Source organism: Streptomyces sp. NPDC000880 (genome assembly GCF_053599675.1).
Map to the genome: position 1 here is coordinate 1 of NZ_JBSFMS010000022.1, position 56,513 is coordinate 56,513.

Below are 56,513 nucleotides of genomic sequence, written 5' to 3' on the forward strand. Positions count from 1 at the left end.
CGCGGCCCGTACCGCGGCGGTCAGTCCGCCGGGCACGGCAGCGAGCCGCTCGCCTACGACGATGACCGCGCCGTCGGAGCGCAGCGCCTCGGCCGCCTTCGCGCCGTCGCCGTCCAGGCCCGCGCCGCCGCTCAACGCGTCCAGCCACTCGGTCTCGGTGCCGGGAGCGGCGGGGAGCAGTGTGCCGCCCGCCTTCGTCAAGCCGCGGGTGGCGTGCGTGGCCAGCGCGAACGTGCGCTGCCCATGCTTGCGGTGTGCCTTGCGCAGCCGCAGGAAGACACCAGGAGCCTCCTCCTCGGACTCGAACCCGATCAGCAGAACCGCCGGGGCCTTCTCCAGGGAGGTGTAGGTGACCCCGCTGCCGTCCAGGTCCCGGCCGCGCCCCGCGACGTGGGCGGCCAGGAAGTCGGCCTCCTCACTGCTGTGCACGCGTGCGCGGAAGTCGACGTCATTAGTGTCGAGGGCGACCCGGGCGAACTTGGCGTACGCGTACGAGTCCTCGACGGTCAGCCGTCCGCCCACCAGGACACCTGCCCGACCGCGGGCCGCGCTCAGGCCGCGGGCCGCCGCCTCCAGCGCTTCCGGCCAGCTCGCCGGCTCCAGCTCACCCTGGTCGCCTCGTACGAGAGGAGTCGCGAGCCGGTCCGGCTTCTGCGCGTAGCGGAAGCCGAAGCGCCCCTTGTCGCAGATCCACTCCTCGTTGACCTCGGGGTCGTCGGCCGCGAGCCGCCGCATGACCTTGCCGCGGCGGTGGTCCGTACGCGTCGCGCAGCCGCCCGCGCAGTGCTCGCACACCGAAGGCGACGACACCAGGTCGAAGGGGCGGGAGCGGAAGCGGTACGCGGCCGACGTCAGCGCGCCCACCGGGCAGATCTGGATGGTGTTCCCGGAGAAGTACGACTCGAACGGGTCGCCCTCGCCGGTGCCGACCTGCTGCAGCGCACCCCGCTCGATCAGCTCGATCATGGGGTCGCCCGCGACCTGGTTGGAGAACCGCGTGCAGCGGGCGCACAGCACGCACCGCTCACGGTCGAGCAGCACCTGTGTGGAGATCGGCACGGGCTTGGCGTAGGTGCGCTTCTTGCCCTCGAAGCGGGTGTCCGGGTCGCCGACCTGCATGGCCTGGTTCTGCAGGGGGCATTCGCCGCCCTTGTCGCAGACCGGGCAGTCCAGCGGATGGTTGATCAGCAGCAGCTCCATCACACCGCGCTGGGCCTTGTCGGCGACCGGCGAGGTCAGCTGCGACTTGACGACCATGCCGTCGGTGCAGGTGATGGTGCAGGACGCCATCGGCTTGCGCTGGCCCTCGACCTCGACGATGCACTGCCGACAGGCGCCGGCCGGGTCGAGGAGGGGGTGGTCGCAGAACCGCGGGATCTCGATGCCGAGCAGCTCGGCGGCCCGGATGACCAGAGTGCCCTTGGGCACGCTGATCTCGATGCCGTCGATCGTCAGCGACACGAGATCTTCCGGCGGAACGGCCGCGCTGCCGCCTGAGGCGGAGTTGGACGTCGTGACGGTCATGCCCGTACCTCCGCACGAGGTGAGTCGGACTGCGGTGCTTCGCCCGCAGGGCGGTCTGCGGCGAAGCCGCGGCCGGGGCTCGGCGCATACGTCATGCGGTCACCTCCAGGTGCTTGTCGGCCCAGGCGGTCGACCTCGCGGGGTCGAAGGGGCAGCCCTTGCCGGTGATGTGCTGCTCGTACTCCTCGCGGAAGTACTTGAGCGAGGAGAAGATCGGGGACGCGGCGCCGTCGCCCAGCGCGCAGAAAGACTTGCCGTTGATGTTGTCGGCGATGTCGTTCAGCTTGTCGAGGTCGGACATGACGCCCTTGCCGTCCTCGATGTCGCGCAGCAACTGCACCAGCCAGTACGTGCCTTCGCGGCACGGCGTGCACTTGCCGCAGGACTCGTGGGCGTAGAACTCGGTCCACCGGGTCACGGCCCGCACCACACAGGTCGTCTCGTCGAAGCACTGCAGTGCCTTGGTGCCGAGCATCGAACCGGCCGCGCCCACGCCCTCGTAGTCCAGCGGCACATCGAGGTGCTCGTCGGTGAACATCGGGGTCGAGGAGCCGCCCGGAGTCCAGAACTTGAGGCGGTGGCCCTTGCGCATGCCACCACTCATGTCGAGGAGCTGGCGCAGTGTGATGCCGAGCGGGGCCTCGTACTGGCCGGGGTTGGTGACATGGCCGCTGAGCGAGTACAGCGTGAAGCCCGGGGACTTCTCGCTGCCCATCGACTTGAACCAGTCCTTGCCGCGATGAAGGATCGCGGGAACGGACGCGATGGACTCGACGTTGTTCACCACAGTGGGGCACGCGTACAGACCGGCAACCGCAGGGAAGGGGGGACGCAGCCGGGGCTGACCGCGACGGCCTTCCAGGGAGTCCAGCAGCGCGGTCTCCTCGCCACAGATGTACGCGCCCGCGCCCGCGTGCACGGTGAGTTCGAGGTCGAGGCCGGACCCCAGGATGTCCTTGCCGAGGAAGCCCGCCTCGTACGCCTCGCGTACGGCTTCGTGCAGCCGCCGCAGTACGGGGACGACTTCACCGCGCAGATAGATGAACGCGTGATTCGAGCGGATCGCGTAGCAGGCGATCACGATTCCCTCGATGAGGGAGTGCGGGTTGGCGAACAGGAGCGGGATGTCCTTGCAGGTCCCGGGCTCCGATTCGTCGGCGTTGACAACGAGATAGTGCGGCTTGCCGTCGCCCTGCGGAATGAACTGCCACTTCATCCCGGTGGGGAAGCCCGCGCCGCCGCGGCCGCGCAGTCCGGAGTCCTTGACGTACGCGATGAGGTCGTCCGGCGACATGGCCAGCGCCTTGCGCAGCCCCTCATACCCCTCGTGGCGCCGGTAGGTGCCCAGCGTCCAGGACTCCGCCTCGTCCCAGAAGGCGGTCAGGACGGGCACGAGAAGCTTCTCGGGACTCGCCTCTCCCCCGGTCTCCGGTCGGGCGGTGCCCCCAAACTCGGTGGACAAGGTCATCACTCCCCCTCCTCAGCTGCGGGTCCGGCCGGATGGTCGGGGTCGGAGGCCGACGTCTGCTGCGGTGCGTCATGCGAGCTGAGGTGCTCGGAGCCGGGCTGGGGCGGTGCGTCCTGTGATGCCTCGCCGCGCGGCGAGACCACTCGCGCCGCCGGACTCTCCCCCTTGGCCAGGCGCAGGCCGATCAGCGAGGCGGGTCCCGCGCCGCCGCTCGCCCCGACCGCGCCCGGGCGCTCGTCGGGGAAGCCCGCGAGGATCCGCGCGGTCTCCTTGTACGTACACAGCGGAGCGCCGCGGGTCGGCTCGACGGGCCGTCCCGCGCGCAGGTCGTCGACGAGGCGCTTGGCGGTCTCGGGCGTCTGGTTGTCGAAGAACTCCCAGTTGACCATCACCACGGGTGCGAAGTCGCAGGCCGCGTTGCACTCGATGTGCTCGAGGGTGACCTTGCCGTCCTCGGTCGTCTCACTGTTGCCGACGCCGAGGTGCTGCTTGAGCTCGTTGAAGATGGCGTCGCCGCCCATCACCGCGCACAGCGTGTTGGTGCAGACGCCGACCTGGTAGTCGCCGGAGGGTACCCGCCGGTACATCGAGTAGAAGGTGGAGACCGCGGTGACCTCCGCGGTGGTCAGGTCCAGCAGCTCGGCGCAGAAGCGGACGCCGGTGCGGGTGACGTACCCCTCCTCGGACTGCACGAGGTGCAGCAGCGGCAGCAGGGCGGACCGGCTGTCGGGGTAGCGGGCGATGAGCTCCCTCGCGTCCGCTTCGAGCCGGGCGCGCACATCGGCCGGGTAGTCGGGGGCGGGGAGCTGGGGCATGCCCAGGCTCACCTCTGGGTTAGCTGGTGTGGCTGTCACCGGTCGACGCCTCCCATCACGGGGTCGATGGACGCGACGGCGACGATGACGTCGGCGACCTGGCCGCCCTCGCACATCGCCGCCATGGCCTGCAGATTGGTGAAGGACGGGTCGCGGAAGTGGACCCGGTAGGGGCGGGTGCCGCCGTCGGAGACGACATGGACGCCGAGCTCGCCCTTGGGCGACTCGACGGCCGCGTACGCCTGTCCGGGCGGCACCCGGAAGCCCTCGGTCACCAGCTTGAAGTGGTGGATCAGGGCCTCCATCGAGGTGCCCATGATCTTCTTGATGTGGTCGAGGGAGTTGCCGAGACCGTCGGGGCCGAGAGCGAGCTGCGCGGGCCATGCGATCTTCTTGTCGGCGACCATGACCGGTCCCGGCTCGAGCCGGTCCAGGCACTGCTCGACGATGCGCAGCGACTGCCGCATCTCCTCCAGGCGGATGAGGAAGCGGCCGTACGAGTCGCAGCTGTCGGCGGTAGGGACGTCGAACTCGTACGTCTCGTAACCGCAGTAGGGGTCGGTCTTGCGCAGATCGTGGGCGAGGCCCGCGGCACGCAGGATCGGCCCGGTGGCGCCCAGTGCCATGCAGCCGGTCAGATCGAGATAGCCGACGTCCTGCATACGGGCCTTGAAGATGGGGTTGCCGGTGGCGAGCTTGTCGTACTCCGGCAGGTTCTTGGTCATCTTCTTGGCGAACTCGCGCACCGCGTCGACCGCGCCGGGCGGCAGGTCCTGAGCGAGTCCCCCGGGCCGGATGAACGCGTGGTTCATCCGCAGGCCGGTGATCAGCTCGTACAGGTCCAGGATCATTTCGCGGTCCCGGAACCCGTAGATCATGATCGTGGTGGCGCCGAGCTCCATACCGCCGGTGGCGATGGCCACCAGGTGTGAGGAGAGCCGGTTGAGCTCCATCAGCAGTACGCGGATGATGTTGGCCCGGTCCGGGATCTGTTCCGTGATGCCGAGCAGCTTCTCCACGCCCAGGCAGTACGCCGTCTCGTTGTAGAACGAGGTGAGGTAATCCATGCGCGTGACGAAGGTGGTGCCCTGCGTCCAGGTCCGGAATTCGAGGTTCTTCTCGATGCCGGTGTGGAGGTAGCCGATGCCGCAGCGGGCCTCGGTGACCGTCTCTCCGTCGATCTCCAGGATCAGCCGGAGTACACCGTGCGTGGAGGGGTGCTGCGGGCCCATGTTGACGACGATCCGCTCGTCGTCGGCCTTGGCCGCGGACTGGACGACCTCGTCCCAGTCGCCGCCGGTGACTGTATAGACAGTCCCCTCGGTGGTCTCGCGGGTTCCACTCAGCGTCCCGGAGGGACCCCCTGAGGGGTGGTGGTCGGGCGACGGGTGGGCGTGAGAAGTAGACATCAGCTGTACGACCTCCGCTGGTCCGGAGCCGGGATCTGAGCGCCCTTGTACTCGACGGCGATGCCGCCGAGCGGATAGTCCTTGCGCTGCGGGAAGCCCTGCCAGTCGTCCGGCATCATGATCCGGGTCAGGGCGGGGTGGCCGTCGAAGACGAGCCCGAAGAAGTCGTACGTCTCGCGCTCGTGCCAGTCGTTGGTCGGGTAGACCGCGACCAGCGACGGGACGTGCGGGTCGCTGTCCGGGGCACAGACCTCGAGGCGGATCAGCCGGCCGTGGGTGATCGAGCGCAGGTGGTAGACGGCGTGCAGCTCGCGGCCCTTGTCCTCGGGGAAGTGGACGCCGCTGACGCCCGTACAGAGCTCGAAGCGGAGCGCCGGGTCGTCGCGCAGGGTGCGCGCCACCTTCAGGAGGTGCTCGCGGGCGATGTGGAAGGTGAGCTCGCCGCGGTCGACGACCGTCTTCTCGATGGATTTCTCGGGGACGAGTCCCTGTTCTTCCAGCGCGCCTTCCAGCTCGTCGGCCACCTCGTCGAAGTAGCCGCCGTAGGGGCGGCTCGCGGGCCCCGGGAGGCGTACGGAGCGGATGAGCCCGCCGTAGCCGGAGGTGTCGCCGCCGCTGTCCGCACCGAACATGCCGCGCTGGACGCGGATCTCCTCGCCGTGCTCACCGCGCTGGCCGGGCAGGTTCTGCGCGCCGACTTCCTTGTCGGGGTTCGGCTCACTGGTCTCGCTCACCGGAGCAGCCCCTTCATCTCAATGGTGGGGAGCGCCTTGAGGGCCGCCTCCTCCGCCTCGCGGGCCGCCTCCTCCGCGTTCACGCCGAGCTTGGAGCTCTGGATCTTCTGGTGAAGCTTGAGGATCGCGTCCATCAGCATCTCCGGACGCGGCGGGCAGCCTGGCAAATAGATGTCAACAGGAACAACGTGGTCAACACCCTGCACAATCGCGTAATTGTTGAACATTCCGCCCGACGATGCGCAAACCCCCATGGAGATAACCCACTTGGGGTTGGGCATCTGGTCGTAGACCTGCCGCAGGACGGGCGCCATCTTCTGGCTGACCCGCCCCGCCACGATCATCAGGTCGGCCTGACGCGGCGAGCCGCGGAAGACCTCCATACCGAAGCGGGCCAGGTCGTAACGGCCGGCGCCGGTCGTCATCATCTCGATGGCGCAGCAGGCCAGGCCGAAGGTCGCCGGGAAGACGGATGACTTGCGCACCCAGCCCGAGGCCTGTTCGACGGTGGTCAGCAGGAAACCACTCGGCAGCTTCTCTTCGATTCCCATTGGTGTGCCCCTCAGCCCCTCAGTCCCATTCCAGACCGCCCCGCCGCCATACATACGCGTAGGCGACGAAGACGGTGAGCACGAAGAGCAACATCTCCACGAGCCCGAAAAGCCCCAGGGCGTCGAAGTTGACCGCCCAGGGGTAGAGGAAGACGATCTCGATGTCGAAGACGATGAAGAGCATCGCCGTCAGGTAGTACTTGATGGGAAAGCGGCCGCCTCCGGCCGGCGTCGGAGTCGGCTCGATGCCGCACTCGTACGCCTCCAGTTTTGCCCGGTTGTACCGCTTGGGGCCGATAAGCGTGGCCATGACCACGGAGAAGATCGCAAACCCTGCCCCGAGGGCGCCGAGCACAAGGATGGGCGCGTAAGCATTCACCCTCCTCGCTCCTTCCAGTCGTCCTTGACCGTTGGACCGCGCCGGGCATCCACCTCGCCGCCTCAGCGAAGATCACGCATATGTGAGGCAGTTCACAAGCCCGACTGCTCCGCATCCTATGCCTGCCGGTCTGTGATCTGCGACACGGGGTGCGACAACGTCTTTGTGATCTCCACCACCCGGCGAACGATCATGAAGTCGGATGAGCAGTGACCTTCATACGCGAAGCGCCCGAGCGATCACCAGACGTGACATCCGAGAGCGTCACCGCTGGTCGGAGGCTATGTGCCTTATCAAGCGCTGGCCCGCACCGGCAAATTGGCGATGGACTCCAACGGGTGATAGTGGACGCCGCCCCACCCGGGGCGGGGGCAGGAGTGGACCGAAGTGGACAACGTGTCCACATTCACGAGACTCCGCCCGCCCGGACGTTGACCTTTCTGTGACCTCCACCACGCGCTTGCAACTTCAACAAAAGCGGGCTTGGCCAACGGCGTGAAGGGGTGGTAAGCGCCAGGCAATTCGGACCTTTAATGGAAAACCCATGATCAAAGCCGTGATCACACATGCCCGTATTGCCCGTTACGGCGTCAATAAGGGTCCAGGGTGAGCGGATTCGGAGGTTCCGGTCGTAACTGTGGCGCAACACACGTTTCTTGAAGGGAACCGCGAGGCCCTGATAGCGGTTGTACTCATGTCCCACACCGCTCACATACCCAGCCACCGGAAGCCCCGCCGCAGCGCCTCGAAACTCGCGCTCCGGGCCGGAGTTGCCGGTGGCGTCCTCAGCACCATGGCAGTGGCCGGAGCTGCCGGGCCGGCGAACGCCGGGCCGGTGACCGAGACCATCGAAATGCCGACGCTCACCTCCGGCGCCGGCCTCTCCGCCGGCGTCTCGCAGTCCGTCGAGGCCACTCAGCAGGTCGCCCTCGATCTCGAATTGCAGGCCCAGGAGGACGCCGCCGCCGCCAAGGCCGCGAAGGCCGCCGAGCTGGCCCATGCCAAGGCCGAGGCCAAGAAGGCCGAAGCGAAGAAGCGCGCCGACGCCGAGGCCAAGGAGCGCGCCTCCCGCGACTCCGAGCGCACCACGCTCTCCGCCTCCAGCAACACGTCGGCGACCGGCTCGGCCGCGACTGTCGTCGGCTTCCTCAAGGCGCAGCTCGGCGACGCCTACGTCATGGGCGCCTCCGGCCCCAACTCCTGGGACTGCTCCGGCCTCGTCCAGGCCGCGTTCCGGACGGTCGGCGTCAACCTCCCGCGCGTCTCGCAGGACCAGTCGGTGGCCGGCACCCAGGTGGGCACCTCCAACCTCCAGGTCGGCGACATCCTCTACTGGGGAGGCGCCGGTTCCGCGTACCACACGGGTGTCTACATCGGCGACGGCCAGTACCTCGACGCCGCCAACCCCGGCAAGGGCGTCGTGATCCAGGACCTGTCGGGCTACCCGGCGAGCGGTGCGGTCCGCGTTCTCTGACGGCACGCAGCACGCACACCAGGAAGGGCCGCGGCTCCGCCGCTCGGGGGTGGAGCCGCGGCCCTTCGTCCGTTCACCGGGCCGTTCATTTCGGCTACATACAGGTGATTGTTACTCACTCGGGGTAAGGCGAAGCCCGAGACCGGCCCGGACGCCTCCTGGCGTCAGCCCAGGTCGAAGGTGTTGGGCAGGCCCAGCCTGAAGCGTGCCTCGTCGATCCGCTTGAGCGGCTCCAGCTCCGGCGGCTGGTGTGGCTCCAGGTGGTGCAGCGCGCGGCGGCCGAGGCATCGGCATCCAGCAGGGCGTTGACTGCGTGCCGGGCCGCTTCGTTGGCGCCCTCCATGGACGCCAGGTTCATGCCGGTGCGTACGTAGTCCCCGGCGAGGAAGAAGTTCGGCACTCTGGTCCTGGCCGACGGCCGGTCGTAGAGGGAACCCGCCGGATGGATCAGCAACTGCTCCCGGTTGGCCGGGGCGGGGCCGCCGAGGCCGGTGACGGCGGGGTCCAGGAACCACGCGAGCCGGTCCTCGTCCCGCAGCACCGGGTCGTCCGCAGTCGCCGGCGCGGATGAAGTCTCACCAGGGGACCCGCTCCCACTGCTGCTCGCGGCGGACCTCGCAACTGGTGAGGTAGACGAGCAGCCGGTTGACGAAGTAACCGAGCTCGTACGCGGGCATGTTGGTGGCGAGCTGCAGGGCGGAGAGAAGCTGGTCGCGGATCCAGTCGGGGGTGATGTCCTGCGGCCGGGGCGGGGTGGTGACGCGGCGCAGCGGAAAGTGGAGATCCGCCCGGCCGCCGGAGCGGGCGAAGAGGGTCTCCGTGCCGCCCCGCAGATTGTCGTGGACGCCGTTCGCGTTGCCCGGGTACGGGATGCGGCGCAGGGTGTCCGGGAGGTTGCGGTAGAAGCCGGGGACGAACCGGAAGCCGTGCTCACCGGGGAGCGGCCCCCGGCGGCCGCTCGCGGTGCCGGGCACGCCCATGGAGCGGGCCTTGCCGCCGAGCGTGTCGTAGTACTCGTACACGGTCACGGCGTAGCCGCGCTCGGCGAGTTCATGGGCGGCGCTGAGTCCGGAGACGCCGCCACCGAGAACGGCGACGGTTTTCCTTTTCCGGGCGGCTAAAGCCGCGGTCGCTGTTGCGGCGGTTCCTGTTGCTGCGGTCGCGCTGCCGGGCTGCGGACGGCGGCACGCCGAGGGCTCCACCCGTGGCGGTCAGGAAGCGTCTGCGGGGCTGTCCACTACGCGTCATGGATACGTCATGCCAGGGAGCCGTGCGGGTCCCCGGAAACCGGTCGGCCGAGGGGGCCACAGCATCCTCACACCGCGTTCGCCCCGCCCTCGCGGGAGGGCGGTGGGTGTCAGTCCAGGGGCTGGACGGCCTTTGCCAGTGGCCACCCGCGTCGCCGCCCCGGCGTCTCCCACGACGGCAGGACGGTCACCGCGTCAGGGTTTCCGCGAGCGCGTGCTCTACCTCGACACGCCCGTGCTCCCGGAAGGGCTGGTGGGGCCCGCCGTCGACGGCGGCATCATGAACGCGGGGCTACCTTCGAGAGACCGTTGATGATCCGGTCCATCGCGTCGCCGCCCGTCGGGTCGGTCAGGTTCGCCAGCATCTTCAGCGTGAACTTCATCAGCAGCGGGTGGGTCAGACCTCGCTGCGTCGCGATCTTCATGACCTTCGGGTTGCCGATGAGCTTCACGAACGCCCGGCCGAGGGTGTAGTACCCGCCGTATGTGTCCTTCAGGACCTTCGGGTAGCGGTGCAGCGCCAGCTCCCGCTGCGCAGGGGTCTGCCGGGCGTGCGCCTGCACGATCACGTCGGCGGCGATCTGCCCGGACTCCATGGCGTAGGCGATGCCCTCACCGTTGAACGGGTTGACCAGCCCGCCCGCGTCGCCGACCAGCAGCAGCCCCTTGGTGTAGTGCGGCTGGCGGTTGAAGGCCATCGGGAGCGCGGCGCCGCGGATCGGCATCGTCATGTTCTCCTCGGTGTACCCCCAGTCCTCCGGCATCGAGGCGCACCAGGCCTTCAGCACCTCGCGCCAGTCCAGCTCCTTGAAGGAGGCGGAGGTGTTGAGCACGCCGAGGCCGACGTTGGATGTGCCGTCGCCCATGCCGAAGATCCAGCCGTAGCCGGGCAGCAGCCGGTCCTCGCCCGGGCCGCGGCGGTCCCACAGCTCCAGCCAGGACTCCAGGTAGTCGTCGTCGTGGCGGGGCGAGGTGAAGTACGTCCGTACGGCCACGCCCATCGGCCGGTCCTCACGCCGGTGCAGCCCCATGGCGAGGGAGATCCGCGAGGAGTTGCCGTCGGCGGCGACGACGAGCGGGGCGCGGAAGGTGACCGGGGTCTTCTCCTCGCCCACCTTGGCGTTCACGCCGGTGATACGGCCGGTGCGCTCGTCGATGACCGGAGCCCCGACATTGCACCGCTCGTACAGCCGCGCGCCCGCCTTCTGTGCCTGCCGGGCCAGCTGCTCGTCGAAGTCGTCGCGCTTGCGGACGAGTCCGTAGTCCGGGTACGAGGCGAGATCCGGCCAGTCGAGCTGCAGCCGCACCCCGCCGCCGATGATCCGCAGGCCTTTGTTACGCAGCCAACCGGCTTCCTCGGAGATGTCGATGCCCATCGCGACCAGCTGCTTGGTGGCGCGGGGCGTAAGGCCGTCGCCGCACACCTTCTCGCGCGGAAAGGCGGTCTTCTCGAGGAGCAGGACGTCGAGTCCGGCCTTGGCGAGGTAGTACGCGGTCGTGGAGCCGGCCGGGCCTGCCCCGACGACGATCACATCGGCGGTGTGTTCGGAGAGGGGCTCGGTCACGGCGGGTTCTCCCGAAGACTCGATATTGCGTACCGAATGGCACAGGACGTGTGCAGTCTATGGGGGCGTACTGATCCACAAACTGAAGGGTTCCCCCCTATGAGCAGGCCGCTCCCCGCCGTGCAGTTGCGTGTGCCGACCGACGAGGATGCCGTGGCCTGGCACCGGATCTTCAACGACCCGGAGGTCATGGAGTTCCACGGCGGAAGGGCGGCCGAACTTTCGGTCTACGAGGAGTTGACCGTCCGGCAGCGCAGACACGACGCCGAGCGCGGCTTCTGTTTCTGGACCATGCTCGATGAGGACGGCGAGGTCATCGGCTTCACCGGGGCACAGCCCTGGCCGCACGAGGGCTTCGGCCCGGTCGGCGAGATCGAGATCGGCTGGCGGCTGGCGCGGCCCGCGTGGGGCAAGGGGTACGCGACGGCCGCCGCCCGCACCACGCTGGGGCGGGTGCGGGAGGCGGGCGTCGAGCGGGTGGTGGCGATGGTGAACGCCCGCAACGAGCGCTCGATCGCGGTGATCCGGCGGCTGGGGATGGAGCTCGTCGAGACGTTCACGACCCCGGTGTCCCAGCAGAAGGGTTACTGCTTCCGGCTGGAGCTCAGTTCGCTTTGAACGTGCTGATCGCGGTGGAGAACACCACGTCCCTGTTCGCGTCCCAGAGGTCGGCGCGGCCCGCGGCGAGGATCGCGTACTCCGTGCCGTCTGCGGCCACGAACGCCTGGTCGATGACGTGCCGCCTCAGGCTGCCCTCGTCCGGCTCGGGGATGTGGGTGAACTCCCAGAGCGCGCCTGGCCGTCCCTGGTAGGTGTTCGGGGCCAGCCGGCTGCGCCGGTAGTCGGTCTCGGGGGTCTCCAGGTGCTTCTTCTCCAGCCCGATAAAGTTCTCGTACGAGGATTTGGGGGTGTTCTTGACGATCCCGATCTGAATGTACGAACCACCCGTCGGGGCCTCGTAGAAGACCTGGCTGCCCGCCTGCCGGCGCTTCCAGCCGTCCATCACCCCGACGGTGAACCCCGCGGGGTCCTGCTTCAGCACAAAGCCGGCGGGGAGCACGGCGCCGCCCGCGGGTTGGGACTGGGAGGGGCTGGCGGACGGGGTCGTGGACGGCGTGGCGGACGGGGTGGCGGAGGGGGACACGGAAGCTGAGGCGGAAGGCGAGGCGGACGCCGGCTCGTCCTGCTTGGGGGTGGGCGACTGCGAGGCGGCGGGCGACTTGTTCTGTGCCTGGTCGGACTGGTCGTTGTTCTTCTTCAGGAGCAGCGCCCCGGCTGTCGCGCCGCCGCCGAAGACGAACGCGGCGGTGAGGGTGGCCGTCCAGACAAGGACCTTGCGCCTGCGCTCGGCCGCGGCCGCCGTGGCGGCTGGATCGTGGGCAACCCCCGGCGCGGCGGCGAGGTGCATGATGTGGGGGTCGGCCACATAGGGAGCGGCAGGAGCCGTGGCGGGGGCTGCCGGAGTCACCGGGGCCACCGGAGTCACCGGGGCCTCCACCGGGCCGTACGCGGGAAGCGGCGCAACCGGGGGAACTGCAGCCTGCTGCCCCACCATCCGCAGCACATACGGGCCCAGGAACGTCGCCGCCCCCACCCACAACAACCCGAACAACAGCGCGTCCGGAACGCTCGGCGCGAACTCCGAGGTGCCCTGACCGCCAAAGTCCGCGAGGCCGCCCGCGACTTCGGCCGAGACTCCGCTGACGCCCGTGAACAGCAGAACGAGCCCCAGCGTGAAGCCGCCGGCCAGCAGCTGCTCGCGACGGTCCGCCGAGCGGCGCGCCGCCCAGACGCCGAGCGTGAGCGCCGAGACCACACCGAGGGCCAGCACCCCGGCGACCGCCCCGCCGCCCCACACATCGTTGATCTCCGGGAGTCCGAAGCTGCCGTGCTCCGCGCTGGAGCCGAGCATGCTGAACTGGCCCTGGACGTCGTACTCCACCGGCACGCCCCAGCTCAGGCCGAGCACCGCGAAGCCGATGTTGGGCAGGATAGGCAGCGCGAGCAGCAGGGCCGTGCCGTCCACATCGTCCGCGTTGGCGTACGCGACGAAGCCGACCAGCGAGCAGAATCCCAGCACCGCGCCGAGCGCGCGCACCGCCGTCCCCAGCGCGCGTACCGTCGAGCGTGCCGCGGGCCGCTGCGCCAGCCACGCCGCGAGGTCGTCGCGCTGCAGCACCCCGCAGGTCACCACGAGCGAGATCACCAGGGCGCCGAGCGCCGCGAGCAGCGGGGACGAGGCGACCGCCACGCCCGCGATCTCGGGCTGCGCGAACAGGCCGAGGACCAGCACCACACCGGTGACCAGCAGCGAGAGCCGTACGGCGGCTTCCAGCCCGGCCCCTCGCGTACGCAGCATCCGTGCGCCCAGGTAGAGCGCGCCGGTCCACAGCAGCGTCACCGTCAGCGGCACCAGGGACAGCGAGGCCGCGCCCATCGCGTCCATGCCCGAGTCGCCGTAGTCCGAGGGGCCCCCGCCCGAAATGTCGGGGAATCCTCCGCCGTCGCCGAAGATCCCGCCCGAGGAACCGGAGCCCGAATCGGAGCCCGAATCGGAGCCCGAGCCGAACGGCGACGAGCCGCCCGCCGCCTTCACCTCGAAGCCGCCGCCGAACCCTTGCAGCAACATGGCGAGGGCGATCCGCAGCCGGTCGCTCCAGCCGACGACGACCTCGTCGTCCTGGCCGTACGAGGGGATGGCAAGCGCCACCGCCAGTGCCAGCAGCAGTCCGGCCGGCCAGGCCGCGGCCTTCGCCGATGCCAGCCAGTCACCGCGGAACACCCGCCCGAAGAAGGCCCCGACGGGCGACGGTTGGGCGGGCTGCCCAACAGCAAAAGCGGGCGGGGCTGGAGGCATCACAGGCAGGACCGAAGGCATCGCGGGCGGGGCCGAAACCTCCGGCAACCTCTCCCGTCCGCACTTCATGCAGAAGCGAGCCTCATCCGGAGATGGATTGCCGCAGTGCGGGCAGTACGACGCCATGGGAAGACTCCGCGGTGACAAGTGGGGACGGGCGGGGAGATAAGAACGTCGTAAACAACTGACTCATCTTCCCGCCCGCCGGTTCCCGTCAGCGTCCGGCTCGGCTGCGCCGATTCACCGCAGATTCAAGGCAGTTCACGGCAGCAGTCCCGGCCGCCGCCCGGCGGCGACGTCCTCCACGCAGCCGAGCAGGGCCCACCGCCACTGCGATCAGCAGCCACGCCACACCGAACTGCCACCGTCCCGGCCGCGGTCCCGGCCGCGGTCCCGGCCGCGGTCCCGGCCGCGGTCCCGGCCGCGGTCCCGGCCGCGGTCCCGGCCGCGGTCCCGGCCGCCGCCTTGAATTCGACACCCCCCCTGAACCGCGACCGACTTGCGGTGCCTGCCCACGATCGCCGTCACCTCACCCCCTCGGGGGTCCGCGGCGCGCCCACTTCACCGGTTCGCTTGAGCTTCTGCCAGCGCAGTCGGCCACCGGTCAGCGCCGTGACGCAGGAGTGGATCAGTACCAGGTACATCAGCTGCCGGTAGGCGACCTGCTGCAACGGCATCATGAGGAGATAGCGGTACTTCTCGCGGTCGAGCCGGAACGCGTAGGCGGCACAGAGGAGTTGAACGAGCAGGACGAGCCCCCAGGCCGCCAGGGACGCCCAGAAGCCGATGAAGATCATCGAATACGCCGTGAAGATGTCGATCAGCGGGGCGAAGACCGGCGTTACGATCTGGAAGAGGATTACCAGCGGCATGCCGACCCGGCCGAAGCGGCCGGACGGCCCGCGGTCGACGAGCGATCTGCGGTGCTTCCAGAGCGCCTGCATGGTGCCGTAACTCCACCGGTAGCGCTGCCGCCACAGCTGTCCGAGGGAGGCGGGCGCCTCGGTCCAGGCGCGGGCGTGCTCCTGGTAGACGACACGCCAGCCGGCCCTGTGCAGGGCGATGGTGACGTCGGTGTCCTCGGCGAGGGTGTCCTCGCTCATGCCGCCCGCCTGCCCGAGCGCCTCCCGGCGGAAGGCGCCTATCGCGCCGGGGATGGTGGGCATGCAGCGCAGCAGGTCGTACATCCGGCGGTCGAGGTTGAAGCCCATCACGTACTCGATGTGCTGCCAGGCGCCGATCACGGTGTTGCGGTTGCCGACCTTGGCGTTCCCGGCGACCGCGCCGACGGACGGGTCGGCGAAGGGCTGCACCAGCTGCCGTACGGTGTCGGGCTCGAAGACCGTGTCCCCGTCCATCATCACCACGATGTCGTAGCGTGCGTGCGCGACACCGTTGTTGAGCGCTGCGGGCTTTCCGGAATTCTCCTGCCGCACCACCCGGACATTCGGCAGGCCGAGCGCCTCGACGATTTCCGATGTGCCGTCGGTCGAGCCGTCGTCGACCACGATGATTTCGATGGGATGGGTGCCGGCGGCCAGCGAATTGACCGTATTGGCGATGCATTCCTTTTCGTTGTAGGCGGGGACGATCACGCTCACCGGAGTGAGTACCGGCGGCCCCCAGGAGAAGTCCCGTCTGTTGCGCTTCCGGTGGTGGCGGCGTGCCACGACGAGCATCAGGCCGAACCGGACCATCACGGCGACGCCGATGACGGCGAGACCCACGGCCAGGCCCGGCACCGCGAACTCGGCGACGGCGACCGCGCCGAGGAGCGCCTTGCCCTGCCACTGCGTCGTGGTGGAGACCTGGCTGTGCGCGCTCGGCCGGCCGAGCGCGCCGGTGACGGTGGTGAACGTGTATCCCTTCTCCTGCATCTCCTTGATGTACTGGTCGAGCGCCTCGACGGTTTCGGTGCGGTCGCCGCCCGAGTCGTGGAAGAGAGCGGAGGCGCCCTTGGTGCCCTCGGGTGTGGCGTTCTCGACGATCTTCGCTACGCCGGGCCGCTGCCAGTCCTCGCTGTCGGTGTCCGCGAAGACGGTGGTGTAGCCGAGAGCGCCGGTGCGCAGGTAGACGGGCCAGCTGTAGTTGTCGATGGCGTCGGGCGCTGACGAGTACGGGGCCCGGAACAGCGAGGTGCTGATCCCGGCGGCCCCCGCCAGGGCGAGCTGGGTCTGGGCCAGTTCACGCTCCAAGCGGGCGTCGCTCTGGTACGAGAGGTCGACGTGGGTGAAGGTGTGCACGCCGACCTCGCTGCCGGAGTCCACGATCTGTCGCGTCACGTCCGGATGGCGGGCGATCTGCGCGCCGAGGACGAAGAACGTGCCCGGTACGTCGTACTTCCGCAGGACCGCCAGGACTTTGGGCGTCCACTCGGGGTCCGGACCGTCGTCGAAGGTGAGGGCGATCGTCTTGTCGGGGACGGCGGTGCTCTTGGTTCTGCCGAAGGGGAAGGTGAGTACGGAGCCGCCGACGAGCACCGACTCGGGGACCTGGTCCGCGGCGGCGTCCTTGCCAGGAAGCGGGCCGCCAGGGTCAGATCGGCGCAGCTCATCTCGATCGAGCACTGCCAGAAGTAGTGGTCGAGGAGTGTCGGGACGGGGTTGGCGACATTGCCGTACGAAGCCATGAAGTGGGCCAGGGCGGCGTTGCGGTCGCCGTACGCGGACTCCGACTCGGCGACCTCCGGGTCGAAGGACAGGTCCGGGTTGCCGCTCTCCTGCCGCAGGAATTCCAGCAGTTCGCTGCTCGCGTCACCGGTCAGGGTCAGCAGGATGTCGGTGACGACGAGCGCGCCCGCGTTGATGAAGGGATTACGCGGAATCCCGTTCTCGTACTCCAGCTGCACCAGCGAGTTGAAGGGGTTGCCGGACGGCTCACGGCCGACTCGCTCCCATTGGCTGTCGTCGCCCTGCGCCATGGCCAGCGCAAGGGCGAAGACCTTGGTGATCGACTGGGTGGAGAAGGGGTGCTGCCAGTCCCCCACTCCGTACACCTTGCCGTCCACGTCCGCGATGGCCATGCCGAAGCGGCGCGGGTCGACGGCGGCGAGCGCCGGGATGTACTCGGCGGGCCTGCCGCTGCCGATCTACGGTGCGACGTCCACCGCGATCCGTTCCCGGACCGCCTGGTAGTCCATGGCGGCGCGGGCTACTGCGGCTTGGTGCCGCGGTGCAGCGACACGATCCCGCCGGTCAGATTCCGCCACGCGACCTTGGACCAGCCGGCCTGCTGGAGCCGCTGCGCCAGCCCCGCCTGGTCGGGCCAGGCGCGGATCGACTCGGCGAGGTAGACGTACGCGTCCGGGTTCGACGAGACCGCCCGCGCCACCGGCGGCAGCGCCCGCATCAGATACTCGGTGTAGACCGTACGGAACGGCGCCCAGGTCGGCTGGGAGAACTCGCAGATCACGACTCGCCCGCCCGGCTTCGTCACCCGGTGCAACTCGCGCAGCGCCGTGTCCGTGTCCTGCACATTGCGCAGCCCGAACGAGATCGTCACGGCGTCGAAGACGCCGTCACGGAACGGCAGCTTCGTCGCGTCGCCCGCGGTGAGCGGCAGCCACGGGTTGCGCTTCTTGCCCTCGCGCAGCATGCCGAGGGAGAAGTCGCAGGGGACGACATACGCGCCGGTGGCGGAGAACGGCAGCGAGGACGTGCCGGTGCCCGCGGCCAGGTCCAGGACCTTCTGCGCCGGGCGGGCGTGCACCGCCTTCGCGACCTCCTTGCGCCACAGCCGGGCCTGGCCGAGCGAGAGCACATCGTTGGTGAGGTCGTACTTGGCCGCCACGTCGTCGAACATCGAGGCGACTTCGTGCGGCTGCTTGTCCAGGGTTGCTCGGGTCACGCACCCCATTCAAGCAGCACGCCGCCCGGCAGGGCTCACCGGAACCGGGGCCGGCTCCCGCCACCTCTCTGCGACCTCCTGATGGCGTACGCGGAGAGCCCGAGGCCGACCACGATGATCACGCCGACCACGCCGAGCGCGGTCCACCAGGTTCCCTTCCGGTCCCGGGTCCCGTCGCCCCAGCCGTTCTCCTTCTCGTACCGCTCCTCGGCCGTGCCGGAGGCGACGACATCCACGAAGCGGGGCAGCGAGACGCGGAGCGGGTCGGTGTACTCGCCGATCAGCGTGGCCGTCTCCGCGTCCCGCTCGACTCCGTACTCCTGGGCGACCAGGTCGTCACCGTCCTCGTCCGCGACGACGTAGACGCCGTCGCGCCGCAGCCGGTCGTGTACGAAGGCGAGCAGGATCCCTGGGTCGCCTTCGTACGGGTCGGTGGGGTCGTGGTTGTACGACGTGACCACGACATAGATCGGCACCTCGGACGTGCCGATCCGCTCGCGGATCTTGCGCTGTACGGGAGGCTTCAGCAGCGCGATCCTCGCCGGGTCGACGTAGAGCGGGTCACGGGCGAGGTGCTCGGCAATGGCCCGGGCCCGGTCGGGCGGCTCCGCGGCGGCTGGGGCCGGGGCCGGCTCGGACTGTTCGGCAGCAGCTGGGCAGGCGGTGAGCAGCAACGCGGGCAGCACGAGCGCGAGCAGTACGGCCCCCGAGCGGCAGGCGCGACGTCGCATGGTCGTGATCGGAGCCGTCATCCGAACGAGCCCGAGAACAGTCATCGGAGCCGTCATCCGAACGAGCCTGGGAGCAATCATCGGGCCCCCTCCAGCTGGGCGTCGAGCGCGGCCCTGGCCCGGCGGACCGTGCGGGTCGGGGTGGGCCTGCGCCGTACGAGACGGACCAGGAGAAGCACGACCGGCCGCAGCACATACCCCCCGACCAAGGCGCCGGGGATCAGCGCCGTCGCGATCTTCGCCCAGTCGTCGCCCGAGAGCCGGTCGTCGGGGTGCTCGCTCGCCTTCTCGTCGCCCGGACCGCCTCCGCCCGGACCGTCCCAGGTCGTCGAGCCGGTCAGCCCGCCGGGCGGCCCGTCCGCGAGCCGGTCGGTGGCCCGCGCGTAGTCCAGCGCCAGATCGCGAATCCTGGTGCTGTCGCGCTCGCACTGCTGCGGGATCTCCAGGGGCTTCTTCTTTGGCAGAGTCTGGGTGTTGACGCCGAAGCAGCCGTCGTCGACGACCAAGATGTACGCGCCGTTCCTGCCAGTGCGCTTCGCCAGCGCCCGTATCCGCGCGTCGTTGATGTACCCCTGCGGCACACCCGGCATGACCGCGACGTACACCGGGGCCTTCAGCTTCTTCAGCCCGTCCTCGAGCTTCTTACGGTCCTCGGCCTTGAGGAGGTAGCCGACGTCCGGGTCGACATACACCGGCCGCTCCCGCAGCACCCCGGCCGCCCGCTCGACGGGGTCGTAGTCGTGCGGAGCGGCCGCCCCGACCCCGAGCAGCGCGCCCGCGACGAGCAGAATCCCTGCCGCCCTCATGTCTGGACCTCCGCGTCCGCGTCCCTGGGCTCGTCTTCGTCCTCGTCGGCGTCCATCCACGTCCCGAGGACGTGCAGCAGCAGCTCCGCATCCCAGTCCAGGGTGGCCGCCCCGTATCCGGTCGCCTGCCACACCGCATTCGTGTAGCCGGAGTCGTAGTACGGCACCATCCCGTCGTCGTCCCACACGAGCAGTGGATCGGGCCCATGCGCTGCGCAGGCCGGGCAGATGGTGACGTCCGCGGGATCGTCATCCTCGCCGGGATACGGAATGCGCTCCGTCCCACGCTCGTGCAACGGGTTGTAGAAGCAAGGGGGTTGGAGCACGAAGGGCACTCCGTCACGCATCGCCGCCAGCGCCCGGATGCCGATCCGGCTGACCTCGATCGAGGCGACGATGTCGGGCAGGTCGATCGTCTCGACGACGCGCCTCCCCTCTGGGTGCTCTGTCTCGAAGTCGGGCGGGATGGAACAGATAACCAGGTCGTCCGCGAGGTCGGCAGCGGTCTCGGCGATCGATCCGGCCACCGACAGCCCGGCCGAACTCGCCGCCCACAGCGCCGCGTTCAGCGCGTCCCCGCGGCGTACAGCCAGATCGAACAACGTCCCGTACGCGTTGTCGGGAAGCTCCGGCGCGGACCGCCAGTCCACGTCGGGCACGTCCTCCGCAGCGGCACGCCCGCGCCGCGGCCACAGCGGCAGATCGGTGAACCGGTGCAGCAGCCCCAGCAGCGCCACCACCACCGCGCCCACGATCCCGACCACGAGCGCGGCCTTCTCCGCCCGGTACTCGGGCGGGTGGAAGGCCATGTAGGGGTCGATATCCCCCTGCCCGCGCGGCACTTCACCGGTACGGAGCCCGTTCAGCGCGACGACGGTGATGTCGCCGAGCGTAGCGTTCTCATCGTGGCTCCAGCTGAGCATCTGGTTCTCGACGCTCTGGGCGCTGGTCTGGGGCTCGATGCCGTACGCCCGAATCCGCGTCCGCCCGCTCTGGTCGACATGGACGTACGCCCCGTCCTCGCGCAGCCGGTCGTGCAGCAGCGCGAGGTACGCGACGCCGAACTTGCCGCTCCCGTCGCCCTCCCAGACCGGGCTGACCGAGACGTAGACGGGGATGCCTGCGGCCTTCAACTCCCGTGCGGCAGCACGTATTCGCGCGATGTCCCGCGGCGCGACCGCGCCCGGCTCGAGGTGCGGGCTGAGATGGACGGGGTCCTTGCGCAGGGCGTCGGCGGCGATGTCGGCGCGGGTGGGCGGCGGGGCTGCCGTGGCCAATGCCGTAGCCGGCCTGGCTGCTGCTGTGGCTAATGGCGCTGCCTTGGCTGCTGCTGTGGCCAATGGGGCTGCCTTAGCTGATGCCGTGGCCGCCGCGTGGGCGGTGCCGCCCGCCGCGAGCGCCAAGACGGCGGCTGCTGACATCATCCGCACCACATGCACCCCAGACCCCTCCCGTCACTTCGGCGGGGCCACCCTACGCGCGCCGGTATACCAGACGTCCACCGAGTACGGTCGCGACACAGGTCCCCGCGCCGTGCAGCCTCAGCATCCGCGCCGGGACATCGTCGACGCGGACATCGTCGACCGGTACGTCGTCGATCGGTACGTCGAAGACCGCGAAGTCGGCGGGTTCGCCGACCGTGAGGCGCCGGTCGAGCAGGGCGTTCAGCGAGTAACCCTTGAACGGGTCGAGCGTGAGCGCCTCGCGCTCGGCACCACCCGTCGGTTCGCGTACATACAGCCCCGACCGTGCCACCGCTGTCCGCACCGCGGGCCGGGTGAACGGGCCGCAGACCGCTGTCACCCCGTGCCGCAGCAATCGCTGCAACCCGCGCCGCGCGCTCGCGCCCCAGCGGGCCTCGTCCATCTCCAGCGCCGCCAGCGCCCTGCCGGTCAGCGGCTCGGTGCCGAGCTGATCAGCCTCGCGCGGATCGGGGTGGTAGGCCGCCTCAAGCAGCGCGGCGGCCTGCGGGTGCCGCAGTCCGGGGGTCAGCAGCCCGGGCCAGCGCCGCACCCGCGCCTGCGGGCGGGCGGCAGCCATCTCCTCGTACGTGCCCATCGCGACGATCAGCCCGGCGTCAACGGCAACCGCGTGGACCGACCGGCGGCCGCCCACAAAGACGTCGTCCGCCACGTGGATGGTCTGCAACTCGGCCCCGTACCAGTCTTAGTTGGAGGCGAGCAGCTTCAGCTCGGGGTGGGCCGTACCACCCTCGATCGCCGTGGACGAGATGTGCGAGACGACGCGCTCGTCGACCGGGTCGTCCGCCGGGTCGTCGTGTACGACGATGTGCTCGTACGTCGTCGTCCGCTGCGCCGGCACCCGGCCCGACTTACGGATCAGGTCGATGATCTCCAGCCGGTTCGACCGGTGCTTCGCGCCCGCCGAGGAGACGACGTTCTCCTCCAGCATGATCGAACCCAGGTCGTCCGCGCCGTAGTGCAGCGACAGCTGGCCGACCTCCTTGCCCGTGGTCAGCCACGAGCCCTGGATGTGGGCGACGTTGTCGAGGAAGAGGCGCGCGATCGCAATAATGCGCAGGTACTCGAAGAGCGTCGCGTGTGTACGGCCCTTGAGGTGGTTGTTCTCGGGCTGGTACGTGTACGGGATGAAGGCCCGGAAGCCGCCCGTCCGGTCCTGCACGTCGCGGATCATCCGCAGGTGTTCGATCCGCTCGGCGTTGGTCTCACCGGTGCCCATCAGCATTGTCGACGTCGACTCGACGCCCAGCCGGTGCGCGGCCTCCATGATCTCCAGCCACCGCTCGCCGGACTCCTTGAGCGGCGCGATCGCCTTGCGCGGCCGCTCGGGCAGCAGCTCGGCCCCGGCGCCGGCGAAGGAGTCGAGGCCGGCGGCGTGGATCCGGGAGATCGCCTCCTCGACCGAAACCTTGGAGATACGGGCCATGTGCTCGACCTCGGAGGCACCGAGGGAGTGGATCACCAGCTCCGGGTACGCCGTCTTGATCGCCGAGAAGTGCTTCTCGTAGTACTCGACGCCGTAGTCCGGGTGGTGCCCGCCCTGGAACATGATCTGGGTGCCGCCCAGCTCGACCGTCTCGGCGCAGCGCCGCAGGATGTCGTCGAGGTCGCGCGTCCAGCCCTTGGCGGTGTCCTTCGGCGGAGCGTAGAAGGCACAGAACTTGCAGGCGGTGACGCACACGTTGGTGTAGTTGATGTTGCGCTCGATGATGTACGTCGCGATGTGCTCCGTACCCGCGTAACGCCGCCGCCGTACGGCGTCCGCCGCCGCGCCCAGCGCGTGCAGCGGCGCGGAACGGTACAGCTCGAGCGCCTCCTCCGGGGTGATCCGCCCACCCTCGGCAGCACGGTCCAGCGCGGACTGAAGGTCGGCCTTCTCGGTCACCGGGTGTCACCTTTCGGCGGTGGTTCAGAGCATCTGCGGGCCGATCCAGCCTACGCCAGGGGTTGTGGCGATCTGCGGGCACGGTCGGCACGGCGTCGGTGTGGGCGCTGCGCCTTGGATGCTGCGCCGTGGGCGCTGGGCGGGGCCTGCTGCGCTATGGGCGCTGGGCGGTGCGTGCTGCGCCGCGGTACTGGACCGTGCCATGCCGCGCCGTGGGTCGGGACCGTCCGTGCCGCGCCGTGGTGGCGATCACCTCGACTTTTCCAGCAGGGCACTTGGGTTGCCCGCCCGTGGGTCCTGGGAGGTGTACTCCAGGCGGGCCCCGGCGAGCCGCAGCTTCACGCTGTGTGTGCCCGCCGTGCAGGTGTTGCCGTCCTTGCCACTGGACTTGCCCTCGGCGACCAGCTCCGTCCTGGTCGCGCTACGCAGTACGAGGTTGTCCTCGCAGGCGAAGCTCCCCAGGGCGTCGAACTGGTTGACCGTGCCGACCTTCGCGCCCGTCTTCCCGGAGCTGATGACGATCGTGAAGGTCCCGGCGTTGATCTTGCTGCCGGCGAAGTCGACCTGGAAGGGGCCCTTCCAGGTGCCGATGAAGCTCTTCACGACGGCGTTCGCCTGCCCGTCGGGATTGCCCGACGGGCTGTCCGACACCGACGGGCTGTCCGACACCGACGGGCTCTTGGTCTTCGGCGGCCCCGCCGCCGTGCTGTCACCCTTGTCGTTCCCGCGCGGGAACAGATCGAACAGCACCGCCCCGCCCACCGTCACCGCCGCCAGCGCACCTGCCACCGCCAGGGCCACCGTGCAGCTCACCTTGCGGCCCCGGCGTTCGCCCGGCGCGCCGGACCCGGTCGGTACGGAATCGGCCGTCATCGAGACGGAGAGCAGCCCGTTAGGGCTGTGTTGGCCCGGCAGCGCCGCGTCGCGGGGCGGCTCCACCGGTGGCCCGAACGTCCCGACCGCCGCACTGCTGAACGCCACCGGCCCCGACGCCACCGGGTCAGCCTGCGACGGCTCCAGATCCAGCAGGCTGACTGCCGACCGGCTGACCTGCTCGACCAGCCGGCCCGGCAGCCATCCCGCCCCGACCAGCGCGGCCGCCCCTCCGGGGGCCAGCCTGTTCGCGATGTCGACGGGCGCGGGCCGCGCGGCCGGGTCCTTGGCGAGGCAGTCTGCGACCAGCTCGCGCAAGTCCCCCTCCAGGGATCCCAGTTCGGGCTCCCCGTGCACCACCTTGTAGAGCAACGCCGCCGAGGAGTCGCCCGGGAAGGGTGCCGCGCCCAGCGCCGCGTACGCCAGCACCGCGCCCAGCGAGAAGACATCGGCCGCGCCCGTGACGACCTTGCCGAGGATCTGCTCCGGTGACATATAGCCGGGCGAGCCGACCGAGACCCCGGTGGAGGTGAGCGAGGCGGTGCCGTCGGTTGCCCGGGCGATCCCGAAGTCGATCAGCCGCGGCCCGTCCAGGGTCAGCAGCACATTGGACGGCTTCACATCCCGGTGCACCAGCTCAAGACGGTGCACGGCCGCCAGCGCCTCCGCGAGACCGGCGCCCAGCACCCGTACCGAATTCGTGGGCAGTGGACCGTGGTCGGCGACCGCCTGCGACAGGGCCGGACCGGCCACATACCTGGTCGCCAGCCAGGGCACCGGCGCCTCCGGGTCGGCGTCCAGCACCGGCGCCGTCCACTGCCCGCCGACCCGCCGCGCCGCCTCCACCTCACGCCGGAACCGCGCCCGGAACTCCTCGTCGAGCGCGAAATGCGGATGGACCACCTTCACCGCGACGGTTCGGCCGCCGGTGCTGCGCCCGAGATAGACGCGGCCCATCCCGCCCGCCCCCAGCCTGCCGAGCAGCCGGTACGCCCCGATGCTCTGCGGCTCGCCCGGATCCAGCGGCTGCATCTGCTCCCCCGATTGCCTGTTGTCTGCGTTGCCTCGCGTTGCGTCGACCTGCCGCGCTTCAGCCTAGGCCCGGCGTGTTCGGCACCACGAGGATTCCCGCCGCCCCGGAGCACACCAAGGACAACAACGTCTATCTGGCATTCCAGATCGGCACCAAGGAGTCCGGGATGAACAACCTCAAGGATTTCATCCGCGCCTACGGCAAGGGCCCGGTCAAGACCCGCCTCCAGGTCATCCAGGACGGCGAGCACAACGCCAAGACCTATGTGAAGGGCATGGGGACGGAACCATCCAGTGGATCAGCGAGCACATGCAGGCCCCCATCCCCGCGTCCTGACCCCGCCTCGTCACGGTTACCGGCTGCCGAGCAGCTCCACTGTCACATCAGCCGGGAACCCGCTCGTCGGACCGGTCCGGCGCGCGAATTCCCGTACACCCGCGAGCTGCTCGGCCCCGAAACGGAAGTCCAGCGTCGTGAAGTAGCGCTCAAGGAGCTCCGCGTCGAAGGTCTCCCAGCGCGCCGCCTGCTCGGCCACCTTGGCGACCTCCTCCAGGGAGACGTCCCTCGATGCGAGGAAGGCCTCGTGGACCTTCTGTACGACGACGGGCTCGCGCGCCAGGTAGTCCTTGCGCGCAGCCCACACCGCGAAGACGAACGGCAGCCCGGTCCACTCCTTCCACATCAGTCCCAGATCGTGGACCTGGAGGCCGAGCTTCGGCGCGTCGTGCAGCGAGGCCCGCAACGCGGCGTCGCCGATCAGCACGGCCGCATCCGCCTCCTGCATCATCAGGCCGAGATCGGGCGGGCACGTGTAGTAGTCGGGCGTCACCTTGTACTGCTCGGCCAGCAGCAGCTGGGCCAGCCGTACCGACGTACGCGACGTGGAGCCGAGCGCCACCCGCGCCCTGTCGAGCCGCTCCAGCGGCACCTGGGACACGATCACGCAGGACATGACCGGCCCGTCGCAGCCGACCGCGAGGTCGGGGAAGGCGACGAGCTGATCGGCGTTGCGCAGGAATTCGACGAGAGTGATCGGCGCGATGTCGAGGGCGCCGCGCACCAGCTGCTCGCTGAGCTTCTCCGGGGTGTCCTTCGTCAGCTCAAGATCGAGGAGAGTTCCGGTACGCGCCAGACCCCAGTACAGGGGCAGACAGTTCAGGAACTGGATGTGGCCGACGCGGGGCCGGCTGCGACGGTGGTCGGTTGCTGTGCTTTCTCCAAGACTGTCCACATCGCGAGGCTAGACCTGCGGCGTGCGGCCGGGGGTGCCGGGGCCGTACGCGCGCCCGAACACGCGCCCTTCCCGAGCTGCGATTCGTCCGCAATTCGCCCGCCAATCGTCAGCGGATCAAGGCCCCGTCAAACGTCCGGGTGACGTGATCTTTCCCTCTACCGCTGCGCACACGCTGCGTGCTAGGCTCAACGCAAGTTGCAGTTTGGTTTCCCTTGCAGTACAGAGCCTGCGGAGCATGTAACCCGCAGGCTTTTGTAGTTTTCAGACTTCTTGCAGGTTCTGGAGCAGGGCAACCCTTTGGCCCAAGGAGGGCTTATGGCTACCGGAACCGTCAAGTGGTTCAACGCTGAAAAGGGCTTCGGCTTCATCGCCCAGGACGGCGGCGGCCCGGATGTCTTCGTCCACTACTCCGCGATCAACGCGACCGGCTTCCGCTCCCTCGAGGAGAACCAGGTCGTGAACTTCGACGTCACCCAGGGCCCGAAGGGCCCGCAGGCGGAGAACGTCACCCCGGCCTAGTCAGCCACGGGTCGGCGATCGCGAACGACTTAGCAGTACCAAGGAGCCCCGTTCTATAAGGATCGGGGCTCCTGCCTTTCCGGACTTTCTGGCTTTCTGGCCTTTCTCGCCTTTCTCCCCCGCCATCACCGCGTGCGACACATGCCGCGACCCTCCCATGACCTTCTGCAAGGGCAAGATGCCGGCGGACGTGAGGATCAGGTCCTTCTTGCGGCCGTGATGCTGAGATACGTGATGCCGAGATATCCGTCCGCGCCCGGACCCCACACCGCGCCCGGATGGTTGAGCGAGATCACCCCGCCCGACCCTTCTCGTCCGCGGCTGCGTACGCCGGCTCCAGTGTGTGGACGGCAGCTTGCCGTCCACAGCCGGGAGCCCGATCCGTACCGCCTTTTCGAAACGCTCACGCCCTCCCTCCCGCGACTCGGCGAGCGCCGGCACGCCGAGTGGGCCTGCGAAGACTGGGCACGGACGGCAGACGCGTCGGCTGCGCCTCGGCCGGCTTGGCGACGACGTCCTCGATGCGCCCGCCGAAGTAGCAGAGCTCCCTGGCAGCTCCCCGGCGGGCATCATCTACCAGCACGACGTGGCGCAGAAGGAACGCGAGCCCTGGTGCGCGAAGGGCATGTGGGGCACGTGGGGCACGAACGTGCAGTGGCGCGCGATCCTCGTTGGCGAGCATATGAGCGGCGTGATCACTGAGTCGGTCCCGGCGGCGAACTGGCTGGCGGACCGGTTCGCGGGGCGGGTGGCAGCCTGCAGCTGCTGGCGGGCGGACGACGGAAGACGGGAGCTGGGGCTGGCGCCCGGCCCCGGCCGCAGGGGACGATTGGGGACAGAGGTGTGGAGGCAGCGGGACGAGCGGGAGGACGAGTCGTGACCGAACGCAAGCCGCCGGGCGTCAGCTTCGAGTCGTGGGTCGACAAGCAGATCCGCGAGGCGTCGGAGCGTGGGGACTTCAGGGACCTGCCGGGGTTCGGGAAGCCGCTGCCCGACGTTGATCGCACGTACGACGACCTGTGGTGGGTCAAGCAGAAAATGCACCGCGAGCACCTCTCCTACCTGCCGCCCACGCTCGCCCTGCGCAAGGAGGCCGAGGACGCCCTGGAGGCTGCGCGGCGCGCGCCGTCCGCGGCCGAGGTGCGGCGGATCCTGGTGGAGGTCAACGAGAAGATCGCCGCGGCGATCCGCCGCCCTCCGCCGGGTCCCCCGCTGGGGCTCCAGCCTTTCGACGTCGACGCTGTCGTACGCGACTGGCGCTCCGGCCGGCCCGCAGGCTGAGGGTCCCACCCCCTGGGGATGCGCCGGAGATACGCCTGGGGATACGCCTGGGGATACGGCCGCGTGCTATGCCGCGTACTCGTGGGGTGGGTTCTCGTACGCGTGTCCCGTGGGGCTGGTCCAGGTGATCACCCCGGTGTCCGGGTCCCGTTCGATCACCCAGTCCGGGCAGATGGTCTTCATCCGGTGGTGGCGTCGGCAGAGCGGATGCAGGTTCTCCGGCACGGTCTGGCCGCCCGCCTCAGGATCGTCGTGGTTGAACGGCTCCCGGTGGTCGAGGTCGCAGCGGTGGGCGGGCATGCGGCAGGAGGGGAACGTGCAGTAGCCGTCGCGGGCAATCACGTGGCGCTCGGTCTCGGCGGTGGGCTTGTACGTGGCAGGGTCGGTCTTGATCAGCAGCCCCGTCTTCGGCGCGACGATCAGTCGCCGCCAGATCGTGCCCTCGGCGAAGGCGATCTTCCTTGCCTGGGAGGCGGTGATAGGGCCGTAGCCCTTCAGGTCCGCCGGGCCGTCTTCGTTGCCAATGAGGACGTCGAGCGGAACGGTCACCTGCACCACAGCCGCCTGTCGGCCTTGACCGCCCTCTGCCCGGCCCTGATCCCGCCTCTGTCCCTCGCGTTGGCCGCCCTGGCCACGCGGTGAACGGGCATCCGCGACACGGCCGTTGACCACCAGGTCGAAGAGGGCGTCCACCCGCTTCTGCTCCAGGGTGCGAGCCATGTCGGTGTACGTCGCGGCATGCGCGTCCACAGCCTGAGTCATCCTGGCCGCCTGCTCAGCGGGCAGGATCGCGCCGAAGAGCGCCATGCCGTCGTCCTGCGGGCTGTGCACCATCTCCCGCTGCCGCTTGCGTACTTCGTGACGGCGCTCCGCGCCCTCCGGGTCCGCCTTCACGATCTGGCGGCCGAGCGCCCTTCTGCTCTGCCCGGCCGCCAGCGACGGGAGTTTGGGCAGCATCGCCGCCTCCACTTCCACGGCCACCTCGGTAGGCAGCACGAGGCAGGTCTCCGCCATGATCCGCGCCTGCTGGTACGAGATGTCCCCGCGCTCCAGCAGGCCCAGCGTGGCGGGATAGCGGTTGAGAACGTTCGACCCGCCGGGAACCCCCGCACACACCCGCCCTCACACCCACCCCGCATCCGCCCCCACCGGGGCAGCGCCGTCCCCGCGACGTCAGTGGCGCGGTTGCGGCAGCGTCGGCAGCTTCGCGTCGTACAGCCACATCGTGAACAGCCCGTCGAGCGGATGCGGGGAGTGCCGCTGGGCGAGCGCTATGAACTCCTCGGTGGTCACCACCCCGTGCCGGTGGCTCGCGGTCCACTCCCGCAGCAACGTCACGAACGCCGCGTGCCCGATCACCGTACGCAGCGCGTGCAGCGTGAGCCCGCCCCGCTCATAGAGCCGCTCGTCGAACAACCGCCGCAGGCCCGGGTCGCCGATCCGGATGTCCTGGCGCCTCAGGGCCAGTTTGGCCCGGGACTTGGCGGCCAGTGCGGCCGCCGAGGGGCCGCCGGACACCTCGGACCAGAGCCACTCGGCGTACTTGGCGAAGCCCTCGTTGAGCCATATGTGCCGCCAGTCGGCGACGCTCAGGCTGTTGCCGAACCACTGGTGGGCCAGCTCGTGCGCGACCAGGCGTTCGCTGCCGCGCCTCCCGTCCACATGATTGGCCCCGAAGATCGAAAGGCCCTGTGCCTCGACAGGCACGTCCAGTTCCTCGTCCACCACCACGACCGCGTAGTCGTCGAAGGGGTAGGGGCCGAAGAGGTCCGTGAAGGCGGTCATCATCTGCGGCTGCCGGGCGAAGTCGTGCTCGAAACGGCTGAGCAGCCGCCGGGGCACGGCGGCCGGCTGCGGCACCTGCCCGGCGTGCTGCATCTCGACCAGCTCGTACAGGCCGATCTGGACGGTCGCGAGATAGCTGGACATGGGCGCCGGCTGCTCGTACACCCATGTGGTGGTGGAGGCGCTGATCGTACGAGAGGTGAGGGTGCCGTTGGCAACCACGGTGTACGGGGAAGGGGTGGTCACCGCGATCCGGTAGGCGGCCTTGTCGCTAGGGCGGTCGTTGCAGGGGAACCAGGAGCGGGCGCCGCTCGGCTGGGAGGCCACCAGCGCGCCCTCCTCCAACTGTTCCCAGCCGAGGTCGCCCCAGTCGCGGGTGCGGACAGGCCGCGGGACGCCGGTGTAACGCACCTCGACGGTGAAGGCGGCCCCGGCGCGCAACGGCCGGGCGGGCCGTACCCGCAACTTGTCGGCGCGGTGCGTGTACCGGGCCGGGCGGGCGCCGTCCACGAGTACGCGGTTGATACGGAACGGGCCAAGGTCCAGAGCGACCTCGGGCAGCTCGCGTTCGGCGACGGCGCTGATCCTGGCCCGGCCGGAGAGCCGCCCGGCGTACGGACGGTAGTCCAGCTCCAGGTCGTACTCCGTCGTCCGGTAGCCGCTGTCACCGTGCTGCGGCAGGTACGAATCCGTCACCCTTGTGCGCCCTCTGTGTCTTTCTCATCGTGCGATCTCGGTGCCGCGGCCTTTCTCATCGTCAACTTCCGTGCCGCGGCCTTTCTCATCCTGCAGTTTCTCCGTGCCGCCCTCATCACGTGGCTTCCGTGCCCCGCCGTCACGCCCGTCACACCCATCACGCCCATCACCCCGCGTCCGTGCCCCGCTCATCGCGTTGCCAGGCCGCGATCGGATTCCCCAGCCAGCGGGTCCCCGCCGGCACCCTCTCCCCTCGCATCACCAGCGAGGCCGGACCGACCGCCGCCCGTTCGCCGATGACCGCGCCGGGCAGCGCGATGCCGTGCGGGCCCAGCGTCGCGCCCGCTTCGAGGACGACATTGTCCATACGCATGATCCGGTCATGGAAGAGGTGAGTCTGCACAACACACCCGCGATTGACGCTCGCCCCGCCGCCGACCGTCACAAGGTCGGCCTCCGGCAACCAGTACGTCTCGCACCACGCCCCGCGGCCTATGCGGGCGCCGAGCCCGCGCAGCCACAGGTTCATCAGCGGAGTTCCGCTGGTGGCGCCGACCAGCCACGGCACGGCAAGCACCTCGACAAATGTGTCGGCGAGCTCGTTGCGCCATACGAAGGACGACCACAGCGGGTGCTGGGCGGCCCGGAAACGGCCGACCAGCAGCCACTTCGCCGCGATCGCGACGACGCAGGCCACCAATCCCGCGGCGAGCAGCAACCCGCCGCCGCACAGCACCGCGAGGCCGACGCCGATGCGGGCGGCCAGCAGCTCGAAGGCCGCGAGGGCCAGTACCGCGAGGGCCGCGCCACATATGACCGGCACGATCCGGCAGGCCTCGACGGCCGCGCGGGCCCATATCAGCCGCTTCGGCGGGTGGAAGGTACGGCTCTGGTCGCCTTCTTCGGCCGCCCGTGGCAGCTTCATCGGCGGCATCCCGAGCCAGGAGCTGCCCGCCTTCGCCCGCTTCGGAGTGGCGGACAGTACGCCGACCAGGCCGCGTTTGGGCACGGAACGGCCCGCGGCCGTCATCCCGGAGTTGCCGAGGAAGGCCCGCTTGCCGATCCGCGCCTCGGCGATCCGCAGCCAGCCGCCGCCGAGCTCGTACGAGGCGACCATCGTGTCGTCGGCGAGGAACGCCCCGTCGCCGACCGTCGTCATCGCGGGCAGCGCCAGCACGGTCGACGCCTCGACCCCGCGGCCCACCTTCATGCCCAGGGCTCGCAGCCACACGGGCGTGAACAGGCTCGCGTACAGCGGGAAGAGGTGCACCCGCGCCATGTCCATCAGCCGCTCGGTCGCCCACGCCTGCCAGGCGACCCGGCCGTGAACGGGGTAGTAGCCCTCTCGCAGGCCGATGCTGAGCAGCCGTACGCCGACCAGGACGATCAGCGCGTACGTGACCATGGCGACGACCGTCGCGAGCGGCACGGCGGTCAGGGCGGCCGTCAGCGCTTCACCGATGCCGGTGCGGCCGCGCAGGAACAGGCCGATCACCAGCAGGCCCGGCAGCGCGGCGAGCGCGGGCAGCAGCCCGAGCGCCAGCGATGTGAGCGAGTAGACCGTGGTCCAACGGCGCCTGCGCGGCGGGCGGCCGTCCGGGAGGTGGCGGTTGGTCTTGCCCTTGCGGGCCGCCGGCACACCGGCCCAGCGCTCGCCGGCCGGAACCGCGCCCGTCACACCCGACCCGGGGGCGATCTGGGCCCGCTTGCCGATCCGTGCGCCCGGGAAGAGCGTGCTGCGTGCGCCGACGGTGGCTCCGGCGCCGACCCGTACGGCGCCGATGTGCAGCCGGTCGCCGTCGAGCCAGTGCCCGGACAGATCAACCTCGGGCTCGACCGCGCAGCCCTTGCCGAGGCGCAGCATCCCGGTCACCGGCGGCAGCGCGTGCAGATCGACGTCGTCGCCGATACGGACGCCGAGCGCCCGTGCGTAGTACGTGAGCCACGCGCCGGCGAGGCTGGTGGCGCCGCTGAGTTCGGCGAGACGTTCGGCCGTCCACAGCCGCAGATGGACGCCGCCGCCGCGCGGATACGCACCGGGGCGCAGGCCGCGCAGCAACAGCCGCGCACCACCCGCCGCGATCACGATCCGCCCTGGCGGGCTGAGGGCGAGCAGCCAGCCGAGGGCCACCCACCACCACGACACGGTGGGCGCCCACGGCAGTCCGAGCACGTTCCCCAGCAGATTGCTGACCGCGGCCGCCACCACGCCCCAGCGCAGCCCGGCGACACCGAGCAGGGGCAGCATGAGCAGCATCTGGGCGAATCCGGTACGGCGCGGCACCGGCCGCACCTCCCCGGCCTCGGGTCCGCCGGTGGAAGACGCGTCCAGCGTCCGGGCGAGCGCGCCGAGCGTCGGGTTCTGGTAGATGTCGCCGACCGACCCGGCCGCGTACCGCTCCCGGATGCGTGACACGAGCTGCGCGGCGGCCAGGCTGCCGCCGCCGTTGAGAAAGAAGTCCGCGTCGGGGCCGGTGACCGGGGTGCCGAGGAGGTCAGCCCACTGCTCGGCCAGCCAGGCTTCGGTGACGGTGAGTTCGGCGTCCTCGGCCGGGGTGTCCACGTTCGGCAGGGGCCAGGGCAGCGCGGCCCGGTCCACCTTGCCGGAGGTACGGGTGGGGAGGGTGTCGACGACGGCGAGCAGCGGCACGAGGGCGGCGGGCAGCTCCTTGCGCAGCCGTTTCACGCTGTCGGCCTGGTCGAAGCCTTCGCTCTCGACGCTGTCGCTACCGACGCTGTCCCTCCCGACGACACCTTCGCTCTCGACGCTGTCGCTACCGACGCTGTGCCTCCAGACGACACCTTCGCTCTCGACGCCGTCGCGCCCGGCACCGTCGCGCCCGGCGGCGCCCCTTCCTGCGGCGTCCCTTCCGGCCGCGTCGCTCTCGACGACGTAGCCGACCAGCAGCTGATGTCCGCCTGCGGTGGTACGAACCGCGGCCGCCGCTCCCGCCACGCCGGGCAGGGCCTGCAGCGCAGCGTCGATCTCGCCGAGTTCGATACGGCGGCCACCGAGCTTGATCTGCTCGTCCGCGCGGCCGACGAAGAGCAGGCCGTCCACCTCCGCCCTCACCAGGTCGCCGCTGCGGTAGGCGCGGTCCCAGCCGAGGGCGGGCAGGGGTGCGTACTTCTCGGCGTCCTTCTCCGCGTCCAGGTAACGGGCGAGGCCGACGCCGCCGATGACGAGCTCACCGGTCTCGCCCATGGACACGAGGTCGCCCTGGGCGTCCACGACGGCGAGCTCCCAGCCGTCGAGCGGCAACCCGATCCGTACCGGCCCTTCGCCGGTCAGGAGCGCGCCGCAGGCGACGACAGTGGCCTCGGTCGGGCCGTAGGTGTTCCAGACCTCACGCCCTGTGACGGCCATCCGATCGGCCAGCTCGGGCGGGCAGGCCTCGCCCCCGAAGATCAGCAGCCGTACGTCGTCGAGTGCCTCGGCCGGCCACAGCGCGGCAAGGGTGGGGACCGTCGAGACGACGGTGATGCGCTGCTCGACCAGCCAGGGGCCGAGGTCGACGCCGGTACGTACGAGCAAGCGGGGCGCGGGGACCAGGCAGGCACCGTGCCGCCAGGCGAGCCACATCTCCTCGCAGGAGGCGTCGAAGGCGACGGACAGCCCCGCGAGAACGCGGTCGCCGGGGGCGAGGGGCTTCTCCGCCAGGAAAAGGCGGGCCTCGGCGTCGACGAAGGCGGCGGCGCTGCGGTGGGTGACGGCGACGCCCTTGGGCTTGCCGGTGGAACCGGAGGTGAAGATGATCCACGCGTCGTCGTCCGGCCCCGGGCGCTTGCCTGTTTCACTCGCAGGGGCGCCCCACGGCACGTCATCGTCCAGACCTGGCCCGGAACCCGCGACACTCGCGACACCCGCGCGGGCGCCCCACGGCTCGATCGTCCGCCCTGCGCCGATGACCGCGCTCACCGCGGCCTCGGTGAAAACCAGTTCGGCGCGCTCGTCGGGGTCCTCGGCGTCGACCGGGACGTAGGCGGCTCCCGCTGCGAGTACGGCGAGAATCGACACATACAGGTCGGCTGTCCCCGACGGCACGCGTACGCCGACGCGGTCGCCGACACCGATCCCGGCGGCGGTCAGACGCAGCCGCATCGTCTGGACCTCGGCGAGCATTTCGCGGTACGTGAGGGGCGCGGCGCCGTCGTCGACGGCTGATGCGTCCGGGTGACGGCGGGCGGTCTCGTCGAGGATGTCGAGGAGGGTGCGCTCGGGGGCTGCGGCTCCCGCGGTGAAGAGCGCGGGCGCGGGCGCCTCGTCGAGCAGCGGGTCGAGCAGCGTCAGGGACTCGGCGGCCACGGTCATACAGCGTCCCGCAGGTCGCCCGGAACGGTTTGGATCCGGTGGATGACTGCCCGGCTCGTACGCATCTCTCACTCTCCGTAGGTCGTGTCGAGTGCGCTGCGAATCCCCGTTCCGCGCACGGCAAACGGCGAGTTTACCCAGCGTTAACCTGACTCGCCTGTTGTGCGCGGCACACCCCATTCGCTCCCGTCGGCCCGCCCGGATCGCGACCGAACGGCATCATGCCTGCCCGTAAGGGTGAATGCGGGCATCCTCCGTACAGCGTCCCGACCCGGCGCCGACCGCCCGGGTGTGGCGAAGGGCACTCTCCGGTCACCCTGCGTTCACGCGGAGCGGTCGTCCGACGCGGCTGCTTTACCGCCGTCCGCAGCAGGATGTCCTGCTGTTCCGACCAGAAGTCAAAGTGACGAGTAGCCACCTCTGCGCCGACGGTGCATCGTCAGTCCGGGCGTACGAATCGACCCGGCCCGCCTCGCAGCGTACGCACATATCTGCGGCTTCCGGCAGACAGACCGCTGCCGCTCCCGTCAGTCGGCGTCAGGCGCCGCTACGGCGCGGCCTCCGGCGACCGCAACCCCATCCCATCTGCACCCGCTGACCGCGAGGCCCTTCGGCTTCCCGCATGCGATCGCCCACGGCATGTGGACGTCAGCCCGCTGCCTGGCTGAGGCGGACACCAGTCAAGTGGCGTACGTACGAGCGGAGTTCAAGGCCCCTGTACCGCTCCCCACGACCGCGACCTACGCAACCGACGGCACCGTCTTCCAACTCCGCAGCGGCGACCGCGTCCACCTCACCGGGGAGACCAGCGCTCACCCTTCATCAGGTCGCCCAGCCCCATCCAGGCGAAGTTCATGAGCGTCCCCGCCGCTTCCTTCGCCGAGACGCCCCCGGTCTCGTTCGCCCACCCCGCGAGCGACTCCGCCGCACCCACCAACGCCTGTGCGAGCCCGGCCAGATCCCGGTCGGCCAGCTCGGGGCCCTGGTGGGCCTCGCGAGCCGCGGCTCCGATGAGACCGGTCACGAACGCGACGATCTCGTCCCGCATCGCCGCCACCTCCGCGGCGAACGGCTCCCCGTGCGTCCGCGCCTGACGGTGCAGCACAGACCAGCCGTCCGGGTGCTCGGCGGTGTGCGTGAAGAACGCCGCGAGCCCCGCCCACAGCTGCCGGTCCGCCGGCAGCCCCGGATCGACGCCCGCCTGCACGGCGGCGATCAGCGCCTTCGACTCGCGCCGGATGCACGCCGTGAAGAGCTCTTCCTTGGAGCTCAGGTACAGATAGACCAGCGGCTTGGAGACCCCGGCCAGCTCCGCGATCTCGTCCATCGAGGCAGCCCGGTAGCCGCGCTGCCCGAAGGTCTGCACGGCGGCGTCCATCATCTGCCGCTCGCGCAAGGCGCGCGGCATGCGTTTGCTTCTGACGCCCTTCACGGCACCCATGTCAGACATCCTCCCGCCCCACACACATCCTTACTTCGCGGTAAGCCTACGACCCCCGGGAGGAGCCCAAGAACGCGGAACGGCCCCCCTTCCAGCACGAAAGGGGGGCCGCGCCACGATCCAGACCAGGTCAGGACTGCAACCTGACCAGAACCACTAGCCGAGTCGAGCGCCTGGGACAGGCTACGGCGACGTCGGCGACGTCACGGCATCCCAATCGCCGTCACACGTAAGGGCCGGGCCGACAGGGTTGAAGTCGCACTCGGTCTCCCACACGACCCCGGCCGTGGTCAGCCCCTGGATGATGATCGGCACAGTGAGGGGGAGGGGGTCCGGGTCTACCTCGATCGCCCCGTCAGTGCTCACCGTGATGGAACAGAGGTCCGCCGGCAACGGCACGCCGTCAACCGGGTCCGTGGGGGGGAAGAGTGGCACCCACGTGGTGAAGTCGGTCCCGACTGTTCGGACTGCCGCATAGGCCTCGACAGGGCCCGCGACCGGATCGAAGAGCGCGGCGGCGATCTGGTGGGTGGGGGCGACCGCCGTGGGGTAGTTGAAGGAGTCGATGTCGTTGCACGGCCCGGCCGGCCCAGTGTTGCCGGTGGCGCCCCTAGGGCCCCTGGGGCCCCTTTCGCCCCTTTCGCCCCTGTCGCCCTTGTCGCCCCGGCAGCGGTCGTCGTCGCCGCCGACCCGTACGGACTTCCCCTGGCTCGTGACGACGGTGCAGTCGTCCCCGCCCGACGGGCCGGCCACACTCACGCCGTCAGATGCCATGCCGCTCTGCGAAGCGGCAAGCGCGGGGCTCGTGATCCCCACAAGCGTGAGGACCAGCGAAGCGATGGTGCCGCCGGCCAGCAATGCACTGCGTCTGGGAAGCGGACCCAGAGAGGATCTGCTCCTGTTCTCAGAATTCATTCACTGCTCCTTTTGGAACCGGATTTTGGAACCCGGATCGAATGATGCACCGGAAGCGGGTTCGAGCTTCCCTCGAATTCTTCGGTTCACAGACGCAATGCCTTGAGAGCCTCGCGAAGCTATCAACAGGATGGCGTATTAAGCGAACACCAATGGGCGCATACGCGACAGCGAACCCGGAACCGCTTTCGGCGTGCCGTCACCGGGCTCGCAGGCCCAGTGCATAAGGTCGCCCGGTCCGACCCGGGAATGGTGATGCTATGAAGCCGTCCATCTGCCTCTGCATGATCGTCAAGAACGAGGCAAAAGTCATCGAGCGATGTCTCGCCTCCGTCCGTGACCTGGTGAGCACCTGGGTGATCTCGGACACCGGCTCGACCGACGGAACCCAGCAGCTGATCCGTACGGCACTGGATGGCATCCCGGGCGAGCTTCACGAGGAGCCCTGGGTCAACTTCGGCCACAACCGGACCCTGAACATCCAGCACGCCCGCGGCAAGGCCGACTATCTGCTCCTCATCGACGCCGACCTCGTGATCCGGCGGGACCGCCCCCTGCCCCGTCTGACCGCCGATTCCTACATGCTCCGGCACGAGGGCGCGACCGAGTACCGCATCAAGCGCCTGGTCCGTGGCGACATCCCCTGGCGCTACGAGGGCGTCACCCACGAGTACATCACCGCCGGCCAGCGGCACAGCCAGGTGAATCTCGACGCGCTCGTCATCGAGGACTTCGCGGACGGGGGCTCACGGCACGACAAGTTCGAGCGCGACGCGCGCCTGCTTGGCGCCGAGCTCGAGCGCGACCCCGCCAATTCACGCACGGTCTTCTATCTGGCGCAGACCATGCGCGACATGGACAACCACGACGAGGCAATCACTCTGTACGAGCGCCGCGCGGAGATGGGGGGCTGGCCCGAAGAGGTGTACTACGCGCTGTTGCAGGTCGGGGTCCTCAGAGCCGAATCCGACGACTGGCCGGGAGCCATGGACGCCTTTTCACGCGCCTGGGAGTCGCGTCCGCAACGGCTCGAAGCGTGTTACGAACTGGCCTCGCGGCTGCGCAGACTGGGCCGCTACCGTCTCGCGCACTCGATCGTCCGCGCCGGGCTCGGCCAGAAGCAACCGGGGGACCTGCTGTTCGTCCAGCCATGGGTGTATCGCTGGGGTCTGCTGTTCGAGTTCTCGATCACGGCCTACTGGGTGGGCGACTTCACCGGCTCGCTCCAGGCGTGTGACCGACTTCTGGCGATGCCCGACGTGCCCGACACCTATCGCGAGCAGACGCAAGCCAACCGCACATTCGCGGCCCAGCGGCTTGCGGCGATTCCCGAGCCGGCCACCAGATCCAGGGCAGCCAGGCGACAGCGGACGGGCTCGAAGAAACGCTGACAGCCGAGGCGCGGCGCCTACTGGACGGCGCCGTCCTCCTGCGTACGGTTCGCCTCGAGGCGGGCCTTGGCCTTGTCCACCTTGCCGACGATCTGCTCGGACATCGCGTCACGCTGCCTGCGCAGCAGTACGAAGCTGAGCGGCGCGGACAGGACGAGGGCGAGCAGGACGACCCAGACGAAGTTCGAGTCGCCAAGCCCCTTGGGTAGTACGCCCACCTGGACCAGGCCGCCGACGGCGACGAAGCACCCGATGAAGATGGCGAGGCGCATGGTGGTGTACCGGATCGCGGCGCTCGTCCTTGCAGCGGACACGGCGGGCCTTCTCTCTTCGTACGACAGGTCGTGCCCAACCAGTGAAGCACGGCCTGTAGTGCCCGCTCCAAGCGGGCATCAGAGCAGCGGGAGCAGCATCGTGATGTCGTCGCGGTCGTCACCGTCGGCCACCCGGATCGCGCCCGGCACCCGCCCGACCTCCTTGTAGCCGCAGGCCCCGTAGAAGCGGTCGACGCCGGTGCCGCCGCGGCAGGTGAGCCGTATCGCCTCGACGCCCTCGAAGCCGCGGGCCGCGTCGGCGGCCGCGGCCATCAGATCGCGGCCGTAGCCCGCGCCCTGGTGGCGCGGGTGGACCATGACCGTGTACAGCCAGACCCAGTGCAGCATCAGCCGGTGGGTGTTGTACGTGAAGAAGGCGGTGGCGGCGACGGCCCCCTCCTCGTCGTACCCCACGAGCAGCCGGGTGCGGCCCTCGGCCATCGAGGCCAGATGCCTCACAAGCTCGGGCCGTACGGCGTCGCGGTCGACCGGGGGAACGAAGCCGACCGCGCCGCCGGCGTTGGACACGTCGACCCAGAGCGCGAGGATCCCGTCCCGCAGGGCGGGGTCGACCGGCGGGTCGAGGTGGAACGTGAGACTCATCGGCGGTCAGACCCGCATGGGCTGCGGCGACTCGCGGCGGTCGGCGTCCGGGCCCGGGTACTCGCGGATGATCTCGTAGCGGGTGTTCCGCTCGACCGGGCGGAAGCCCGCGTCACGGATCAGGTCGAGGAGATCGTCGCGGGTCAGCTTGTTCGGCGTGCCGTAGTTGTCCGCGTCGTGCGTGATCTTGTACTCGACGACCGAGCCGTCCATGTCGTCCGCACCGTGCTGCAGGGCCAGTTGGGCGGTCTGCACACCGTGCATCACCCAGAAGACCTTGACGTGCGGGACGTTGTCGAAGAGGAGACGCGAGACCGCGAAGGTCTTCAGCGCCTCCGCGCCGGTCGCCATGGTCGTACGGGCCTGCAGGCGGTTGCGGACCTTGCCGTCCTGCATATCGACGAAGTCGTGCTGGTAGCGCAGCGGGATGAAGACCTGGAAGCCGCCGGTCTCGTCCTGCAGCTCACGCAGCCGCAGTACATGGTCGACGCGGTGGCGGGGCTCCTCGATGTGCCCGTACAGCATCGTGCACGGGGTCTTGAGACCCTTCTCGTGCGCGAGCCGGTGGATGCGCGACCAGTCCTCCCAGTGGGTGCGGTGGTCGACGATGTGCTGCCGGACCTCCCAGTCGAAGATCTCGGCGCCGCCGCCGGTCAGCGATTCCAGGCCGGCCTCGATCAGCTCGTCGAGGATCTCGGACGCGGACAGGCCGGAGATGGTCTCGAAGTGGTGGATCTCGGTGGCCGTGAACGCCTTCAGGGAGACGTCCGGCAGGGCCTTCTTGAGCTCGCTGAGGGAGCGGGGGTAGTAGCGCCACGGCAGGTTGGGGTGGAGCCCGTTGACGATGTGCAGCTCGGTGAGGTTCTCGCCCTCCATCGCCTTGGCGAGGCGGACGGCCTCCTCGATGCGCATGGTGTACCCGTCCTTCTCGCCCGGCTTGCGCTGGAACGAGCAGTACGCGCACGACGCGGTGCACACATTCGTCATATTGAGGTGGCGGTTGACGTTGAAGTGGACGACGTCACCGTTCTTGCGCGTACGCACCTCGTGCGCGAGGCCGCCGAGCCACGCGAGGTCGTCCGACTCGTAGAGGGCGATGCCGTCCTCGCGAGTCAGCCGCTCCCCGGCCCGGACCTTCTCCTCCAGCTCGCGCTTGAGCCCTGCGTCCATGAACGGCCGCCTCCCATACTTCTGTGAATCAAACCCCACACACCGTACTCCCCCACCCTTCGGGCGAGGGGACCCCCCACTGACGCTCCGCGTCAGCCTTCTTCGGGCAGATCCCCGACCCGGTTTTCCCACTTGGTGGAGAGCACGATGGTGGTACGCGTACGGGACACACCCCTGGTCCCGGACAGCCGGCGGATCGTCTTCTCCAGACCGTCCACGTCGCTCGCCCGCACCTTGAGCATGTACGAGTCGTCGCCGGCGATGAACCAGCAGTCCTCGATCTCGGCGAGGTCCTTCAGCCGGCGCGCCACGTCCTCGTGGTCGGCGGCGTCGGAGAGCGAGATGCCGATCAGAGCGGTGACGCCGAGGCCGAGCGAGGCGGCGTCCACGGTGGCGCGGTAGCCGGTGATGACGCCTGCGGCCTCGAGGCGGTTGATGCGGTCGGTGACGGAGGGCCCGGAGAGCCCGACGAGCCGGCCGAGCTCGGCGTACGAGGCCCTGCCGTTCTCTCTGAGGGCCTGGATGAGCTGCCTGTCCACCGTGTCCATATACCTGGACCCTTCCATTGTTCAGCGATCACGCAAGTTTACATAGAAATCTAAGGCATACATGGCGGATACCCTGTAAATCTTTCACCGTGAGCTTCAGCGTGTACATGCGCTAGTCACCCCGAGAGCCACCCAGCTCTCCCTTCCAACGGCGGTACAGCTGATGTGGCACGCCCGCCGCGTCCAGCACCCGACCCGCGACGAAGTCCACCAGATCCTGGATGTGCGTCGCCCCCGCGTAGAACGCCGGCGAGGCGGGCAGCACCACGGCGCCCGCCTCGTCCAGCGTCACCAGATGCTTGAGGGTCTGCCCGCTCAACGGGGTCTCCCGCACCGCGACCACGAGCTTGCGCCGCTCCTTGAGTGTCACGCTCGCCGCCCGCTGCAACAGGTCCTTCGAGAGCCCGAGCGCCACCCCGGCCACACACGCCGTCGACGCCGGGACGATCAGCATTCCCTTGACGGGATACGAACCGGACGACGGCCCGGCGGCCAAGTCCCCGGCGCCCCAGTGCCGTACGTCCTCGACATTGACGCGGAAGGTGTAAGACTTCCCGTCGGCTCCCCGCGTCAGCCACTCCCGCAGGTCCTCGCGCCAGTGCGCGTCCCGGAACGCGATGCCCGTCTCGTCCAGCAGCGTCAGCCGCGAAGCACGGCTGACCACCAGGTCCACGCTCTCGCCCGCGGCCAGCAGCCCGCGCAGCACGGCGGCGGCGTACGGCGTCCCGGACGCACCGGACACTCCCACCACCCACGGCTGACGGCTCTTCACTTCTCCTGGCTCCACACGGCTGACCTTATCCGGCGGCCGGTGGCCGGAACTGAGTAAGGTGCCCGGGACGTTCTCAGGGGTGGGAGCACAAGCGCAGGGGGCCGCGATGACACACACAGATCCCACCTGGAGCCGGACCGCCCGTGCCAAGGCGGCAGCAGCGCTGATGCTCAGCTGGGTGGCGCTGCTGTGGGCGCTGGAAGCGGTCGATGTGGCGAGCGGCCACTCGCTGGACGCGTACGGCGTCACGCCGCGCGAGGTCGGCGAGCTGGGCGACATCGTGCCGTCGGCGTTTCTCCACTTCGGCTTCGCCCATGTCGCGGCCAACAGCGTGCCGCTGCTGATCTTCGGCTTCCTCGCCGCGCTCGGCGGCATCCGCCGCTTCCTGGCCGTGGTTGCCATGATCATCGTGGTGGACGGGCTCGGGGTCTGGCTGGTCTCCCCGGCGAACACTGTCACGGCGGGCGCATCCGGCGTCGTCTTCGGACTCTTCGGCTACCTGCTGGTGCGCGGCTTCGTGGACCGCAAACCCCTCGACATCGGCATCGGCCTGGTGATCGGCGCCCTCTGGGGCAGCACGATCCTGCTCGGGATATCCCCGTCCAACACCTCGGTCAGCTGGCAGGGCCACCTGTTCGGGCTGGTGGCGGGCGCGGCCGCAGCGTTTGTGTTCCGCAGCAGGACGCCCGCTCACCGGGCGAGGCTCACACGCTGAGTCCGCGCACCAGCAGGTCCAGCAGGGCACACGCGAAGAGGGCGATCCCGATGAAGCCGTTGACGGTGAAGAAGGCGCGGTTGAGGCGGGACAGGTCGTCCGGCCGCACGATCGTGTGCTCGTAGAGGAACGCCGACACGACGATCAGCAGACCCGCCCAGAAGAACCCGCCCGCGCCCGTGGTCAGTCCGTACCAGACCAGCAGAACCGTGGTCACGGCGTGGGACGCGCGCGCCCCGTACAGCGCCGCCGGGACGCCGAAGCGGGCCGGCACCGACAGCACACCGTGGGCGCGGTCGGCATCGACGTCCTGGCAGGCGAAGATCAGGTCGAAGCCGCCGATCCAGATGCCGACCGCGAGGCCGAGGATCACCGCGTCCCAGGACCACTGCCCGGTGATCGCGATCCACGCGCCGACCGGGCCCATGGCCTGGGCGAGGCCGAGGATGGCGTGCGGGAAGTTCGTGAACCGCTTGCCGTACGGATAGACCACCATCGGGATCACCGCGATCGGAGCGAGCGCGAGACACAGGGGGTTCAGCGCGGCCGCGGCGCCCAGGAAGACGACGACCGCGATCAACGCGCCGGTCCAGGCGGACTTCACGGAGACCGCACCGGTGACGAGCTCACGCCCGGCGGTACGGGGATTACGGGCGTCGATCTCGCGGTCGATGATCCGGTTGCAGGCCATCGCGAACGTACGCAGCCCGACCATGGCGATCGTCACCAGGAGCAGCCGCCCCCAGTGGATGTTCCTGTCGAACTGGAACATCGCGGTGAGGGAGGCGATGTACGCGAAAGGCAGCGCGAAGACCGAGTGCTCGATCATCACCAGCCGGAGGAAGGCCTTGGTCCTGCCCGGACCCGGTACCGCTGCGGCGGACGCGCTCACAGTCCGTACTCCGGTTCATCCCCGCAGAGGCGGACAAACCCCGGCTCCGCGCTGCCGTTCTGCATGGTCGGCCTTCGCCTCACAGCCCGTACTCCTTCCAACGACGGGTCACCCGTTCGGATGTCTCCGGGTCGGACTCGACCATGTTGGGCCAGCCGCCGTCCCGGACGTACCCCTCCTCGGGGAGCTTCTTCGTCGCGTCGATGCCCGCCTTGCCACCCCAGAACTGCTGGTACGAGGCGTGGTCGAGATGGTCGACCGGGCCCTCCACCACCGTGAGGTCACGGGCGTAGTCCGTGTTGCCGAGCGCGCGCCACGAGACCTCATGCAGATCGTGGACGTCGCAGTCCGCGTCCACCACCACGATCAGCTTCGTCAGCGACATCATGTGCGCACCCCAGATCGCGTGCATGACCTTCTGCGCGTGCTTCGGGTACTTCTTGTCGATCGAGACGATCGCGCAGTTGTGGAAGCCGCCCGACTCGGGCAGGTGGTAGTCCACGATGTCCGGCACGATGATCTTGAGCAGGGGCAGGAAGAAACGCTCCGTCGCGCGTCCCAGCGGCCCGTCCTCCGTCGGCGGGCGGCCCACCACGATCGACTGGAGCAGCGGGCGCTTGCGCATCGTCACACAATCGATGGTCAGCGCCGGGAAGGGCTCCTGCGGGGTGTAGAAGCCGGTGTGGTCTCCGAACGGGCCCTCCGGCAGCATCGTTCCCGGCTCCAGCCAGCCCTCGATCACGACCTCGGCCTGCGCGGGCACCTGCAGCGGGACCGTCTTGCAGTCGACCATCTCGATCCGCTTGCCCTGTACGAAGCCCGCGAAGAGGTACTCGTCGATGTCGCCGGGCAGCGGTGCGGTCGACGCGTACGTCACCGCGGGCGGGCAGCCGAAGGCGATCGCGACCGGCAGCCGCTCACCGCGCTTGGCTGCCACCTGGTAGTGGTTGCGGCTGTCCTTGTGGATCTGCCAGTGCATGCCGATGGTGCGCCGGTCGTGGCGCTGGAGGCGGTACAGACCGAGGTTGCGCACCCCCGTCTGAGGGTGCTTGGTGTGGGTCAGGCCCAAGTTGAAGAAGGACCCGCCGTCCTCGGGCCAGGTGAACAGCGCCGGCAGCTGGTCCAGGTCGACGTCGTCACCGCGCAGGACGACCTCTTGCACCGGCGCGTCCTTCACCTTCTTCGGCGGTACGTGGACCATCGTGCCGAGCTTCCCGAACGCCTCGCGCACGCCGACGAAGCCGTGCGGGAGCTCCGGCTTGAGCAGCCCGCCGATCTTGTCGCTGATCTCCGAGTAGGACTTGAGGCCGAGCGCCTTGAGAAGCCGGCGGTCCGTGCCGAAGACGTTCATCGCGAGCGGCATCGCCGACCCGCGCACGTTCTCGAAGAGCAGAGCCGGGCCGCCCGCCTTGTTCACGCGGTCGACGATCTCCCCGACCTCCAGATACGGATCGACCTCGGCCTTGATGCGCTTGAGGTCTCCCTCGCGCTCCAGCGCCCGGAGCAGGGAGCGAAGATCGTCATAAGCCATGCCCCCCAGTATCGGCCACCGACTACCCTGGACCTGTCACCGGGGCCGCAGCCAGGCCCGCCACCGTGCTTGGGGAGACCCGCTCCACGATGCTCAGGTACCTGCCGTTCATTCTGATTCTGGCGCTGACGATCTACGCCTTCATCGACTGCCTCAACACCCCTGAGGAAGAGGTCAAGCACCTGCCCAAGGTCGTCTGGGTGCTGATCATCCTCATCTTCACGATCGTCGGCCCTGTCGTCTGGCTGGTCGCGGGCAAGCAGCGCCATGCGGTGCCCGGCTCACGGAGTTCGGCCGGCCCGCGCGGCTGGGTCGCGCCCGACGACAACCCCGACTTCCTGCGGTCCCTCAAGGACGAGAAGAAGAAGCAGGACGGGGACGACCAGTCCTGATGGAGCTGCGCCTGCTGGTCACCTTCGAGCAGGTCGCCACTGTCCTCAGCTTCACGCAGGCGGCCGCCGAGCTGAAGTACGCCCAGTCCAGCGTCACCAGCCAGATCCGATCACTGGAGACCTCGCTCGGCACGGAGCTCTTCGACCGGCTCGGCTGGTGCTGGTCTGTGCGCCCGCACACGCGCTCGCCGGGGCGGCGAAGCTCGCGACCGCCGATCTGGCACAGGTGCAGCTGGTGGGTACGGAGCCGGGCGGCCCGTACCGCGATCTGTTCGAGGACGAGCTGCGCGAGCGCACTGGCGCTCCCCCGCCCTTCATGGAGTTCGGCACGATCGAGGCGACCAAGCGGGGCGTGGCCGGCGGGCTGGGAGTGACGCTGCTGCCGCATATGACGGTACGTCAGGAACTGGCGTCGGGGACGCTCGTCGCGCTGCCCTGGGAGCCGCCGTTCCAGCTGCACACACAGGTGGCGTGGCGGGAGGGGAAGCGGCTGCCACGCCATGTGCGGCTGTTCATCGACGAGACGGTGCGGCTGGTACGGGAGCAGGAGTCGGCGAAGTAGCCACCGTACGGGGCGCCTTGGCGAGGTTGACCTTGAGACTCGCGAGCACGATCAGCGGGACGCCGAGCGCCTGAACGAGGCCGATGTGGTGCCCGTACACCGCCCAGTCGGCGACCATCGCGACGGCCGGGTAGGTGAAGGCGAGCACGGCGATCTTCGCGGTGGGCAGCTTCTGGTACGCGGCGCACATCAGGACGTACATCAGGCTGGTGTGGATCAGGCCGAGCCCCACCAGCCACGCGAAGCCACTCCCCAGTCCGCTCGCGGCGGTGAAGTCGGCGAAGGGCAGCAGCAGCGGGATGCCGACCAGGACCTGGACGAGGGCGACAAGGTGGGGGCGTACGCCGCTCACCCGCTTGGTGATCACGGTCGAGATCGCGTAGAAGAGCGCGGCGGGGAGCGCGAGGCCGAGGCCGGACAGGGAGCCGGGATCGGCGGGGCTCACCCCCGAGACGAGGACAAGACCGGCGAAGGCCACCACGAGCCAACCGGGCTTGGCGGCGGTCAGCCGCTCGCGGAAGAGGGACGCTACGAGCGGGCCACCGGCCGGTCCACGAGCCAGTGGGCGTCCTGCCGATGGGCCGATCGGCCCGGCCGATGACGTACGTTCGGATGGTGAGCGCCATGGAGTACGCGAAGTGGCTGACGACAGCCGTCGAGGAGGCCCGGTCCGGGCTCGCCGAGGGCGGGATTCCGATCGGAGCCGCGCTGTACGGGGCGGACGGGGCCCTGCTGGGGCGCGGGCGCAATCGGCGGGTGCAGGACGGCGATCCGTCGATCCATGCGGAGACCGCGGCCTTCCGCGCCGCCGGGAGACGGCGCTCGTACCGGGGTACGACGATGGTGACGACCCTCTCGCCCTGCTGGTACTGCAGTGGTCTGGTCCGGCAGTTCGGGATTTCGCGGGTGGTGGTCGGCGAGGCGGAGACCTTCCGCGGAGGGCACGACTGGCTGGCCGAACACGGCGTGGAGGTCGTGCTGTTGGACGACGCCGAGTGCAAGGGCCTGATGCGTGACTTTATCCGGGCCAACCCCGAACTGTGGAGTGAGGACATCGGTGACTGACCCCAGGATTCCCACCATTGACCTGCGCCTCTGGCTCTCCGCGGACCGGGCCGCCCGCGCCCGGATCGCGGAGAGTGTCGACCAGGCCCTGCGGACCGCCGGCTTCCTGCTGGTCACCGGGCACGGAGTCGATCCGGGGCTGCGCGGCGAGATCCGGGCCGCGGCACGGGACTTCTTCCGGCTTCCGGACCAGGAGAAGGAGCCGTATGCCGTGAAGGTCGGCGGGCGCGGCTGGCTGGGTCCTGGCGCGGAGGCCAATGCGTACGCGGAAGGGACCGAGACTCCCCCGGACCTGAAGGAGTCGCTGTCCTTCGCCGCGGAGGACCCGACCGGCGACCCGGCGGTCGACGCCGAGTGGTTCCTGCCCAACACCTGGCCCGCCGAGGTGCCGCACCTGAGGGACCTGGTGGAGACCTACCTCGCCGCTATGCGCGCCCTCTCCGGCCAGCTGCTTGAGCTCCTCGGCGTCGCGCTGGGCGAGCCCGAGGACTTCTTCACCCGGCACACCACACACCCGACCTGGGGCTTCAACGTCAACTGGTACCCGGGCCGGGACCGGGTGGGCGACCCGCAGCCGGGCCAGTTCCGCATCGGCCCGCACACCGACTTCGGCACCGTCACCGTCCTCGACCGCCAGGCGGGCAAAGGCGGGCTCCAGGTCTTCACGGACCCCGCGGACGGAGGCGCCGGCTGGGAGGACGCGCCGTACGACCCGGAGGCCTTCACCATCAACATCGGCGATCTGATGGCCCGCTGGACGGGCGACCGGTGGCGCTCGGGCCGCCACCGGGTGCTGCCGCCGCCGGCGGACGTACCGGCCGAGGAGCTGATCTCGCTGGTGTACTTCTACGAGTGCGATCCGGGCACGGCCGTCCGGGGCATCAATTCGCACACGTATCTGCGGGCCCAGCTCGACGCGATCACGGCCGGCTGACGTACTGGTCCCGCAGTTCCTGCCAGCGCCCCGGCGTCCACTGCGCCCAGTCCGCGGCCGTCATCGGGTGCCCGTCCAGCGCGTCGGCCAGCAGCTCGAAGTGGTGGTGCCAGCCCGCCAGGCGGTCAAGACGCAGCTCGTCCGTACCGCGGAACTCATTGGTGAAGCGGACCACCGTGCCGTCGGTGCTCGACCGCGAGCCGAACGGCTCCAGGTGGAAGCGGATCCGGTCGCGGACGCTGACCGTGTACTCGGCGACCCGGCGCATGTCCCAAGCGGTGACCGTGCCCTCGGCGACCGTGTGGCGGCCCTGCGGATCAGCGTAGAGCCGGCGCAGGGTGACCGCCCCGCCGATGCGCGGCTCCAGGACGTCGGCGGCGGCGAGCCAGGTCGGCAGGCCCTCCGGCGTGGCGACGGCGGCCCAGACCCGGATCACCGAGTGGGGCAGCCGCAGCTCGAAGTGGAGCAGGTGTACGCCGCCGTCCCGGGTCTCGCTGGTGCCATGACGGATGACTACGGTCATGGCACCAGCCTCGCTCCGGGGCTACCGGGCCGCTACTTCACGCCCGCGTAGGAGTGCAGGCTGTTCACAAAGATGTTCACCCCGTAGTAGTTGAAGAGGAAGCAGGCGAAGGCGACAAGACCGATGTACGCGGCCTTGCGGCCCTTCCAGCCCGCCGTCGCGCGGGCGTGCAGATACGCGGCGTAGGCGACCCAGGTGATGAAGGACCAGACCTCCTTGGCGTCCCAGCCCCAGTAGCGGCCCCAGGCGTCACCGGCCCAGATCGCACCGGCGATGATCGTGAAGGTCCACAGCGGGAAGACCGCGGCGTTGATGCGGTACGAGAACTTGTCCAGGCTCGCCGCGGCGGGCAGCCGCTCCAGCACGGAGCGGGCGAAGGGGCCCGGGTTGCCCCCGCGGGCGAGCTTGTTCTCGTACGAGTCACGGAACAGGTAGAGCAGCGTGCCGACCGCACCGAGGTAGAAGACCGCGCCGCAGAAGATCGCGGTGGAGACATGGATCCACAGCCAGTACGAGTGCAGGGCCGGGACCAGCTGGTCGCTCGCCGTGTACAGCCAGGTGACGGCGACGCCCAGGTCGAGCAGGACCGTGGTGACCAGCGGCAGGCCGATCCAGCGGACGGGCTTCTTCGCGACCAGGAAACCGAGGTACGCGCCGACCGCCACCGTGGAGAACGTGGTGGAGAACTCGTACATGTTGCCCCAGGGGGCGCGCTGCACGGCCACCGCGCGGGTGACGACCGCGGCCGCCTCGATGAGAAAGGCCAGCACGGTCAGCGAGACGGCGATCCGCCCGTACAGATCGCCCTTGACAGTGCCGCCCGCCGCGCCGGGCCCGTCCGGGACGTCCCGGGTGCCGGCCGCCGAGCGAGTGACGATCTTCGGCCTCTCCAGTACGGCGGTGCCCCCGCCCCGCTGCTTCACCTGGACCTTCACCGCGGGAGCCGCGGTAGCCGTCCCGGCGCCGGTCAGCGCGGCGGCCGTGCGGCCGACCTTGCTGCGGCTGCCGAAGACCCATTCCGCGATGTGCGCCAAGAACGCCAGCGTGAAGACGGCCATCGAGGCATAGATCAGCGAATTGCTGAACTGAGCCAGATCTGTGTTGGTAGCGGCGGCGAGAGTCACTTCTCAGCCCCTTCGGCAGGTACGTCTGAGGGATCGGGCGCCGTCGGCGCCTTGGAGTTGAGGGTTGCGGCCAGGTCCGCGAGCTCTTCGGGCAGCTTCGGGGACTCGCTGCGGCCGAGCCCCGCCATTTCGACGACGGTGACGCCGTCCGTGCCCGTCACGGCCCGGACCCAGACCCGGCGGCGCTGAATGAACAGCGAGCCGACGAGGCCGGCGATGGCGCAGATCGCACCGGTCAGAGCCCAGCCGCTGGCGGGCTGCTGCGAGACCTGGAACCCGGCCCACTCCTTCACTTCCTTCTCGAAGGTGATGGAGCCCGCGCCGTCCGGCAGGGTCATCTTCTCGCCGGGCATCAGCCGTGCCTTGAGGATCTGGCCGTGCGCGTCCTTGAACTGGGTCAGCTTGCCGGTGTCGAGCTGGTACACGTTCTGCGGCAGGCCCGCGTCGACGCCCAGGCTGCCGTGGTACCCGGTGATCGCGAGCACCGGGAACTCGAGGCCGGGGAACTGCGAGAACATGTCGCCCTTGCCCGCGCCGCCGAAGGTCGGCACGAAGAACGCCTGGAAACCCAGCTGGTCCTTCTTGCCGTTCTTGTCGCGGTAGCCGTCCATCACCTTGATCGCGCCGGTCGAGGTGACGTTTTTGTCGATCGGCAGCAGTGGCACCGCGCCGTTGAAGACGACGTTGCCCCTGCCGTCCCGGACGGTGACGACAGGCGCGTATCCGTGCGAGAGCAGATAGATCTTGGTGCCGTCGATGACCAGGGGCTTGTTCACCTGGATGACGGACTTCGTATCCGGGCCGCCGCCCTTGGAGTAGGTGACGTCGGCCTCGAAGGTACGCGGGGTGCCGCGCTGCGGGCCGCCCTTTTGGTACGTGCCCGTGAAGGCGTCCAGCCGGAAGCTGAACGGCGCGAGATCGTCCGTGCTGAACAGCGATCCGGACTTGAAGTCGTCGTACTGCGTGAGAGTGTTGGAGAAGCCGTCGCCCTCCACGATCAGCTTGCCGCCCTCGGACTTGAAGAGCTGGCCGGCGGCGAAGGCCACCAGCATCACGATCAGGGCAATGTGGAAGAGGAGGTTGCCGGCTTCACGCAGATAGCCCTTCTCTGCGGCGACCGCGTTACCGACGGTGTGGGCGCGGAAGCGGCGCTTCTTCAGCATCGCGAGCGCTGCCTCGCGCACCTGCTCGGGACCGGTGTCGGTGCGCCAGGTGGTGTACGCGGGCAGCCGGGTCAGGCGGCCGGGGGCGCCCGGCGGGCGGCTGCGCAGCTGGCCGACGAACTGCCAGGAGCGCGGCACGATGCAGCCGATGAGCGAGACGAACAGCAGGATGTAGATCGCCGAGAACCAGACCGAGCTGTAGACGTCGAAGAACTGCAGCTTCTCGAAGACCGGCGTCCAGAACTTGTTGTTGTCCTTGAACGTCTGCACCTTGAGCTCGTCCACGCTGTTCTGCGGAATGAGCGAGCCGGGGATCGCTCCGAGAGAGAGCAGGAACAGCAGGATCAGCGCGACTCGCATGGAGGTCAGCTGCCGCCAGAACCAGCGGGCCCAGCCGATGACCGAGAGGGAGGGACCGCCGAGGAGCTCTTCCTTGGGGGCGGTGGAGAGCTGCGCACCGGCCGCGCCGAGGTCCTGCCCTGTTTCCTTCCCCGTGTCCTGCTTCTCAGCCGCTGTTTCTTGAGCCGCCGTCTCTTGAGCCTCTGCCTTGTGAGCCTCTGCCTCTGTCTTGCTCATCGAACTAGATCCCCACCGTGAAGCCGTTGGACCAGACCTGCATCTCCTGCACGAGGCTGTCCCAGACCCCGGTCAGCATCAGCAGACCGGTCGCGATCATCATGATGCCGCCGATCCGCATCACCCAGGCGTAGTGACGCTTGACCCAGCCGAACGCGCCGAGCGCCTTGCGGAAGGCCACCGCCGCGAGCACGAAGGGCAGTCCGAGACCGATGCAGTACGCGACGGTCAGTATGGCCCCCCGGCCCGCGCTGGCCTGCTCGGCGGCGAGGGCGGTCACGGAGGCGAGCGTCGGTCCGATGCACGGCGTCCAGCCGACGCCGAACAGCGCGCCGAGCAGCGGCGCGCCCACAAGCCCGCTCACCGGCCGCTTGTGGATGCGGAATTCGCGCTGGGTGAGCCAGGGCATCAGTCCCATGAAGAACACGCCCATAAGGATCATCAGGCCCCCGAGAACCTTGCTGAGGATCTCCTTCTGCCCCTGCAGGGTCGAGCCGAAGTAGCCGAAGAGCGCGCCGCCGGAGACGAAGACGGCGGTGAAGCCGACGACGAAGAGGGAGGCTCCCGCGACCATCCGGCCGCGCTTGGCCTCCGCCAGGTCAGTACCGCTGACTCCGGTGACGTACGAGAGATAGCCGGGTACGAGCGGCAGCACACAGGGTGAGAAGAAGGAAACCAGGCCGCCCAGTACGGCGATGGGCAGGGCGAGGATCAGCGCCCCGCCGAAGACCGTCGCGTTCACCGGTATTCACCAACGTCCACAGGATCACTTCTCCGCGATCAACGGATCGATGATCTTGTGGAGTTCTTCGCCGTCGAGCGCCTTCAGCGAGCGGGCCGCGATCTTCCCCTCGCGGTCGAGCACGACCGTGGAGGGAATGGTCTGCGGGTTGAGGCTGCCCTTGGGGAAGCCATTGACGATCAGCTTGCCCATCGGGTCGTACAGGCTGGGATAGCCGACCTTGTAGTCCTTCTCGAAGGCGATCGCCGGGCCCTTGTTGGCATCGCGGGTATTGATCCCGACGAACTCCACGCCCTTGGCCTTGGTCTCCTCGGCGACCTTGGCGAAATGCGGGGCCTCGGCGCGGCAGGGCGGGCACCAGGAGCCCCAGACGTTCATCACGACGACCTTGCCCTTGAGGTCGGCGACGTCAAGCTGCTTGCCTTCGAGGGTCTCGCCGGAGAGCTTGTTGGGGGCCGCGCGCTTCCCCTTCGCGGCGGTGGAGATGCCGCCGGTGTTGGTGACGAAGTTGGTGCCGCCGCCACCGCCGGACTTCCCGCCGCCCCCGCTGCTGCAGGCCGACAGGGTGAGCGCGCCGACGGCGACCAGGCCGGTCAGCAGGGCAGCGCGGGGGGCACGGCTAAGGCTCATGTGAAAAGTTTCGCATGGCCGTTCCGGAGATCTTTCCGCGCCCCCCTGGGTGCCCGTAAGGCCCGATGTCAGTCCCGCTTAAGGAACCCGTTGCCGGGGCTTCCTCGAGGAACCCTTTCTCACACCGCCTTGAGGAAAGTTTTCCAGCCGCCCGCCGGGGACTGGCCGACCTCGAGCGTACGGAGTTTGGCGAGCACCTGCGGATCCTGGACATCAAGCCAGTCACAGAACTGCCGGAAGGAGACGAGCCGTACGTCCTTCTTGCCGGCCATGCCCTTGAGTGCCTCCTCGACGGCGTCCATGTAGATGCCGCCGTTCCACCGCTCGAAGTGGTTGCCTATGAAGAAGGGCGCGCGATTGGACTCGTAGGCGCGGCTGAATCCGGCGAGGTACGCCTCGGTGGCCTGCTTCTTCCAGCGGGGATAACGCTCGGGCATGCCCTGGGTCGAATTCTGCGACTGATTGGCGAGCATGTTGTAGTCCATCGAGAGGACTTCGAAGGAACGCCCGGGGAACGGCACCTGCTGCAGCGGCAGATCCCACAGGCCCTGGCGCTTCTGGGGCCACTCCTGCTGACCGCCGGGCGAACTTGCGTCGTAGCGCCAGCCGAGCTTCCTCGCGGTGGGCAACAGTTTGTCCTGGCCGAGCAGGCAGGGAGTGCGGGCGCCGACGAGTTCCTTGCGGTAGTCGAAGGGCAGCGGATCGATGTCCTGCCAGCCACTGTTCGTACGCCAGTGGGTGACGAACGACACAGCTTGGTCTATCTCGTTCCGCCAGTCCGCGGGCGTCCAGTTGCCCACCGAACCGGAGCCGGCGCAGAAATGCCCGTTGAAGTGCGTGCCCATCTCATGACCGTCGAGCCATGCCTGGCGTATGTACTTCAGCGTCTCCTTGATGTGACCGTCCGTGAGATAACCGATGTCGGACGCGCCGATGCCATTGTTCGGCGGGCGGTAGAGCGTCTTCTTGGACTCGGGAAGCAGGTAGACCCCGGAGAGAAAAAAGGTCATCGTCGCGTTGTGGTTCTTGGCGAGTTCGAGGAAGCGCGGGAAGAGGCCATTACCGACCTCGCCCGCGCCGTCCCAGGAAAAGATCACGAATTGCGGCGGCGTCTGTCCCGGTTCGAGGGGCTCGGGCCGCTCCGGCTGATTGGGCTGCTTTCCCGTGTCGGACGTGGAGCCGTCACCTATGAGCCGGCCCTCACCCTTGGAGGGGGAGGGGCTGCCGCCGTTACCCTTGCCGACACCCCCGTCATGTCCGGTCTGTCCAGCTCTGTTCTGTTCGGGCAGGCCGCAGCCCGCGACTCCGATCGCGGCTGCGGCCCCAAGTCCCGCCCCGAGCAAGCCCCTTCGGCTGATGTCTCGCATATCGTCCCCATCCGCGCTCTCTTGGTCGGGAGAGCCATCCAAACCGCTACCGGCTTAGATGCCGTGCGGAGGACGGGGGTTCCGGGGACTCGCGCCTTCTCCGATGAGGATTCAGGAGGAACCGGCCGGCCGGCTACGCACCGAATGCTTTGGCCTTGCCCTTCACGGGCTTTGCACCCGCGAGAAGATGCGCCGGAACAAGATCGCGCGCGGGCTCGGAGTAGCCGACGGAGACAATCCGGTCGCCCTGATACGTGAACGTGGTCAGCGACGCGAGCGTGCACTGCCGGCGGCGCGGGTCGTGCCACAGCCGACGCCGCTCGACGAAACTCCGCACGATCCAGATCGGCAGCTGGTGGCTGACGCAGACCGCCTCGTGCCCGCGGGCCGCGTCCCGCGCGGCGCCCAGCGCGCCCATCATCCGTACGACCTGATCGACGTACGGCTCCCCCCAGGACGGGCGGAACGGGTTGGTCAGATGCTTCCAGTTGGCCGGCTTGCGCAGCGCGCCGTCGCCCACCCCGAAGGTCTTGCCCTCGAAGACATTGGCCGCCTCGATCAGCCGCTCGTCGGTGTCGAGGGTGAGGCCGTGGCTCTTGGCGACGGGGGCGGCGGTCTCCTGGGCGCGCTCCAGCGGGGAGGCGACGACATGGGTGATGTCACGGTCCGCGAGATGCTCGGCGACCCGGTCGGCCATCTGGCGGCCGAGTTCAGAGAGGTGGTAGCCCGCCCGGCGGCCGTAGAGGACGCCGTCGGGGTTCTCTACCTCGCCGTGCCGCACCAGATGGACGACGGTGATCTCGCTGTCCGGGCTGCCCTCGCCGTTGGCGCTGCTTTCGCTGCTCAGGATGCTCTCGCTCATGCTGTTCTCGCTCATGCCGATGCCTCCGTCGCCTCGGCGGCGGCCCGGGCGGCGGCCGGCAGCGCGGCGGCGATCCGCTCGATCGCCCGCTCGTCGTGGGCCGTGGAGACGAACCAGGACTCGAAGGCGGACGGCGGGAGATAGACGCCCTGGGAGAGCATCGCGTGGAAGAAGGCGGTGAAGCGGAAGGACTGCTGCCGCTTGGCGTCCTCGTAGTTCCTGACGTCGGCGCCGGTGAAGAAGACGGAGAACATGTTGCTCGCCGTCTGCAGCCGGTGGGCCACGCCCTCCTTGCCGAGCGCGTCCTTCACCAGAGCCTGGATCTCGGCCGAGACCGCGTTGACCTTCTCGTACGCGGCGTCGTCGAGCAGCCGCAGCTGCGCGAGCCCGGCGGCGGTGGCGACCGGGTTACCGGACAGGGTCCCCGCCTGGTAGACGGGCCCGCTGGGTGCGAGGTGCGCCATGATGTCCGCGCGGCCGCCGAATGCCGCGGCGGGGAAGCCGCCGCCCATCACCTTGCCGAAGGTCATCAGGTCGGGCGCGACGCCATCGACGCCGTACCAGCCGGCCTTCGACGTACGGAAGCCGGTCATGACCTCGTCAGAGATGTACAGCGCGCCGTTCCTCTCGCAGGCCGACTTGAGCCCCGCGTTGAAGCCCGGCCGCGGCGGCACGACGCCCATGTTGCCCGGCGACGCCTCCGTGATCACACAGGCGATCTCGCCCGGGTGCGCGTGGAAGGCCTCGTGCACCGCTTCCAAATCGTTGTACCGCAGGACGATCGTGTCCCCGGCCTGCGCGCCCGTGACCCCCGGGGTGTCCGGCAGCCCGAGAGTCGCCACTCCCGAGCCGGCCGCGGCGAGCAGCGCGTCGACATGACCGTGGTAGCAGCCGGCGAACTTCACGACCTTGGCCCGGCCGGTGAAGCCGCGGGCGAGCCGGATCGCGGACATCGTCGCTTCCGTACCGCTGGAAACCAGCCGTACCTGCTCGACCGGCTCGATCCGGGCCACGATTTCCTCGGCGAGTGCGACCTCGCCCTCGCCGGGCGTGCCGAAGGAGGTGCCACGGGCGACCGCCGCCTGCACCGCATCGATGACGGCGGGGTGGGAGTGGCCGAGAATCATCGGCCCCCACGAGCAGACGAGGTCGACATACTCGCGGCCGTCCGCGTCGGTGAGGTACGGGCCGGTACCGGACACCATGAAGCGGGGCGTACCGCCCACGGCTCGGAAGGCACGGACGGGGGAGTTCACGCCGCCGGGCGTCACAAGGGACGCGCGGTCGAACAGCTTCTGGGAAACTGGGGCTTCGTATGGATACGCCACTTTGGTCCTGATCTGCGATTCGGATGTACGGGGGGCCGGGACGGAGGATCTCGGCCACCGGTGAGCAGGGAGCGCGGTCTCCTCGTATTACGAAAGGGCGTCACCCCTCTCGCGTCTGCGAAACTGGGGCGACATAGGGAAAGCTCACGGAATCCATGGTGTCAGAGGCCCCGACGTTCTTGCCGAGTGGTGTTTCACAGCACGTTCGTGGGGGAGGTCACTGTCACGATGATCGGGTTGCGCGGCGGGGGCTGCGAGTGGTCGGGTGGAGATATGCATCGCGGTGGCGGACTGGGCGAGGGGACCGACGACCTGGGTCCTGAGCCTGCCCGGCGGGGAAAGCACCGGCGACACGACGCGGACCGGGATGAGCCCACGGGAAGCAGGAGCGGCCGGGTGGGGGTGACCTACAAGTACTTCGGCGCACCTGACGGGGCCACTGCCGCAC

Annotated in this window: 52 protein-coding genes and 5 pseudogenes (1 of these 57 running past the window's edge); 14 read left to right on the forward strand and 43 right to left on the reverse strand. The window is 69.4% G+C overall.

Going from position 1 to position 56,513, the window contains the following annotated elements; translation table 11 throughout:
* The 7 genes from ACWDO5_RS10205 to ACWDO5_RS10235 form a co-directional block, all read right to left on the reverse strand.
* Positions 1–1,524, reverse strand: a 1,524-nt coding sequence (locus tag ACWDO5_RS10205; RefSeq protein ID WP_450529878.1) for an NADH-quinone oxidoreductase subunit G, incomplete at its 3' end; no start/stop codon positions are given.
* A gap of 91 nt (positions 1,525–1,615) precedes the next feature.
* Positions 1,616–2,992: an NADH-quinone oxidoreductase subunit NuoF gene (gene nuoF / locus ACWDO5_RS10210; protein WP_450529879.1), complete on the reverse strand. Its 1,377-nt coding sequence runs from the start codon at positions 2,990–2,992 to the stop codon at positions 1,616–1,618.
* Positions 2,992–3,807, reverse strand: coding sequence for an NADH-quinone oxidoreductase subunit NuoE (nuoE, locus tag ACWDO5_RS10215; RefSeq protein ID WP_450529880.1), 816 nt, complete (start codon positions 3,805–3,807; stop codon positions 2,992–2,994). The genes nuoF and nuoE overlap by 1 nt, the downstream gene beginning before the upstream one ends.
* A 35-nt stretch (positions 3,808–3,842) precedes the next feature.
* A complete protein-coding gene (locus ACWDO5_RS10220; RefSeq protein WP_450529881.1) occupies positions 3,843–5,216 on the reverse strand; it encodes an NADH-quinone oxidoreductase subunit D in 1,374 nt (457 codons plus the stop codon).
* Entirely contained in the window at positions 5,216–5,950 is a 735-nt protein-coding gene (locus ACWDO5_RS10225) for an NADH-quinone oxidoreductase subunit C (protein WP_450529882.1), read from the reverse strand. The genes ACWDO5_RS10220 and ACWDO5_RS10225 overlap by 1 nt, the downstream gene beginning before the upstream one ends.
* Positions 5,947–6,501 carry a NuoB/complex I 20 kDa subunit family protein gene (locus tag ACWDO5_RS10230; RefSeq protein ID WP_108151339.1) on the reverse strand — a complete coding sequence of 185 codons (555 nt, stop codon included), beginning with the start codon at positions 6,499–6,501 and terminating at the stop codon, positions 5,947–5,949. Before ACWDO5_RS10230 ends, ACWDO5_RS10225 begins: the two co-directional genes overlap by 4 nt.
* Positions 6,502–6,520: 19 nt before the next feature.
* Positions 6,521–6,880 (reverse strand): NADH-quinone oxidoreductase subunit A, encoded by a 360-nt coding sequence (locus ACWDO5_RS10235; protein ID WP_450529883.1) that lies wholly within the window; start codon positions 6,878–6,880, stop codon positions 6,521–6,523.
* Positions 6,881–7,574: 694 nt separating this feature from the next.
* On the opposite strand from ACWDO5_RS10235, the gene ACWDO5_RS10240 reads away from it, so the two are divergent.
* Positions 7,575–8,354, forward strand: coding sequence for a C40 family peptidase (locus ACWDO5_RS10240; protein WP_450529884.1), 780 nt, complete (start codon positions 7,575–7,577; stop codon positions 8,352–8,354).
* Between the two features lie 115 nt (positions 8,355–8,469).
* On the opposite strand, the gene ACWDO5_RS10245 is transcribed toward ACWDO5_RS10240, so the two are convergent.
* The 3 genes from ACWDO5_RS10245 to ACWDO5_RS10255 form a co-directional block, all read right to left on the reverse strand.
* Positions 8,470–8,895 carry an FAD-dependent oxidoreductase gene (locus ACWDO5_RS10245; RefSeq protein WP_450529885.1) on the reverse strand — a complete coding sequence of 142 codons (426 nt, stop codon included), beginning with the start codon at positions 8,893–8,895 and terminating at the stop codon, positions 8,470–8,472.
* Positions 8,896–8,929: 34 nt separating this feature from the next.
* Entirely contained in the window at positions 8,930–9,556 is a 627-nt protein-coding gene (locus ACWDO5_RS10250) for an FAD-dependent oxidoreductase (RefSeq protein WP_450529886.1), read from the reverse strand.
* 323 nt (positions 9,557–9,879) lie between these two features.
* Complete coding sequence (locus tag ACWDO5_RS10255) at positions 9,880–11,166, reverse strand: geranylgeranyl reductase family protein (RefSeq protein ID WP_450529887.1); 1,287 nt, start codon at positions 11,164–11,166, stop codon at positions 9,880–9,882.
* 99 nt (positions 11,167–11,265) lie between these two features.
* On the opposite strand from ACWDO5_RS10255, the gene ACWDO5_RS10260 reads away from it, so the two are divergent.
* Positions 11,266–11,784, forward strand: a complete 519-nt coding sequence (locus ACWDO5_RS10260) for a GNAT family N-acetyltransferase (protein ID WP_450529888.1) — start codon at positions 11,266–11,268, stop codon at positions 11,782–11,784.
* Here the strand turns inward: ACWDO5_RS10260 and ACWDO5_RS10265 are convergent.
* The 12 genes and pseudogenes from ACWDO5_RS10265 to ACWDO5_RS10320 all read right to left on the reverse strand — a co-directional run bounded on the left by ACWDO5_RS10265 (position 11,771) and on the right by ACWDO5_RS10320 (position 25,909).
* Positions 11,771–13,948 carry a hypothetical protein gene (locus ACWDO5_RS10265; protein ID WP_450529945.1) on the reverse strand — a complete coding sequence of 726 codons (2,178 nt, stop codon included), beginning with the start codon at positions 13,946–13,948 and terminating at the stop codon, positions 11,771–11,773. The genes ACWDO5_RS10260 and ACWDO5_RS10265 overlap by 14 nt on opposite strands.
* Before the next feature lie 132 nt (positions 13,949–14,080).
* Positions 14,081–14,149: pseudogene (locus ACWDO5_RS10270) on the reverse strand (zinc-ribbon domain-containing protein); the annotation flags it as partial.
* Between the two features lie 398 nt (positions 14,150–14,547).
* The gene (locus tag ACWDO5_RS10275; protein ID WP_450529889.1) at positions 14,548–16,503 is read right to left on the reverse strand and encodes a bifunctional polysaccharide deacetylase/glycosyltransferase family 2 protein; all 1,956 of its coding nucleotides are present in this window, start codon (positions 16,501–16,503) and stop codon (positions 14,548–14,550) included.
* 29 nt (positions 16,504–16,532) lie between these two features.
* A pseudogene (locus ACWDO5_RS10280) lies at positions 16,533–17,111 on the reverse strand (glutaminase); the annotation flags it as partial.
* A gap of 62 nt (positions 17,112–17,173) precedes the next feature.
* Entirely contained in the window at positions 17,174–17,869 is a 696-nt protein-coding gene (locus ACWDO5_RS10285) for a demethylmenaquinone methyltransferase (protein ID WP_450529890.1), read from the reverse strand.
* A 35-nt stretch (positions 17,870–17,904) separates the two neighbouring features.
* A complete protein-coding gene (locus tag ACWDO5_RS10290; protein ID WP_450529891.1) occupies positions 17,905–18,600 on the reverse strand; it encodes a hypothetical protein in 696 nt (231 codons plus the stop codon).
* 77 nt (positions 18,601–18,677) lie between these two features.
* On the reverse strand, positions 18,678–19,406 hold the full coding sequence (locus tag ACWDO5_RS10295) for a hypothetical protein (RefSeq protein WP_450529892.1): 729 nt from the start codon (positions 19,404–19,406) through the stop codon (positions 18,678–18,680).
* Positions 19,403–20,683 carry a hypothetical protein gene (locus ACWDO5_RS10300; RefSeq protein WP_450529893.1) on the reverse strand — a complete coding sequence of 427 codons (1,281 nt, stop codon included), beginning with the start codon at positions 20,681–20,683 and terminating at the stop codon, positions 19,403–19,405. The genes ACWDO5_RS10295 and ACWDO5_RS10300 overlap by 4 nt, the downstream gene beginning before the upstream one ends.
* Before the next feature lie 196 nt (positions 20,684–20,879).
* Positions 20,880–21,554 carry a hypothetical protein gene (locus tag ACWDO5_RS10305; RefSeq protein ID WP_450529894.1) on the reverse strand — a complete coding sequence of 225 codons (675 nt, stop codon included), beginning with the start codon at positions 21,552–21,554 and terminating at the stop codon, positions 20,880–20,882.
* A gap of 18 nt (positions 21,555–21,572) precedes the next feature.
* Entirely contained in the window at positions 21,573–22,772 is a 1,200-nt protein-coding gene (gene mqnC, locus ACWDO5_RS10310) for a cyclic dehypoxanthinyl futalosine synthase (protein WP_450529895.1), read from the reverse strand.
* Positions 22,773–23,021: 249 nt separating this feature from the next.
* Positions 23,022–24,677 carry a serine/threonine-protein kinase gene (locus ACWDO5_RS10315; protein ID WP_450529896.1) on the reverse strand — a complete coding sequence of 552 codons (1,656 nt, stop codon included), beginning with the start codon at positions 24,675–24,677 and terminating at the stop codon, positions 23,022–23,024.
* Between the two features lie 353 nt (positions 24,678–25,030).
* A complete protein-coding gene (locus ACWDO5_RS10320; protein WP_450529897.1) occupies positions 25,031–25,909 on the reverse strand; it encodes a menaquinone biosynthetic enzyme MqnA/MqnD family protein in 879 nt (292 codons plus the stop codon).
* A gap of 318 nt (positions 25,910–26,227) precedes the next feature.
* On the opposite strand from ACWDO5_RS10320, the gene ACWDO5_RS10325 reads away from it, so the two are divergent.
* The 3 genes from ACWDO5_RS10325 to ACWDO5_RS10335 all read left to right on the forward strand — a co-directional run bounded on the left by ACWDO5_RS10325 (position 26,228) and on the right by ACWDO5_RS10335 (position 27,712).
* Positions 26,228–26,431: a cold-shock protein gene (locus tag ACWDO5_RS10325; protein WP_017948713.1), complete on the forward strand. Its 204-nt coding sequence runs from the start codon at positions 26,228–26,230 to the stop codon at positions 26,429–26,431.
* Between the two features lie 586 nt (positions 26,432–27,017).
* On the forward strand, positions 27,018–27,311 hold the full coding sequence (locus tag ACWDO5_RS10330; protein WP_450529898.1) for a hypothetical protein: 294 nt from the start codon (positions 27,018–27,020) through the stop codon (positions 27,309–27,311).
* Complete coding sequence (locus ACWDO5_RS10335; RefSeq protein WP_450529899.1) at positions 27,308–27,712, forward strand: DnaJ family domain-containing protein; 405 nt, start codon at positions 27,308–27,310, stop codon at positions 27,710–27,712. Before ACWDO5_RS10330 ends, ACWDO5_RS10335 begins: the two co-directional genes overlap by 4 nt.
* A 66-nt stretch (positions 27,713–27,778) precedes the next feature.
* Here ACWDO5_RS10335 and ACWDO5_RS10340 read toward each other — a convergent pair whose 3' ends face one another.
* The 3 genes from ACWDO5_RS10340 to ACWDO5_RS10350 form a co-directional block, all read right to left on the reverse strand.
* On the reverse strand, positions 27,779–28,828 hold the full coding sequence (locus ACWDO5_RS10340; protein ID WP_450529900.1) for a DUF222 domain-containing protein: 1,050 nt from the start codon (positions 28,826–28,828) through the stop codon (positions 27,779–27,781).
* A gap of 57 nt (positions 28,829–28,885) precedes the next feature.
* Positions 28,886–30,193 (reverse strand): M1 family metallopeptidase, encoded by a 1,308-nt coding sequence (locus ACWDO5_RS10345; RefSeq protein ID WP_450529901.1) that lies wholly within the window; start codon positions 30,191–30,193, stop codon positions 28,886–28,888.
* 166 nt (positions 30,194–30,359) lie between these two features.
* The gene (locus tag ACWDO5_RS10350; RefSeq protein WP_450529902.1) at positions 30,360–34,505 is read right to left on the reverse strand and encodes a Pls/PosA family non-ribosomal peptide synthetase; all 4,146 of its coding nucleotides are present in this window, start codon (positions 34,503–34,505) and stop codon (positions 30,360–30,362) included.
* 476 nt (positions 34,506–34,981) lie between these two features.
* Here ACWDO5_RS10350 and ACWDO5_RS10355 point away from each other — a divergent pair.
* A pseudogene (locus tag ACWDO5_RS10355) lies at positions 34,982–35,363 on the forward strand (MaoC family dehydratase); the annotation flags it as partial.
* Here ACWDO5_RS10355 and ACWDO5_RS10360 read toward each other — a convergent pair.
* Entirely contained in the window at positions 35,299–35,946 is a 648-nt protein-coding gene (locus ACWDO5_RS10360) for a TetR/AcrR family transcriptional regulator (protein WP_450529903.1), read from the reverse strand. The pseudogene ACWDO5_RS10355 and the gene ACWDO5_RS10360 overlap by 65 nt on opposite strands.
* A 183-nt stretch (positions 35,947–36,129) precedes the next feature.
* Positions 36,130–36,861 (reverse strand): hypothetical protein, encoded by a 732-nt coding sequence (locus ACWDO5_RS10365; RefSeq protein WP_450529904.1) that lies wholly within the window; start codon positions 36,859–36,861, stop codon positions 36,130–36,132.
* A 260-nt stretch (positions 36,862–37,121) separates the two neighbouring features.
* Between ACWDO5_RS10365 and ACWDO5_RS10370 the strand changes: the two genes are divergently transcribed.
* Positions 37,122–38,252 (forward strand): glycosyltransferase, encoded by a 1,131-nt coding sequence (locus ACWDO5_RS10370; RefSeq protein WP_450529905.1) that lies wholly within the window; start codon positions 37,122–37,124, stop codon positions 38,250–38,252.
* A 17-nt stretch (positions 38,253–38,269) separates the two neighbouring features.
* On the opposite strand, the gene ACWDO5_RS10375 is transcribed toward ACWDO5_RS10370, so the two are convergent.
* From ACWDO5_RS10375 to ACWDO5_RS10395, 5 genes are all read right to left on the reverse strand, one after another.
* The gene (locus ACWDO5_RS10375; RefSeq protein ID WP_450529906.1) at positions 38,270–38,566 is read right to left on the reverse strand and encodes a DUF4229 domain-containing protein; all 297 of its coding nucleotides are present in this window, start codon (positions 38,564–38,566) and stop codon (positions 38,270–38,272) included.
* A gap of 78 nt (positions 38,567–38,644) precedes the next feature.
* Positions 38,645–39,169: an N-acetyltransferase family protein gene (locus tag ACWDO5_RS10380; RefSeq protein WP_450529907.1), complete on the reverse strand. Its 525-nt coding sequence runs from the start codon at positions 39,167–39,169 to the stop codon at positions 38,645–38,647.
* A 6-nt stretch (positions 39,170–39,175) separates the two neighbouring features.
* Complete coding sequence (gene mqnE / locus ACWDO5_RS10385; protein ID WP_450529908.1) at positions 39,176–40,339, reverse strand: aminofutalosine synthase MqnE; 1,164 nt, start codon at positions 40,337–40,339, stop codon at positions 39,176–39,178.
* A gap of 92 nt (positions 40,340–40,431) precedes the next feature.
* Positions 40,432–40,887, reverse strand: coding sequence for an Lrp/AsnC family transcriptional regulator (locus ACWDO5_RS10390; RefSeq protein WP_450529909.1), 456 nt, complete (start codon positions 40,885–40,887; stop codon positions 40,432–40,434).
* A gap of 112 nt (positions 40,888–40,999) precedes the next feature.
* The gene (locus ACWDO5_RS10395) at positions 41,000–41,659 is read right to left on the reverse strand and encodes a UbiX family flavin prenyltransferase (RefSeq protein WP_450529910.1); all 660 of its coding nucleotides are present in this window, start codon (positions 41,657–41,659) and stop codon (positions 41,000–41,002) included.
* 106 nt (positions 41,660–41,765) lie between these two features.
* Here ACWDO5_RS10395 and ACWDO5_RS10400 point away from each other — a divergent pair, with 106 nt between their 5' ends.
* Positions 41,766–42,374, forward strand: a complete 609-nt coding sequence (locus ACWDO5_RS10400) for a rhomboid family intramembrane serine protease (RefSeq protein WP_450529911.1) — start codon at positions 41,766–41,768, stop codon at positions 42,372–42,374.
* On the opposite strand, the gene mqnP is transcribed toward ACWDO5_RS10400, so the two are convergent.
* Together mqnP and ACWDO5_RS10410 are read right to left on the reverse strand one after the other, a co-directional pair.
* Positions 42,364–43,266, reverse strand: coding sequence for a menaquinone biosynthesis prenyltransferase MqnP (gene mqnP, locus ACWDO5_RS10405; RefSeq protein ID WP_450529912.1), 903 nt, complete (start codon positions 43,264–43,266; stop codon positions 42,364–42,366). The genes ACWDO5_RS10400 and mqnP overlap by 11 nt on opposite strands.
* A gap of 79 nt (positions 43,267–43,345) precedes the next feature.
* Positions 43,346–44,797 carry a menaquinone biosynthesis decarboxylase gene (locus ACWDO5_RS10410; protein ID WP_450529913.1) on the reverse strand — a complete coding sequence of 484 codons (1,452 nt, stop codon included), beginning with the start codon at positions 44,795–44,797 and terminating at the stop codon, positions 43,346–43,348.
* An 89-nt stretch (positions 44,798–44,886) separates the two neighbouring features.
* Here ACWDO5_RS10410 and ACWDO5_RS10415 point away from each other — a divergent pair, with 89 nt between their 5' ends.
* The 3 genes and pseudogenes from ACWDO5_RS10415 (at position 44,887) to ACWDO5_RS10425 (ending at position 45,751) form a co-directional block, all read left to right on the forward strand.
* The gene (locus tag ACWDO5_RS10415) at positions 44,887–45,189 is read left to right on the forward strand and encodes a PLD nuclease N-terminal domain-containing protein (RefSeq protein ID WP_450529914.1); all 303 of its coding nucleotides are present in this window, start codon (positions 44,887–44,889) and stop codon (positions 45,187–45,189) included.
* A pseudogene (locus tag ACWDO5_RS10420) lies at positions 45,189–45,278 on the forward strand (LysR family transcriptional regulator); the annotation flags it as partial. The gene ACWDO5_RS10415 and the pseudogene ACWDO5_RS10420, both read left to right, overlap by 1 nt.
* 68 nt (positions 45,279–45,346) lie before the next feature.
* On the forward strand, positions 45,347–45,751 hold the full coding sequence (locus ACWDO5_RS10425) for a LysR family transcriptional regulator substrate-binding protein (RefSeq protein WP_450529915.1): 405 nt from the start codon (positions 45,347–45,349) through the stop codon (positions 45,749–45,751).
* Here ACWDO5_RS10425 and ACWDO5_RS10430 read toward each other — a convergent pair.
* Positions 45,702–46,286: pseudogene (locus tag ACWDO5_RS10430) on the reverse strand (DMT family transporter); the annotation flags it as partial. The gene ACWDO5_RS10425 and the pseudogene ACWDO5_RS10430 sit on opposite strands and share 50 nt — an antisense overlap.
* Positions 46,287–46,375: 89 nt before the next feature.
* Here ACWDO5_RS10430 and ACWDO5_RS10435 point away from each other — a divergent pair.
* Positions 46,376–46,816 carry a nucleoside deaminase gene (locus tag ACWDO5_RS10435; RefSeq protein WP_450529916.1) on the forward strand — a complete coding sequence of 147 codons (441 nt, stop codon included), beginning with the start codon at positions 46,376–46,378 and terminating at the stop codon, positions 46,814–46,816.
* Entirely contained in the window at positions 46,809–47,750 is a 942-nt protein-coding gene (locus ACWDO5_RS10440; RefSeq protein ID WP_450529917.1) for an isopenicillin N synthase family dioxygenase, read from the forward strand. Before ACWDO5_RS10435 ends, ACWDO5_RS10440 begins: the two co-directional genes overlap by 8 nt.
* Here ACWDO5_RS10440 and ACWDO5_RS10445 read toward each other — a convergent pair.
* The 8 genes from ACWDO5_RS10445 to hemL form a co-directional block, all read right to left on the reverse strand.
* Entirely contained in the window at positions 47,737–48,273 is a 537-nt protein-coding gene (locus ACWDO5_RS10445) for an SRPBCC domain-containing protein (protein ID WP_450529918.1), read from the reverse strand. The two genes, ACWDO5_RS10440 and ACWDO5_RS10445, sit on opposite strands and share 14 nt — an antisense overlap.
* Positions 48,274–48,305: 32 nt before the next feature.
* Positions 48,306–49,397, reverse strand: a complete 1,092-nt coding sequence (gene ccsB, locus ACWDO5_RS10450) for a c-type cytochrome biogenesis protein CcsB (protein WP_450529919.1) — start codon at positions 49,395–49,397, stop codon at positions 48,306–48,308.
* A complete protein-coding gene (gene resB / locus ACWDO5_RS10455) occupies positions 49,394–51,136 on the reverse strand; it encodes a cytochrome c biogenesis protein ResB (RefSeq protein WP_450529920.1) in 1,743 nt (580 codons plus the stop codon). Before resB ends, ccsB begins: the two co-directional genes overlap by 4 nt.
* Positions 51,137–51,140: 4 nt before the next feature.
* A complete protein-coding gene (locus ACWDO5_RS10460; protein WP_450529921.1) occupies positions 51,141–51,878 on the reverse strand; it encodes a cytochrome c biogenesis CcdA family protein in 738 nt (245 codons plus the stop codon).
* 24 nt (positions 51,879–51,902) lie between these two features.
* The gene (locus ACWDO5_RS10465; RefSeq protein WP_450529922.1) at positions 51,903–52,508 is read right to left on the reverse strand and encodes a TlpA family protein disulfide reductase; all 606 of its coding nucleotides are present in this window, start codon (positions 52,506–52,508) and stop codon (positions 51,903–51,905) included.
* A 119-nt stretch (positions 52,509–52,627) separates the two neighbouring features.
* Positions 52,628–53,875 carry a hypothetical protein gene (locus ACWDO5_RS10470; RefSeq protein ID WP_450529923.1) on the reverse strand — a complete coding sequence of 416 codons (1,248 nt, stop codon included), beginning with the start codon at positions 53,873–53,875 and terminating at the stop codon, positions 52,628–52,630.
* A gap of 133 nt (positions 53,876–54,008) precedes the next feature.
* Positions 54,009–54,737, reverse strand: coding sequence for a histidine phosphatase family protein (locus ACWDO5_RS10475; RefSeq protein ID WP_450529946.1), 729 nt, complete (start codon positions 54,735–54,737; stop codon positions 54,009–54,011).
* A gap of 11 nt (positions 54,738–54,748) precedes the next feature.
* A complete protein-coding gene (gene hemL / locus ACWDO5_RS10480; RefSeq protein ID WP_450529924.1) occupies positions 54,749–56,065 on the reverse strand; it encodes a glutamate-1-semialdehyde 2,1-aminomutase in 1,317 nt (438 codons plus the stop codon).
* A 273-nt stretch (positions 56,066–56,338) separates the two neighbouring features.
* Here hemL and ACWDO5_RS10485 point away from each other — a divergent pair, with 273 nt between their 5' ends.
* Positions 56,339–56,513, forward strand: partial view of a hypothetical protein gene (locus ACWDO5_RS10485; RefSeq protein WP_450529947.1) — the start only. Its footprint extends 386 nt past the window's final position; the window shows 175 of its 561 coding nt (coding positions 1–175); it begins with the start codon at positions 56,339–56,341; its stop codon lies off the right edge, out of view.

Excerpts from the sequence above, each read along its gene's own strand:
- ACWDO5_RS10260 (WP_450529888.1), top strand. The coding sequence starts at position 11,266 with ATGAGCAGGCCGCTCCCCGCCGTGCAGTTGCGTGTGCCGACCGACGAG.
- ACWDO5_RS10295 (WP_450529892.1), bottom strand. The coding sequence starts at position 19,406 with ATGAGGGCGGCAGGGATTCTGCTCGTCGCGGGCGCGCTGCTCGGGGTC.
- ACWDO5_RS10350 (WP_450529902.1), bottom strand. The coding sequence starts at position 34,505 with ATGACCGTGGCCGCCGAGTCCCTGACGCTGCTCGACCCGCTGCTCGAC.
- ACWDO5_RS10380 (WP_450529907.1), bottom strand. The coding sequence starts at position 39,169 with ATGAGTCTCACGTTCCACCTCGACCCGCCGGTCGACCCCGCCCTGCGG.
- ACWDO5_RS10360 (WP_450529903.1), bottom strand. The coding sequence starts at position 35,946 with ATGGGTGCCGTGAAGGGCGTCAGAAGCAAACGCATGCCGCGCGCCTTG.
- ACWDO5_RS10390 (WP_450529909.1), bottom strand. The coding sequence starts at position 40,887 with ATGGACACGGTGGACAGGCAGCTCATCCAGGCCCTCAGAGAGAACGGC.
- ACWDO5_RS10365 (WP_450529904.1), bottom strand. The coding sequence starts at position 36,861 with ATGAATTCTGAGAACAGGAGCAGATCCTCTCTGGGTCCGCTTCCCAGA.
- nuoE (WP_450529880.1), bottom strand. The coding sequence starts at position 3,807 with ATGCCCCAGCTCCCCGCCCCCGACTACCCGGCCGATGTGCGCGCCCGG.
- ACWDO5_RS10400 (WP_450529911.1), top strand. The coding sequence starts at position 41,766 with ATGACACACACAGATCCCACCTGGAGCCGGACCGCCCGTGCCAAGGCG.
- ACWDO5_RS10220 (WP_450529881.1), bottom strand. The coding sequence starts at position 5,216 with ATGTCTACTTCTCACGCCCACCCGTCGCCCGACCACCACCCCTCAGGG.
- ACWDO5_RS10415 (WP_450529914.1), top strand. The coding sequence starts at position 44,887 with ATGCTCAGGTACCTGCCGTTCATTCTGATTCTGGCGCTGACGATCTAC.
- ACWDO5_RS10445 (WP_450529918.1), bottom strand. The coding sequence starts at position 48,273 with ATGACCGTAGTCATCCGTCATGGCACCAGCGAGACCCGGGACGGCGGC.
- ACWDO5_RS10240 (WP_450529884.1), top strand. The coding sequence starts at position 7,575 with ATGTCCCACACCGCTCACATACCCAGCCACCGGAAGCCCCGCCGCAGC.
- ACWDO5_RS10230 (WP_108151339.1), bottom strand. The coding sequence starts at position 6,501 with ATGGGAATCGAAGAGAAGCTGCCGAGTGGTTTCCTGCTGACCACCGTC.
- resB (WP_450529920.1), bottom strand. The coding sequence starts at position 51,136 with ATGAGCAAGACAGAGGCAGAGGCTCACAAGGCAGAGGCTCAAGAGACG.
- ACWDO5_RS10465 (WP_450529922.1), bottom strand. The coding sequence starts at position 52,508 with ATGAGCCTTAGCCGTGCCCCCCGCGCTGCCCTGCTGACCGGCCTGGTC.
- nuoF (WP_450529879.1), bottom strand. The coding sequence starts at position 2,992 with ATGACCTTGTCCACCGAGTTTGGGGGCACCGCCCGACCGGAGACCGGG.
- ACWDO5_RS10470 (WP_450529923.1), bottom strand. The coding sequence starts at position 53,875 with ATGCGAGACATCAGCCGAAGGGGCTTGCTCGGGGCGGGACTTGGGGCC.
- ACWDO5_RS10290 (WP_450529891.1), bottom strand. The coding sequence starts at position 18,600 with ATGCGACGTCGCGCCTGCCGCTCGGGGGCCGTACTGCTCGCGCTCGTG.
- ACWDO5_RS10370 (WP_450529905.1), top strand. The coding sequence starts at position 37,122 with ATGAAGCCGTCCATCTGCCTCTGCATGATCGTCAAGAACGAGGCAAAA.
- mqnE (WP_450529908.1), bottom strand. The coding sequence starts at position 40,339 with ATGGACGCAGGGCTCAAGCGCGAGCTGGAGGAGAAGGTCCGGGCCGGG.
- ACWDO5_RS10435 (WP_450529916.1), top strand. The coding sequence starts at position 46,376 with ATGGAGTACGCGAAGTGGCTGACGACAGCCGTCGAGGAGGCCCGGTCC.
- ACWDO5_RS10410 (WP_450529913.1), bottom strand. The coding sequence starts at position 44,797 with ATGGCTTATGACGATCTTCGCTCCCTGCTCCGGGCGCTGGAGCGCGAG.
- ACWDO5_RS10325 (WP_017948713.1), top strand. The coding sequence starts at position 26,228 with ATGGCTACCGGAACCGTCAAGTGGTTCAACGCTGAAAAGGGCTTCGGC.
- ACWDO5_RS10475 (WP_450529946.1), bottom strand. The coding sequence starts at position 54,737 with ATGAGCGAGAGCATCCTGAGCAGCGAAAGCAGCGCCAACGGCGAGGGC.
- ACWDO5_RS10315 (WP_450529896.1), bottom strand. The coding sequence starts at position 24,677 with ATGCAGCCGCTGGATCCGGGCGAGCCGCAGAGCATCGGGGCGTACCGG.